Genomic DNA, 56,334 nt, shown 5'->3' with positions numbered 1-56,334 from the left:
CCCCGACCAGCTGCGGTATCTGCGGGAGAACCCCGACCAGGCGCCGGCCGCCACCGAGGAACTGCTCCGCTACGACTCGCCGGTGCAGTTCGTGTCCCGGTTCGCGCTGGCCGACACCGAGGTCGCCGGGCGGCCCGTCGTCGCCGGCGAGGTCGTGTCCATGGTGCTCGGCGCGGCCAATCGCGACCCCGACGCGTTCCCCGATCCCGACCGGCTGGACCTCACCCGGCAGGCCGGCCGGCTGGTGTCGTTCGGCCAGGGCATCCACTTCTGCCTCGGCGCACCCTTGGCCCGGTTGGAGGGCCAGCTCGCGCTGGCCGGAATCGCCACGGCGCTGCCGGATCTGGCGCTCTTGGAGGACAAGCCGGCCTACCGCGACCACTTCATCCTGCGCGGGGTGAGCGCCCTTCGGGTCCACGCCTGAGAGCGAGTTTTCGTCGCCAACGCACCGAGCGCGAGGCCCCGCCGGCGCTTCGCACGGTTGCTGGATTTCGATCGGCCACCACCCACCGCACCACCCACAAAGCCGACGTGGCCGATCGAAATCCGGCAAGGGCGAGGCGTCGGCTACCCGGGGGCCGAGCCGCGCGAGCGGAGCGAGCGCCAAAAGAGTGGTCTATACCTTGACAGGTTCCGCAGGCCCTGTATCCAATGGGCTTCCGCCGCCATGTCCCGGTCCCCGCTCGGGAGGACAACCCAGACATGTCTACGATCCCCCGGCGGCTGGTCGTCGCGGCCACCGCCCTCACGATGCTCGGGACGGCGGCAGCCGCGCAGGCGGCTCCCGCGAAGCCGAGGGCCGCCGTGCCGTACGCCAGCGTGGTGCCGGCGCCGGCGTCGGCGACGCAGGCCAACTCCACGTTCACGCTGGCCGGCGGCACCCGGATCGCGGCCAGCGGCCAGGCCACGCCGGTCGGCAACTACCTGGCCAGCGTGCTGCGCCCGGCCACAGGCTTCGCGCTGCCGGTGGACCAGTCGCGGGTGGCCCACGCCGTGGATCCGATCCAGCTGCTGATCGCGCCCAACTCGTCGCTCGGCGACGAGGGATACCAGCTGACGGTGAACAGCGGCTCGGTGGTGCTGACCGCGAACAAGCCGGCGGGCCTGTTCGAGGGCGTGCAGACGCTGCGGCAGCTGCTGCCGGCGAGCATCGACGCCGCCACCAAACAGGCCGGCCCGTGGACGATCCAGGGCGGCGCCATCAGCGACCACCCGCGCTTCGCCTACCGCGGCGCGATGCTGGACGTGGCGCGGCACTTCTTCGGCGTGGACACCGTCAAGGCCTACATCGACGAGATGGCCCGCTACAAGATCAACACGCTGCACCTGCACCTGACCGACGACCAGGGCTGGCGGCTGATGATCAACAGCTGGCCCAAGCTCGCCACCTACGGCGGCAGCACCGAGGTGGGCGGCGGCGCCGGCGGCTACTACACGCAGGCCCAGTACAAGGACATCGTGGCGTACGCGGCCAGCCGGTACATCACGATCATCCCCGAGGTCGACATGCCGGGGCACACCAACGCGGCGCTGGCCTCGTACGCGGAGCTCAACTGCAACGGCGTCGCGCCGCCGCTCTACACCGGCACCGACGTCGGCTTCAGCTCGCTGTGCGTGGCCAAGGACATCACGTACAAGTTCCTGGACGACGTGATCGGCGAGATCGCCGCCCTGACGCCCGGCCCGTACATCCACATCGGCGGCGACGAGTCGCAGTCCACCACCGACGCCGACTACAAGACGTTCGTCGGCAAGGTGCAGCAGATCGTCGCCAACCACGGCAAGACCGCCATCGGCTGGCACGACATCAGCAAGGCCGCGCTGCTGCCGTCGACCATCGGGCAGTACTGGGACACCACGCCCACCAACGCCAATGTGCAGGCGGCGGCGAAGAAGGGCACGCACTTCATCCTGTCCCCGGCCAACCTGGCCTACCTGGACATGAAGTACACCGAGCAGACGCCGCTCGGGCAGGACTGGGCCGGCCTGATCGAGGCCAAGACCGCCTACAGCTGGGACCCGGGCAAGTACCTGACCGGCGTGAACGCATCGCAGATCAACGGCGTCGAAGGTCCTCTGTGGACGGAGACCATAGTCACGCTGGCGAACATCCAGTACATGGCGTTCCCACGGCTGGCCGAGCTCGCCGAGCTCGGGTGGTCGCAGGCCGCCACGCACAACTGGAACACGTTCAAGACGCGCCTGGGCGCGCAGGGGCCGCGGTGGAAGGTGCAGGGCGTGGACTTCTACGCCTCGCCGCAGGTGCCGTGGGCTAAGTAGTCCGGGCGAACTCGTGGAAGCGGCCGACTGGGGTGAACCTCAGTCGGCCGTACCAGTTCCGCGGCCAGTCCGCGGCGTCCGCGAACAGGAACACCGTCTCGCAGCCTTTGGCCCGTCGTAGTGCCTCGCGCATGATCGCCGTCGAGTAGCCGTGGCCGCGGTGATCCGGCATCGTCTTCACGTACTCGATCTGCGCGATCCCCTTGTGACGGTAGAAATCCGCCCACGACACAGGCTCGCCGTCTTTGATGACGCCGAGGAAAAGCACCTCCTCCGCGCCCTTGCGTCGATCCCGGACGCGGGTGGCCAGCTGCTCCACCTCGTCCTCCGGCAGCCCCGGCTCGTCCCGCCGCCACTGCCTGCGCAGAGCCTCGGTCATCACCGGCAGGTCGAGGGATTCCACCGGGATCTCCGGCGCCGGCGGGGTTTCTCCCTCGAACCTCATCGCCACCAGCGGATGCGGCTCGTACCCGGCCTCCCGCGCCGCCGGCTCGAACGCCCGGCCGGCTTCGTCGTCCAGGAAAACGATCACCCGGTAGTTCAGGTCCCGCATGACGTCGTCGGCCGCCGCCAACACCGCCGCCGGGTCGGCCGCCTCCCGGATCAACAGGCGATTGTTGTTGTAGGAGTCAGGAAACTCCCGGTGGCGGACGGCCACCCCGCCGGGCACCTCCACCACGTCCGTCGCCTGCCGGCAGGCGAACCCGACCAGGAGGTCCACGATGTCGTCCGGAGTGCGCACCCGGTCACGGTAGCGGCTCTACGGTGGGCCAGGTGACTTCCATTAGGCACGACGGAGATTCCTGGGACCTGGCCTCCAGCGTCGGCACGACCGCCACCGCGGCCGCCGCGGCCCGGGCGATGGCGTCCCGCGCGGCGGATTCGCTCGTCGACGACCCGTTCGCCGAACCGCTCGTACGGGCCGTCGGCGTCCCCCTGCTCATCCGGCTGGCGACCGGCGAAGCCACCCCCGACGAGTCCGGCGGCCAGGCGTGGATAGACATCGCCAAGATACGGACCAAGTTCTACGACGAGTTCTTCCTCGATGCGACGAACGCGGGCATCAGGCAGGTCGTGATCCTCGCGTCGGGGCTGGATTCCCGCGCGTACCGGCTGCCCTGGCCGGCCGGAACCGTGGTGTACGAGGTCGACCAGCCGCAGGTCGTCGAGTTCAAGACCCGCGCGCTGGCCGAACTGGGCGCCGCCCCCACCGCCGACCGCCGAACCGCAGCCGTCGACCTCCGCGACGACTGGCCCGCCGCGCTGCGTGCCGTCGGCTTCGACCCGGCCCGGCCGACCGCGTGGAGTGCCGAGGGCCTGCTGGGCTACCTGCCGCCCGAGGCGCAGGACCGTCTGCTGGACACCATCACCGAGCTCAGCGCGCCCGGCAGTCGGGTGGCTACCGAGAGCCGGCCCAATCCGCGGCCCGGCGAGGACGAGAAGACGAAGGAACAGCTGGACCGCCTCTCCGAGAGCTGGCGTGCGCAGGGTTTCGATCCCGACATGGCCAAACTGCGCTACTTCGGCGCGCGCAACGAAGCCGCGCCGTACCTCACCGACTGCGGCTGGGCACTGACCGGCAGCACCATCCGGGACCTGCTCGCCGCCCACGAGCTGGCGCCCCTCACCGACAACGACGTGCGCATGGGCGACGTGCGCTACGTCAGCGGCATCCTCGCCTGACCCGTGCCCGACAGGGAGACCCAACTCACATTCCAAGCGGTATGTGATACATGCAGGCCGGATTGATTGTTACTTGGGGCGGCGCTACCTTCGTGGAGATGCCCGAGTCAGGAGGCGCCACAGCCATGAGCACCGAAGCTTTTGTGTTCGACGCGGTCCGGACCCCGCGGGGGAAGGGCAAGCAGACCGGGTCGCTGCACGAGGTCAAGCCCGTATCCCTGCTCGTCGGCCTGATCGACGAGCTGCGCACCCGCAATCCGAACCTCGACCCGGCCCGCATCGACGACGTGGTGCTGGGCTGCGTGACCCCGGTCGGCGACCAGGGCGCCGACATCGCCAAGACCGCGGCGCTGGCCGCTGGCCTGCCGAACACGGTGGCCGGCGTGCAGCTGAACCGGTTCTGCGCCTCCGGCCTGGAGGCGGTCAACATCGCCGCGCAGAAGGTCCGCTCCGGCTGGGACGACCTGATCCTCGCCGGCGGCGTGGAGTCCATGTCCCGGGTCCCGATGGGCTCGGACGGCGGCGCCTGGGCGATGGACCCGGAGACGGCCTACGACACCAGCTTCGTCCCGCAGGGCATCGGCGCGGACCTGATCGCCTCCATCGAGGGCTTCTCCCGCGAGGACGTCGACGCCTACGCCGTGGAGTCGCAGGCGCGGGCCGCGAAGGCGCAGAGCAACGGCTTCTTCGACCGCTCGGTGGTGCCGGTCCGCGACCGCAACGGCCTCGCCGTGCTGGAACGCGACGAGTTCATCCGCCCGCAGACCACGCTGGAGGGCCTCGGCGAACTCAAGCCGTCCTTCGCGATGATCGGCGAGATGGGCGGCTTCGACGCGGTGGCGCTGCAGAAGTACCACTGGGTCGAGCGCATCGACCACGTGCACACGGCCGGCAACTCCTCGGGCATCGTGGACGGCGCGGCCCTGGTGGCGATCGGCAGCGAGCAGATCGGCAAGGAGTTCGGCCTCACGCCGCGGGCCCGCATCGTGGCCACGGCGGTCAGCGGCGCGGACCCGACGATCATGCTGACCGGCCCGGCCCCGGCCTGCCGCAAGGCGCTGGCCAAGGCCGGCCTCACGGTGGACGACATCGACCTGGTCGAGATGAACGAGGCGTTCGCGGCGGTCGTGCTGCGCTTCATGCGCGACATGGACATCCCGTGGGACAAGGTGAACGTCAACGGCGGCGCGATCGCGCTGGGCCACCCGCTGGGCGCCACCGGCGCGATGATCCTCGGCACCATCGTGGACGAGCTGGAGCGCCGCGAGCTGCGGTACGGAATGGTCACCCTGTGCATCGGCGGCGGCATGGGCCTCGCCACCATCGTCGAGCGGGTCTGAGGGACGAGGTCATGAGCGAGTACTTCAAGTGGGACAAGGACTCCGACGGCATCGTCACGCTGACGATGGACGCGCCCGGCCAGTCGGCGAACACCATGAACCCGGAGTTCACCGACGCCGTCACGCAGGTCGTGGAGCGGCTGCGCCGCGAGCGTGACGACATCACCGGCGTGGTGGTGGCCTCGGCCAAGAAGACGTTCTTCGCCGGCGGCGACCTCAACGACCTGATCCGCGTGACGCCGGCCGACGGCGAGCGCTTCATGGCCACGCTGACCAGCACCAAGGCGGCGCTGCGCGGCCTGGAGACGCTGGGCCGGCCGGTCGTGGCGGCGCTGAACGGCTCGGCGCTGGGCGGCGGCCTGGAGATCGCGCTGTCCTGCCACCACCGGGTCGCGCTCGACAACCCCAAGTCCCGCTTCGGTTTCCCCGAGGTGACGCTGGGCCTGCTGCCCGGCGCGGGCGGCGTGGTGCGCACGGTCCGCATGCTCGGCATCGCCGACGCGCTGCTGAAGCTGCTGTTGCAGGGCCAGCAACTGGCCCCGGCGGCGGCCAAGGAGACCGGCATCGTGGACGAGATCGTCGCGACGCCGGAAGAGATGGTCTCCCGGGCCAAGCAGTGGATCAAGGACAACCCGGAGGCCGTGCAGCCCTGGGACGTCAAGGGGTACAAGATCCCCGGCGGCACGCCGTCGGTGCCGAAGTTCGCGGCCAACCTGCCCGCCTTCCCGGCCAACCTGCGCAAGCAGCTCAAGGGCGCGCCGATGCCGGCGCCGAAGGCGATCCTGTCGGCCGCGGTCGAGGGCAGCCAGGTCGACTTCGAGTCGGCGCTGCGCATCGAGTCCCGCTACATGCTCCAGCTGTCCGCCGGCCAGGTCTCGAAGAACATGATCAAGGCGTTCTTCTTCGACCTCCAGTCGATCAACAAGGGCGGCAGCCGGCCGCAGGGCGTGCCGCAGTACACCGCCAGGAAGGTCGCGGTGCTGGGCGCCGGCATGATGGGCGCGGGCATCGCGTACTCCTGCGCCCGCAGCGGCATGCAGGTGGTGCTCAAGGACGTCTCCGCCGAGGCCGCCGAGAAGGGCAGGAACTACTCGGTCGGCCTGCTGGACAAGGCCGTCAGCCGGGGCAAGATGACCGCCGAGAAGCGGGACGAGATCCTGGCCCGCATCACGCCCACCGCCGACGCCGCCGACCTGGCCGGCTGCGACCTGGTGATCGAGGCGGTGTTCGAGAACACCGAGCTCAAGCACCAGGTGTTCGCCGAGATCGAGAACGTGGTCGAGCCGGACGCGCTGCTGTGCTCCAACACCTCGACGCTGCCGATCACCGGTCTGGCCGAGGGCGTCAAGCGCCAGGCTGACTTCGTCGGCCTGCACTTCTTCTCGCCGGTGGACAAGATGCCGCTGGTGGAGATCATCCGCGGCGCCAACACCGGCGACGAGGCGCTGGCCAAGGCGTTCGACGTGGTGCTCCAGCTGAAGAAGACGCCGATCGTCGTCAACGACAGCCGCGGCTTCTTCACCAGCCGCGTGATCGGCACGTTCATCAACGAGGGCGTGGCCATGCTCGGCGAGGGCCTGCCGGCCCCGTCCATCGAGCAGGCCAGCATGCAGGCCGGCTACCCGGCCCCGGTGCTGTCCCTGATGGACGAGCTGACCCTGACGCTGCCGCGCAAGATCCGCGACGAGTCCCGCAAGGCGGTCGAGGCGGCCGGCGGCACCTGGGCGTCGCACCCGGCCGAGCAGGTCATCGACCGGATGGTGGTCGAGTTCGACCGCGGCGGCCGCGCATACGGCAAGGGCTTCTACGACTACGCCGACGGCAGGCGCGCCGGCCTGTGGCCGGGTCTGGCCGAGCACTTCGGCAAGCCCGGGATCATCCGCGACGGCGACGACATCCCGTTCGAGGACATGCGGGAGCGCATGCTGTTCGCCGAGGCCATCGAGACGGTGAAGTGCGTGGAGGAGGGCGTGATCACGTCCGTCGCCGACGCCAACATCGGCTCCATCTTCGGCATCGGCTTCCCGGCCTGGACCGGCGGCGTGCTCCAGTACATCAACGGCTACCAGGGCGGGCTGACCGGTTTCATCGCCCGCGCCGAGGAGCTGGCCCAGCGCTACGGCGACCGCTTCACGCCGCCGGAGCTGCTGCGCAAGAAGGCCGCCGCCGGCGAGACCTTCGAGTAGACCGTCCACGTTGCACACTTGTGCGGTTCAGACTTGGCCCCAGCGGCCAAGTCTGAACCGCAGATGAAGGATTGTCGACAAGCTCCCCCGGCGGTAGCCTCTGATTCGCCGGGGGTTCAACCGCGCTCCCGACACTGCACTGCACCACGACGAGGTGAAGGGCAGGACGGATGAGACGGCTGGGGATTCTCTTAGGCTGCACGGCATTGGCGCTGATGGGCGCGCCGGCCTTCGCGGCCGCCGGCAGCGGCAACCTGCTCGTCGGCGGCGACGCCGAGGCGGGCTACTGCACGAACGACTGGCACGCGGCGACGACCGTGCCCGGGTGGACGGTCACGAGCGGCAGCCCGGACGTGATCTGCTACACCGCCGGCTCGTTCGGACATCCCACGAATCCCGCGCCGGGCAAAGCTTTTCTCGCCCCCGGCGACCAGGGCGACGGCACGATCTCGCAGACCGTCGACGTTTCGTCGGCGGCACAGGCGATCGACGGCGGCGGCGTCACCTACGACCTGTCCGGCTGGCTCGGCGGCTGGACCACTTATGCCGGCTACGCCAGCGTTTCCGCGCAGTTCCTGGACGGCTCGGCGCACCAGCTCGGGACCGCCGCGCAGCTGCCGACCGTCAGCGAGTCCGATCGCGGCGGCAAGACGGAGTTCCTCGCCCGCGACACCACCGGCGCGGTGCCCGCCGGCACGCGTTCGGTGCTCGTGCAGGTCCGTTTCGTCAACAGCTCGGGGGAATCCGGCTACGCCGACAACCTGTCGCTGACGCTGTCCACACCGGTGCGCCAGCCCGTCCTGGCGCCGCCGCCGTCGCAGGTCCCCGGCTACGACCACGTCTTCACGGTCATGATGGAGAACACCAACTACTCAGCGGTCATGGGCGACCCCACGGACACGCCGTACCTGCACAGCCTGATGGCGCAGGGCACCCTGATGGCCAACTACCACGCCGTCTACCACCCCAGCGACGAGAACTACCTGGCGATCGCCGGCGGCGACACGTACGCGACCGGGGCCACGTACTTCCCGAACATCAACGACCCCAACGCGAATCTCGGCGACAAGCTCGAGGCCGCCGGCAAGTCGTGGAAGGCGTACGAGCAGGGCATGGGCACTGCCTGCAACACCACCACGCAGTACGACAAGTACTACGAGCCGGACGACGCGCCGTTCATCAACTACACCAACGTCAGCGGGAATTCCGCGCGGTGCCAGGCACATCTGTTCGACACCACCCAGCTCACCACCGACCTCGCCAGCGCGTCGACCACGCCCGCCTTCTCCTGGCTCGCCGCCGACGACTACTACGACGGCGAGGCCTCCGGCAACGGCAGTGCCACCAGCCTGAAGGTTCAGGACGGCTGGCTGAAGCAGACCCTCGACCCGATCCTGCACTCGCCGGCCTGGACGACGCAGCGCTCACTGCTGATCGTCACGTGGGACGAGGACACCACCGACGCCGACAACCAGGTGGCGACGATCGTCGTCGGTTCCCAGGGCACGGTCCCGGCCGGCCGGGTCAGCAACAGCCGCTACGACCACTACAGCACCGGCCGCACCATCGAGGCGGCGCTGGGGCTGCCTTCGATCACCGCCAACGACCGCTACGCCACGCCGCTCAACGACGCCTTCACGGCGACGACGGCCGGCAGCACGCTGACCGGCGGCCCCAGCACGTTCCAGTACTCGACGCCGGCAGCGACCGTCAGCGACAAGAACTGGATCGGCATCTACCCCGTCGGCGTCCAACCCGGCTCGCAGCCGTCCAAGACCTGGCAGTACGCCCCCGGCGGCAGCGGCAGTCTCACCTTCTCCCTGTCCGCAGGCACCTACGCCGCCTGGTATCTCTACAACGACGGCTACACCCCGCTGGCCGGTCCGCTCCAATTCACGGTGAGCTGACGCCCCGAATGCAGGGAAGGACGCCTTACCCGCTTTGAACGAGGGTAAGGCGTCCTTCCCTGCATAAAGGGGTCAGAGGTCGGCGAAGGTGGTGATCCGGCGGTGGGAGCCCACGTCCGGGGAGCCGTCGGAGGGGCGCGAGACGCCGATCGTGTCCCAGCCGGCCTCGGCGGCGGCGTCCAGCTCCGCCGCCACGTCCGAGAGGAACGTCAGCTCCCCCGGATCCACGCCGATGGACTTGGCGATCGCCTGGTACGAGGCGACTTCGCGCTTCGGCCCGGCGGACACGGTGTCGAAGTGCCCAGCGAAGTGGCCGAGCAGGTCGCCGTGCTGCGTGTGCCGGAACCACAACCGTTGCGCCAGCTCGGATCCGGACGAATAGACGTAGACGGGAACGCCCTCGGCGGACCACCGGCGGAGCACCGGCGGCACGTCGTCGTACACGTGCGCGGTGAGCTCCCCGGAGGCGTAGCCCTCGGCCCAGATCAAGCCCTGCAACGTCTTCAGCGGCGTCGCCTTCACGTCGGCGTCGATCCAGCCGACCAGCACCGCGGCCGCCTCGTCCGGGTCCGCGGCCACCTCCCGCACCACGTCCGCCGCCTCGGGGCGGCGCACCCACGAGGGGATGCGCGCCCGCGAGTACGGGAACAGCACGTCGTGCACGTGCGAGATGGCGCTGGTGGTGCCCTCGATGTCGGTGACGATCACACCAACTCGTCCAGCGTCGGCATCCGGGACGAGATGCCGTCCCCGGTGAACCCGGCCACCCAGCCGTCCTCCTCCTGGAAGAACCGGATGGCGCAGAACTCCGGCTGCGAGCCCATGTCGAACCAGTGCGTGGTGCCGGCCGGCACGGACATCAGGTCCCCGCGCTCGCACACCACGGCGTACACCTTGCCGGCCAGGTGCAGGTAGAAGCAGCCCTTGCCCTCGACGAAGAACCGGACCTCGTCCTCGTCGTGGGTGTGCTCGTTGAGGAACTTCTCCCGCGCGCCCTTGGCCTTCGCGGGCCACTCCGGGTCGTCCGACGGCTTCATCCGGACGACGTCCACCAGCCGGTAGTCGCCCTCCTTGGACACCTTCTCCACATCCGCCTTGTACGCCTCGAGCACCTCGTCCTGCCCGGCGTCGTCGGACAGCTCGACGGTGTCCCACTGCTCGAGGGTGATGTCGAACGGCGCGAGCTCGGCGGCGATGACCGCGAGGTCGGTGGTGCGCAGCAGCACGTCGTCGCGGTCGCCCTCGGCCATGACCTGCAACAGCGTCATCTGTCGTCTCCTAGTTCGTGAGCAGGTGCAGCCGGCAGAGGGCCTCGATGCACTCCACCCGGTTGCGGGCGATCTCCAGCGTAGGTCCCCAGGCGGTCACGCCGTGGTGGGCGATCAGCAGGACGGGTACGGACCCGTCCAACCGCTTGCCCACCTCGACGGCGATCCGCGGCACGTCCGACCAGTTGGTGAACACCGGGACGGCCAGCTCGCTCGGGTCGGCGACGCCGAACCCCTTGATGATCTCGAAATCGGTGAAGCGCACGGTGTCCTGGCCGGCGGCCATCGCCTTGGCCGCCACCGCCGTCGCGTACGGCGGATGGGCGTGCACCACCGCGCCGCAGTCGGGGAACGCCTTGTAGATGGCCGCGTGGATGGACGTCTCGGCCGACGGCTTGGGGCCGGAGATCCGCTCCCCGGTCTCGGCCTCCACCAGCACCACGTCGGCGGCGGTCAGCTCGCCCTTGCTGCGGCCGCTGGCGGTGATCAGCGCCTGCTCGCCCAGCCGCACGGACAGGTTGCCGGCGGTGCCGTCCAGCCAGCCGCGCTGGTACAGGCCGCGGGCGACCTCGGCGAGGTGCCCGGCCGGCCGCTGCGGCCACACCCGCTGCTCGGTGACGATCGCCGTCACCAGGTCGTTTGGCGTGACGTCGAAGGCGGGGTTGAACACCGGCGTGTCCGGCAGCGCCACCTGGTGCCCGCCGAACGCGGTGACCTCCTCGGCGTGCCGCTGCTCGATGACGATCTGCGAACCGTCCGAAATGGACTCGTCCACAGTGGACTCCGGCGCCACCACCACGAACGGGATGCCACTGCGGGCCGCCGCGACCGCCAGCGAATACGTGCCGACCTTGTTGGCCACGTCGCCGTTCGCGGTGATCCGGTCCGCGCCGACCATCACCACGTCGACCAGACCGGCGGCGATCGCGGCCGGGCCGGCGGAGTCGACGCACAGCCGGAACGGAATCCCCGCCTGGGTCAGTTCCCACGCCGTGAGCCGAGCGCCTTGCAGCAGCGGCCTCGTCTCGCCGGCGAGCACCTCCGCGACCAGGCCCCGCTCGGCCAACTCCTTGATACCGCCCAATGCCGTGCCGATGGCGACGGTGGCGAGCGAGCCGGTGTTGCAGTGGGTCATGATCCGCAGCGGCCGGCGGCCGGTCAGGCCGAGCACCGCGTCGGCGGCGCGGGCCGCCATGGCGCGATTGGTCTGCTCGTCCTCCTCCAGCATCGCCAGCGCCTCGTCCAGCACGGCCCGCGCGCCGCCGGGCAGTTTCGTCAGCACGCGGCGCACCGCCCAGCTCAGGTTGACCGCGGTCGGCCGGGCGTTGGCGATGCGGTCGGCGTCCTCCCGAACCGCCTGGTCGTCGCCGTCGCTGAGCTGCGCCGACAGCGCGACCGCCAGGGCCCCGGCCACGCCGATCGCGGGGGCGCCGCGAATGGCCAGCCGCTTGATGGCGTCGATGACCTCATCGGGTGTCGTCAGGCGAAGCACGGTCCGCTCGTGCGGCAGCGCGCACTGGTCGACGGCCACCACGGCGGCCCCGTCCCAGGCCAGTGTCCGCTCCAATGGTCCCTCCAGCCGACGGTGTGCACAAACGCCCCCAGTCTGCACGTTCGCCGGCCAAGGTGTTAGCCGTCTTCCAGTGGACGGGACGGCTTGACCGCCGTCACCAACCGTGTCGGATACCACGGGCCGCCCCACCACATCCGCCGGCCGAGGCCCCGGATCGCCACGTCGGACAGGCCCAGCTCGGTCAGCCGCCGGCCGTATTCCTGGGCCGCGCCGATGTCGGCGATGACCGGCCGGAGCACCCGCACCGCCTCGTCGATCGCCTTTCGCGCTGCGTCGGGGATTTGATGTTGTGGATGGCCAGGCTGGACACCACCAGGTCGAAGTCGTCGGCCTCGAACGGCAGCGCCCGCAGGTCGCCGGTGGTGAGCTCGATCCGGTCGGCGACGCCCTCCAGCTCGGCGTTGCGCACGGTGACCTCCGCCGCGTTGCCGAGCAGCACGGTCGGGATGAGCCATTCCCACTGGCCGGTGAAGATCGCCAGCAGCAGCGTGACCAGCGCGCCTGCGCGTCAGGAATGACCCTGAGTCAGCCCGGCGAGTGACCGCCACGCGGCCCGCGGCAGCGGATCGCCGACGACCTGGATGCACACGTGGTCGGCGCCGGCGTCGAGGTGCTGCCGGAGCCGGTCCGAGATGACGTTCTCGTCGCCGATGGCCACCGTGCCGTCCACGAACCGGTCGCTGCCGCCGTCCGCGAAGTCGGCGTCGTCGAAGCCGAGGGTGCGCAGGCTGCTGACGTAGTTCGGCAGCTTGAGGTAGAGCGCCAAGTGCTCACGGGCGAGCTCGCGCCCCTTGGCGATGTCGTTGGTCAGCACGGCCTTCAGCTCCGGCGCCAGCAGCGGCCCCGAGCCGAGGGTGCCTCGGGCACGGGCGGTGTGCTCCGGCGTCACGAGGTACGGGTGCGCGCCGGCCGACCGCTGCGCCGACAGCTCCAGCATCTTCGGCCCCAACGCCGCGAGGACCCGGTCCTGCGCGGTGTGACCGGCGGCGTCCAGGCCGTCCAGGAACTCGCGCATGGCCGTCAGCGGCTTGGCGTAGTTGGCGACCAGGGCGGCGTGGCTGGCGCCGAGGCCCAGCAGGAACCGCCCGTTGAACTTGTCGTTGGCCGCCTTGGCCTGCGCGGCGACGTCGGCGGGCCGGTGCTGCCAGATGTTGAGGATGCCGGTGGCCACGACCAGCCGCTCGGTCGCCGCCAGCACGTTCTCGGCGGCCGACACCGGCGGGCTGCCGCCGATCCACACCGCGCCGTAGCCGAGCGCGTCCAGCTCGGCGGCGGCCTCCCGGGACCTCGGGTCGTCCAGGCCGATGTCGTGGTTCCAGATGCCCACTCGTCCGAGTTCCACGCTGTCCTCCAGTCAGTTAGTACGACTGGAATCGTACAACCGACGGCCGGCATCCGCCACGAGCACGGCCAGGGCCAGCCAGACCAGGCCGAAACCGACCCAGCGGGTGGCGGTCATCTGCTCGTGGTCGATCAGGATGCCGACCAGGAACTGGAACACCGGGGCGAGGTACTGGATCAGGCCGACGGTGGACAGCGGCAGCCGGATCGCGGCCGCGCCGAAGCAGACCAGCGGCACCACCGTGACCAGGCCCGCGCCGATCAGCAGCACGGAGTGGCCGACGCCGTGACCGAGGAACGTGCCGACGCCGATCACCTGGAGCACCACCAGGTACACCGACGCCGGCACGAACAGGACGGCGGTCTCGGCCGCCAGCGCCTCGACGCCGGGGAGGTTGACCTGCTTCTTCAGGAAGCCGTAGGCGGCGAACGCGACCGCCAGGACGAGCGCGATCCAGGGTGGCCGGCCGTAACCGACAGTGAGCACCGCCACGGCGACCACGCCGATGCCGACCGCGATCCACTGCGCGACGCCGAGCCGCTCCCGCAGCACCACCACGCCCAACGCGATCGTCAGCAGCGGGTTGATGAAGTAGCCGAGCGAGGTCTCCACCACGTCGCCGGCGTTCACGCCGTAGATGTACGTGCCCCAGTTGATCGAGATCAGCACGGCGCCCAGCGTCAGCATGGCCAGCCGGCGGGGCTGGCGCACCAGCTCGCCGACCCAGGCCCAGCGGCGGCGGACCAGCAGCAGGACCGCCAGCAGCACCAGCGACCACACCATCCGGTGGGCCAGGATCTCGATCGCGCCCGCCGGCTCCAGGATCGGGAAGTACAGCGGGAACAGGCCCCACATGCCGTACGCGGCGACGCCCAGCCAGAGGCCCTCGCGGGTCCGGTCGGGGGCGGCGGGGTTGTCGACCTGGCTTGACGGGGTAGCGACCACGGTGTCAGCTTGCCCCGGGCAACACCGAACTTCTATTTAAATCTTCTGCAAGAGTCGTGAAGTTCTGCTACATCTTGTCACGGTCCGTGCTCACTCCAACAGGCTAATGACGGCCGGCGCCGGTCGCCAGGATCCTGGGCCGATGGCCGACACCATCGCGCTTTCCGCCGAGTTCACCGACCGGCTCGGTCCGACCGAGCAGGTGCGTGCCGTGCTGTCCGGCCCCGGCGTCACGCTGGTGGCCACCGACTTCCGGGTGCTGTCCGAGGGCACGCACATCCCGCTCGCCGAGGTGGTCTCCGTGGCCACCGCCGGCAACTCGATGGCTGGCGGCGCGTTGTCGATCCGTTCCGAGCACGGGGAGCTGCGGTGCACCGGCGTGCCCTTCGAGCAGGCGCAACGGTTCGCCGCCGCGGTACGCAGCGGGCTCGCCCGGGTGCAGGCCGCGGCGTGGATGCCGATTCAGCGCAGTAGCTGACGCCGGTAGCCGATCGGTGAAGTCCCATACGCGGCACGGAAAAGCCGGCTGACGTGGGTTGGATCCAGCACGCCCCACCGTGCCGCGATCACGGCAACCGGGACCGCCGCCTGACCCGGATCCGCCAGGTCGTCACGGATCCTTTGCAGGCGGCGGGTTCTGATCAGGGCGGCGATCGTCGTGCCGGTGCCCGCGAAGAGCTTGTGCAGGTAGCGCACGGAAATCCCGTGCGTCGCGGCGATCGAGTCCACCGAGAGGTCGGGATCGCCGAGGTTCGCCTCGCAGTAGGCCAACACCCGTTCCCGCATGCTCGTCCTGGGATCCGTCAGCTTCGTGTCGCCGGTGAAAACCTTTCCCAGCAACGCAAGCAGCGCGTCCGCCAACTGCGTGCCGCCCTCCGTGACGGACGCGTCCAGGTCCGCCGCCAGGCCGTTCAACACGCCCGCAACCACCCGCCGCAGGCCGCGGTCCGTCCGAGTAGGCCGGGCGACCGCGTCGCGCAGCGCCGTCGCCTGGCCGGCCAGGCGCTCCCTCGGCACCCCGACCACCACCGTGCGGTACGGCGTGCCGAACACCAGGCCGTAGGGGCGGGTCGTGTCGTACACCACGAGATCGCCCGGGTTCACCGCCGTGTGCCGGCCGTCCTGGCCCAGCATGCAGGATCCGCTCAGGTGCAGGGAGAACTTGTACAGCTCGCTGTCGGTGGACGTGATCAGCCGCTGCGGACGCCATACCCCACCGGGGTTTCCGGTGATGTCCGCCACCAGCAGGCCGCCGGCCGTCGCGTACCGGATGCCGCCGTCGAAGTCGAACTCGTCGGTGGTCATGCGGAGCGGCGCGAAGGCCGCCGACGCGGCCTCCTGCATGGATTCCAGGCGCTCGTTGCGCTGCACCGGTTCGACGCTAGTGATCCGTGCGTCCGATGGCGGTGTGACGTGCGCCCGATGGCGAATGCCCGCTGTGGTGTGTCCCTAGCTTCGACGGCATGACCGGCCCGTTCATCTGGTGGCACAGCCGCTACGACGACCAGGTGCACGCCTTTCCACTGGCGCAGATCACCGAGGTCGGACGGGGCATGCTCGCCGCCCGCTGCCATCACGCCACGCCCCGCGACCTGATCGTCGACACCGCCGACGGCATGCGCTGCTTCCGCTGCCTGCTGCTGGTCGACGCCGTCGAATCCCCCGCCAGGGTTACCCCCGCGTGGTGATTCCCCTCTTTTTTGCCACATGCGCTTCCTACTTGTCACCTGGCGCCAAATAGGAAGCGCATGTGGCGAATTAGGGATGGGCTTGAGCGCGGGTGGCGGTAGGTTCGGGCAGCGGATGCCCGGGGCAGGTAACATCGGCCGCCGGAACCGCTCCCGTGAGCAGGTACGACGTCGTGATCCCGTCGACGCAGCGGTTGTTGACCCAGGGCGAGTTGTAGATGCCGTGCGACCCGCCGCCGTCCTCGGTGATCAGCCGGGAGCTCGGCAGCAGCTGGTGCGTGTGGACAGCGCCGGCGTACGGCGTGGCCGGGTCGAGGGTGCCCTGGAGCATCAGGATCGGTGGCAGCCCGCGCCCGGTGATCGCCAGCGCCGACGGCTGCGGCAGCCGCCAGAACGCGCACGGCAGGTTCATCCACGCGTTGCCCCACGTCTCGAACGGCGCCCGCTCGGCCGAGGCGGTGTTGTCGTTGTTCCACACCGACCAGCTCCGCGGCCACCGCGCGTCGTTGCACTCGACGGCGGTGTAGGCGGCGTTGGCGTTCTCGCCGTCGACAGTGGCCGGATCGTTGTCCTTTGTGTACGAAACGAGCCCGGACGCGTCGCCCTTGACGGCGTACGCGGCGAACGCCCGGCCGTTGCTGACCCAGTTCAGGTCGTAGTAGCCGGAGTTGAGGATCATGGCGTCGAGCTCGGCGGGACCGACCGAACCGGCCGGCGTGGCGGCCAGCCGTGAACGGGCGGTGCGGTATTCGGCGTATACCGCGTCATGACCGACGCCGAGATGGAACACGCCGTCGTGGCGACCGAGCCAGTCGAACCAGATGTCGACGCGCCGCTGGAACGCCGCGTTCTGGTCGAGGTTGTTCCGGTACCACACGGCCTCCGGGCCGGCGTCGACGCTGCTGTCCAACACCATTCGCCGCACCCGGTCGGGGAACAGCTGTCCGTACACGGCCCCGAGATACGTCCCGTAGGACGTCCCGAAGTAGGTGATCCGGGACTCGCCGAGCGCCTGCCGGATCCGGTCGACGTCCCGCGCGGTGTTGACGGTGTTCACATACGGGAGTTCGTCACGGGACTTCGCCACGCAACCGTCCGCATAGGACTTGGCGCGCCGGATGAAGGCGACCTTGTCCGCCTCGGACGCGGGCACGGGATCGGCCGCCGGCGTGGCGAAGAACGACGGGTCGGCGCAGCTGATCGGGGCGCTCTTGCCGACGCCGCGCGGGTCGAAGCCGATGAAGTCGTACGCGGCCCGCACGCTCGCGGGCACGGCGCCGGCCGCGAACAGCCCGCTGGCGCCGGGGCCGCCGGGGTTGAACACGATCACGCCCTGCCGCGTGCCGGTGGCCTTGTACCGGGAGACGGCGATGGCCAGTTGAGGGCCGGACGGCCGCGAATAGTCCAGCGGCACGGTGACGGTGCCGCAGTCGTAGCCGGGACGGTCCGCGCAGGGGTGGGTGAACACCGCATCGCCCGGCCGTGGCACCGCCGCCGGCGTCCCGGCCAGCGCCGGGACGGGGCCCGCCAGCAGGGTCGCGACCAGCGCCGCGGCGACCGTCAGCGTCGATTTCACGGTGAGTTCCCCTCGCTTTCCTCGCACGAAGGGGCAGTCCATCGCGACGATCCGTCGCCGCCTACCCCCGCCGAGCCGCGTGTTACGAAAGCGTTATCCACGAACGGGTGGGATCATGCGGGCATGCCCGAGCCGCTGGTGATCCCCTGTTCGCCGACCAATCCGCGCGTGTTGTCCGTGATCGTCCTGATGGGACTGCTGTCCCTGGGCACACTGATCGCCGGATTCACCACCATCGGCACGTTCGGACCGGCACAGATCGCGGTGTGGCTGCTGATCGTCGTCGGCTTCGCCCTGCTGCCGCTGCTCTACCTGCGCCGCAACCGGCTGGTGCTGGACGACCGCGAGCTGCGGGTGCACGTCATGATCGGCCCGACCAGCAGGGTGGAGCGCGGCCGGATCAAGCTGATCACGATGCCCCGCCGCGGCACGCACTTCGTCGCCGACGCGGACGGCCGCAAGCTCACCGCGTTCCGCGATCTCTGGTCCTATCGGCAGCTCGAGGCCCTCGCGACCGAACTCGGCGCCGACCTCGTCGAGTGACGGGGATAATCGTCACCGTGACCGACGAGGGGCTCGGCTGGTACGGGGTGCGCTGCGTGTTCCGGTGGATCGGCTACGAGAACAAACCGTACGAAGAGCGCATCACCCTGTGGCGCGCCACCTCCCTGACCCACGCCATCGAGCTGGCCGGCCGCGAGGCCCGCGGGTACGCGCACGACCACGGCTTCGAGTATCTGGACTTCGCCCAGGCCTACGCCCTGGACGCGGGCGAGATCGGTAGCGGCACCGAGGTGTTCTCCCTGTTACGGGACAGCTACCTCAAGCCGGACTCGTACCTGGACAGCTACTTCGACACCGGCGGCGAACACCAGACCAGCTGATCATCGGCACCACGACGACCGCGAGGCCGCCGCCGATGCCCCGCGCGGAACGCGCGGCAAGAACTCAGTTCACGCAGGTGATGCCGTCGGCGGTGATCGTGTCGCTGGACGGCGCGGCGGGCGTCGTCGCGCCGCCGGTCGGCGCGAGGGCGTAGGCGGCGGGGCCGGTGAAGCCCTCGGAGCCGGGGCCGTCGTAGTTGGTGGACAGGAAGATCCGGACGTGGCCGGGCTGGATGCCGTCGGCGTTGTCCTCCTCCACGTCGTAGCCGCCGCCCAGCGCGTCGGACACCTTCTGCGCGTTGGCGGCGCCGCCGCTGGGGTAGCGGATCACCGACTTGGACCGCGGCGTGGCGGTGCCGGTGTCGCCCTGCACGAAACCCTTGGCGACCAGCGCCGACATCACGCTGGCGGCGAGGCCGGCCTTGCCGTTGGCGTTGCGGACCTCGACGGTGACGTTGCTGCCGGTGGACGCCGGGCCGCTCGCCGAGGTCGACGTGGCGGTGGGCGTGAGCCCGGTCAGCTGCTGCACGAACGCCTTGACCTGCGCCGGGTCCACCTCGACGGCCTGGCCGTCGTCGGGGGTGGGCAGGTCGGGACGGCCGGTGGGGATGGTCTGGAAGTGCAGCCCGCCGCCGGTCATGCCCTTGAGCTGGGTGGCGAAGCCCAGCAGGTCCCAGCCCTGGTCGAGCACGACGGCGTTCTTGATGGCGTTGATCAGGCTGGTCAGCTTGCCGGGGTTGGTCAGCGTGCCGCCGGACAGCACCGTGCTGGCCAGCCCGGCCATGAACACCTGCTGCCGCTTGATCCGGTCCAGGTCGCCGTTGGGCAGCCCGTGCCGCTGGCGCACGAACTTGAGCGCGTCCACGCCGGAGATGCTCTGCTCGCCGGCCGGGAAGTTGGCCCCGGAGAAGCTGTCCTTGGCCGGCGCCTTCAGGCACACCTTGACGCCGCCGATGGCCGTGGTGATCTCGCTGAACCCGTACAGGTTGATCTCGGCGTAGTGGTCGATGGTGGCGCCGGTGAGCTGCTCGATGGTGCTGATCAGCTCCTTGCGGCCGGCCGACTGGGACTGCTGGGCGATCGCCTTGGCGTCGGTCTGGCCCTGGTTGCGCAGGGTCGAGGCCTCGTCGTTCATCGCCCGCGCGTACGCCGAGTTGATCTTGTGCTGGCCGTAGCCGCCGGGGATGTCGACGTAGGAGTCGCGCGGGATGGACAGCAGCGCCGCCGGCTTGCTGGTGTCGTTGGGGATGTGCACCAGGATCAGCGTGTCGGTGTTCAGCTCGCCGTCGTCCTGGCCGGCGTTGAGCTGGGCCAGCAGCTGCGCCGGCAGCGGGTTGCCGTGCGCGTCCGTGCGGCTGTCCAGCCCGACCAGCAGCACGTCGGTGGCGCCGTCGGCCGGCTTGTCCGCCTTGATCACGTTGTCGGTGGCCAGGCCCGAGTTGAGGCTGTCCAGCGTGGCCCACGCGTAGCCGGTCACCACTAAGGCCATCGTTGACACCAACGCGAGCGCGGTCATGCCGGCGCGCTTGGCGGCGGTGTTGCGGCTGAAGCCGCCGGCGGGACGCCGCTCGGCCGGCTTCGCGGCGGCGGGCTTGGCGGCCGCCGGCTTCGACGGCGCGGGCCTCGCCGCGGCCTTCTGAGCCGGCGCCGGCTGACCCGATTTCTGCTGCTGGACTGGCTTCTGCTGCTGGGCCGGCTTCTGCTGCGGAGGCTTCGCCGGTTGCCGAGCGGGACTCGGCCCGTCCGACGGGGGCCGCTGCTGGCCCTGCGGCCGCGGTCCGGCCTGCGGCTTCGGCGGCACGGCGCGCGGCGGCTGCGGCCGCCCGGGGCCGGGCTGGCGCGGCGGCTGCGGCCCACCGCCCGAGCCCCCCGGAGGTCCGGGGCGTCGGGGCGGCCGGTTGCCGAAGTCGCTGTCCACGGGCGTCCACCTCCCGGCGATCGTCAGGGCTCACCCATCGCCGCTGTGCTCGCTGGTTTGTCGATGCCGGAGCTCCCCACCCAGCAATGTCCGGGCCGTACGGTAGCCCAGCTCACCGACGCGGCCGGACACCAGGGGGCACGCGGGCCGCGGAATCGTCCTTTCCGGACGCGAGACGGCGCCTCAGCCGCGCAGCAGCATCAGCTCGATCGGGTCGACCCGGTCGAAGTTGGCGCTGGCCGATCGGCCCAGCTCGTCGGCCAGCCCCTGCTCGCCGCGGCCGGCGGCGCGCAGCGCCTCGGCGGCCAGCGCCAGGCCGTTGAGCAGCTCGATCCGGCTCTCGGCGGTGCCCTCGTCCTCGGGGACGACCGCGTCGAGCAGCAGGTCGACCACGAGGTCGGCAGCGTCGGCAGCCTCGTGGAACGTGGTCGCCATCACAGGACTCCCTCAGAAATGACCGGAGCCCCGCACGGGGGTGAGCGGGGCTCCGGCACTGGGCCCGCCGCTCAGGGGGGAGGGAGCGGCGGGGGTCTCGGTGTGCTTCCACGATACGGCCGGATGGCGGTCGTACGCCAAAACCATGCAGTAAATCACTGTGACTGTCGACCGACACGCCGCCCACATTGAGAGATCGGCTGACGGGGTCCAAGGTTGCGTGATGGGGTTGTCACGCAGAGTGCGCCGATCGGAAGGGGTGGACGTGATGCGCGGGTACAGCCGGCGTGGATTTCTCGGGATGGCGGGCGGCGTGACAGCCGCCGGCCTGCTCGCGGCGTGTGGCACCAACACCGGCCGCAGTTCCGGCGGCGGCACCATCGAGCAGTGGTACCACGCCTACGGCGAGGCCGGCGTGCAGCAGGCGGTGGAGCGGTACGCGAAGGCCTACACCGACGCCACCGTGCAGGTGCAGTGGAATCCCGGCGACTACGACTCCAAGATCGCCAGCGCGCTGGCCGCCAGCAACGGCCCGGACGTGTTCGAGTCCACCCTGCGCGTGGACATGGTGCGCAGCAAGCAGATCGTGTCGCTGGACGACCTGCTCGGCGACGCGCGCAGCGACTTCACCGAGTCGGTGCTGGCCAGTCACACCGTGGACGGGCAGGTCTACGGCATCCCGCAGGCGGTGGACATGCAGATGCTGTTCTACCGCAAGAGCCTGCTGGCCAAGGCCGGCGTGCAGCCGCCGAGCAGCGTCGCCGAGCTGATCGACGCCGCGCGCAGACTCACCACCGACAAGGTGAAAGGCCTGTTCCTGGGCAACGACGGCGGCGTCGGCGTGCTGGCCGGTCCGCTGCTGTGGTCGGCCGGCCTGGACTACCTCACGCCGGATCACAAGGTCGGCTTCGACGACCCGCTGGCCGCCGAGTCCGTGGGCAAGCTGCGGCAGCTGTTCACCAGCAACAGCCTCCTGCTGGGCGCGCCGGCCGACTGGTCGGACCCGTCGGCGTTCACCCAGGGCCTGACCGCCATGCAGTGGACCGGGCTGTGGACGGTGCCGCAGGTGCAGAAGGCGCTGGGCGACGACTTCGGCGTGCTGCCGTGGCCGGCGCTGAACGGGGCCGGCAAGGCCTCGGTGCCGTTCGGCGCGTACGGGTCGATGGTCAACGCCAAGAGCACGAAGATCGACGCCGCCAAGAAGTACGTGCAGTGGCTGTGGGTGCAGCGCGGCGACTACCAGCAGGATTTCGACCTGAGCTACGGCTTCCACATCCCCGCCCGCAAGAGCCTGGCCGCCAAGGCGGACAAGCTGAAGTCCGGACCGGCGGCCGACGCGGTGCGCTTCGTCCAGGACCTCGGCCGGCCGCAGAACCCGCCGCCGTGGACGGCCAAGATGCAGCTGGCGCTGAGCGACTCGCTGAACAAGATCGTGCGCAGCGGGGCCGACGCCACAACCGAACTGAAGAACGCCGCCGGATCCGTGCAGACGGAACTCAAGAGGCTGTACGGATGAGGAAACAGCGTCCTCTCCGCGCGTTCCGCGCGGGTGCGGATCGCTCCAAGCCGATGTCTTCGCCTGGTCTGGAAAGATCGCTGAACAGACGCGATCTTTCCAGCCTGCGCCTCCAGACATCGGCGCGATCCGCGCCGTTCTGGCTGTTCGTGGGGCCGTTCCTGATCGGGCTGCTGATCTTCAGCTACGTCCCGATCGGCTGGAGCGCCTATCTCAGCTTCTTCGACGCGCAGGGCACGGTCACGCCGGACACCTTCGTCGGGCTCCAGAACTACGCGGACATGCTCACCGGGCCGTTCGCGCAGAGCCTGCTGACGTTCAGCGTGTTCGCGCTGTTCATCGTGCCGCTGACGTTCGCGCTGGCGCTGGGGCTGGCGGTCGCGGTGAACCGGATCCGGTTCGCCCGCGCCTTCTTCCGCTCGGTCTTCTTCCTGCCCACCGCCTGCTCGTACGTGGTGGCGGCGATGGTGTGGAAGCTGTCGCTGTTCAGCGGGGTGCGGTTCGGGCTGGCCAACACCGTGCTGGACTGGTTCGGGCACGACCCGGTGGCGTGGCTGTCCAACCCCGATCCGCCCTGGTACTGGCTGGTGCTGGTGACCGCGCGCCTGTGGCTTCAGGTCGGCTTCTACATGATCCTGTTCATCGCCGGCCTCCAGCGCATCCCCGACTCGCTGTACGAGGCGGCGTACGTGGACGGCGCGCGGCCCGGCTGGCAGGTGTTCCGGCACATCACCTTCCCGCAGCTGCGGCCGACCTCGATCGCGGTCCTGCTGCTCAGCCTGATCGCCGCGTACCAGGCGTTCGACGAGTTCTACAACCTGTTGGGCACCGCCCGCGGCTACCCCGACTTCGGCCGGCCGCCGCTGGTCTACCTGTACTACCTGGCGCTCGGGCAGACCCAGGACTACGGGCACGGCAGCGCCGGCGCGCTGATCCTGGCGCTGCTGATCGCGCTCGTGACGCTGCTTCAGGGCCGGCTGCTCGGCCTCGGACGACGGGACTGATCACCATGGACAACCAACCGGTCGGGCTGCGCCCCAGCGTCCTGGGCACCGTTCTCCGCTATCTGGCGCTGACCGTCGCGGCGCTCGTGTTCCTGCTGCCGTTCTATCTGATCGTCCGCAATGGACTGTCCACAGAGGCCGACATCACCTCGCCCGAGTGGACGCTGTTCCCCAGTTCCCTGCACTGGGAGAACATCACGGAGCTGTTCACCGACCCGAGCGTGCCGATGGCCCACGCGCTGTGGAACTCGCTGGTGATCGCCGTGCTCCAGACGGCCGGGCAGCTGGTGCTCGGGTCGCTGTGCGGCTACGGCCTGGCCCGCATCCCCTACCGGCACGCGAACAAGATCTTCTACCTGATCGTGGCCACCCTGATGGTGCCGGCGGCGGTGACCTTCGTGCCGAGCTTCGTGCTGGTGTCGTCGCTGGGCTGGGTGAGCTCGCTGCGCGGTCTGGTCATCCCAGGTCTGTTCGCGGGCTTCACCGCGTTCATGTTCCGGCAGTACTTCCTGTCGTTCCCGCGCGAGCTGGAGGAGGCGGCCCGCATCGACGGCCTCGGCTACTGGGGCGCGTACTGGCGGATCGTGGTGCCGAACTCGGGCGGCTTCTTCGCCGCGGTGGCGGTGATCCAGTTCATCGGCAGCTGGAACTCCTTCCTTTGGCCGCTGGTGATCGGCCAGGACGAGTCGTCCTGGACCGTCCAGGTGGCCATGTCCACGTTCCTCACGGCACAGAACGTGAACATTCACGAGCTTTTCGTGGCCGCCGCCGTGGGCATCGTGCCGTTGGTGCTGATTTTCGCGCTCCTGCAGCGATACCTGGTTCGTGGCGTGGCCGAGACCGGAATCAAGGGCTGACCATGGCAGAGTAGGGATCCAGCGGCGTCGCCACGAAAGCCGGTGGGCACGATGACGGTTCGGATCGACTCTCCCGAGACGGTGGCGGCTGCCCTGGACCGGATCCGGCGCGAGCATCCGGACCAGCCGATCGTCACCTACGTCAACGACGACGGCACCGACGGTCCCACCTTGACGGCGGGGCAGCTCGGCGACCAGGCCGACCGCGTGGTCGCCGAGCTGTACGCGCGGGGCCTGCAACCCGGCGACCGGGCGCTGCTGGTGCACATGCCGTCCCCCGACTTCGCGATCACGCTGCTCGGCTGCCTGGCCGCCGGCGTGGTGCCGGTGCCGGTGGCGCCGCCGAACCCGTTCACCATGCGTCACGACCTGGAGGTGTTCACCGCGATCGCCGGCAGCTCCGGCGCGCGGGCGGTGCTCACGCACGGTGCGTACGACCGGATCCGCACCACGGTCGGCGCCGGCCAGCTGTGGCCGTCCATCCCGTGGTACCGCACCGACCGGGACAGACCCGGGGCCGAGCGGGCGGCGACGTGGCACCAACCGTCCACTCTGGACGAACCGGCGCTGCTCACCTACACCTCCGGCTCCACCAGCTCGCCGCGCGGAGTCCTTGTCTCGCACCGGAACCTGCACTGCGAGCTGGCCCAGAACCTGATCGACACCGACCTGCGCGGCCCCGAGACCCCGGCGGTGTCGTGGCTGCCGCACTTCCACGACCAGGGCCTGATCTCCATGACGCTCGGCGCGCTGGCCGGCAGCGGGCACGTGTACCTGATGTCCCCCATGGCTTTCCTGCACCGGCCGACGGTGTGGATGGACGTGGTGTCGAGGGTCCGGGCGACCCACACCGCCGCGCCGAACTTCGCGTACGACCTGATCGTGCGCAAGACCACCGAACAGCAGCGGGCGTCCTGGGACCTCAGCCGGCTGCGGGTGGCGATGTGCGCCGCCGAGCCGATCCGAGCCTCCACTGTGGACTCCTTCGTCAAGGCGTTCGCGGTGTCCGGCCTTGCCCCGCACGCGTTCTACCCCGCGTACGGGCTGGCCGAGCACGCCGGCAGCGTCACCATGGGTGGCCGGCACGTGCTGCGGGTCGACCGGGACGCCCTGGACGGCAACTGGGTTGTGCCGGTCGCCGAGGGCTCGGTGGCCCGCAGCGCCCGCTACGTCGGCTGCGGCCCCGTCACCAAGCCCGACACCACACTGCTGATCGTCGACCCCGACAGGCGGCTGCCGTGCGCGCCGAACCGGGTCGGCGAGATCTGGGTGGACGGGCCGGGCAAGGCGCTCGGCTACTACGGGTTGCCGGACGAGACCCGCGACACCTTCCGGGCCACCCTGGCCGACGACTCGGACGGCGAGTTCCTGCGCACCGGCGACCTCGGCTTCGTGCACGACGGTGAGGTGTTCGTCACCGGGCGGCTCAAGGACCTGATCATCGTGCACGGCCTGAACCACTACCCGCAGGACATCGAGGACAGCGTGCGCGGCTGCCACGCCGCGGTGCGCGCCGGCGGCGTCGCCGCGTTCGCCGTGACCACCGGCGAGGACGAGCCGACCGGCGAGCGCCTGGTGCTGTTCGTCGAGCTGCGGCAACGCCGGCCCAACGAGGCCACGATCGACGAGGTGGTGCGGGCCGTGCGGCGGGCCGTCTACGGCGATCACCGGCTGGCCGTGCACACCGTCGTGCTGGGGTTGAACGGCCTGGTCAGGAAGACCACCAGCGGCAAGGTGCGGCGGCAGGCCTGCCGGGAGGCCTTCGAGTCCGGGCTGACCCACGGCGAGCCGACCACCGTGCACGTCTCCACCCTGCATTAATGTCACTCGGTCAGGTGACGTCTTGGAGGGGTGCGTGATGGAGCGGCCGACATGGGCCCCGGGCGAGGTCGACCTGGAGCGGCCGAGCGCGGCCCGGGTGTACGACTACTACCTCGGCGGGTACCACAACCTCGCCGTCGACCGGGAGTTCGCCGAGCAGGCCATGCTCGCGATGCCCGAGCTGCCGCTGATCATGCGCACCAACCGGGCGTTCCTGCGCCGGTCCGTGCGGTACCTGGTGTCCCAGGGCATCCGGCAGTTCCTGGACCTCGGCTCCGGGATCCCGACCGTGGGCAACGTGCACGAGATCGCCCAGGGCGCGGCCCCCGGGTCGCGGGTCGTGTACGTGGACAAGGACCCCGTCGCCGTCGCGCACAGCCAGGTCATGCTGGACGGCAACGACAACGCCGCCGTGCTGCTGGCCGACATGCGCGACCCCGAGTCCGTGCTGGCCGCCGAGCCGGTCAACGCCCTGCTCAACTGGTCCGAGCCGGTCGGCGTGCTGATGTTCGCCGTCCTGCACTTCGTCGACGATTACGAGGTGGCGCAGCAGACGGTGCGGGGCTACCTGGACGCGGTGCCGACCGGCAGCTACCTGGTCGTGTCGCACGGAACGCACGAGACCGTCGGCGAGCGCGGCAAGCAGGTGGAGCGGCTCTACACCAGGACCGACAACCCGTTCACGCCGCGCAACCAGGCGCAGGTCAGCCGGCTGGCGGACGGGTTGGAGCTGGTGGAGCCGGGGGTCGTGTACCTGCCGTCGTGGCGGCCGGACTCCCCCGAAGAGGTGGAGGACCACCCGGAGCGCTCCAGCACGTACGCGATGGTGGCGCGCAAGGTGTGAGACCCGGTTCGCGCCCGGATCGGCGTCGTTGCCGACCTGAGTAACCGGGCCTCTCACCGCAGTTGATCTACCCCAGATCTACATTCGTTCTGTCTGAGAGCGCGACTCGCGGGGGTTGGTCACGCCGTGTGGCGGAGGTGGACGGGGCGGTGCTCGGCCATCAGGCGTTCGAGCTTGTCGAGGGCGCGGCTGGCGGTCGACTTCACGGCGCCCTGGGAGATGCTGGTGGCACGGGCGATCTCGGCCTCGGTCATGCCGCCGTAGTAACGGAGCACCAGCACCTCACGCTGCCGCGGCGCGAGCTGCGCCAACGCGTCCATCACCGCCTGCTGGTCGGTGGTCAGCATCGCCAGCGACTCGGCGGAGCGGGCCGGCACCTCGTGCGGCGGCACGTAGTCACGGGCGCGCTTGCGGCGGCGGAGCATCGACCGGCTGCCGTTGACGACGGCGGCGGACAGGTAGGCGGCGGCCGCGGACTCGTCGCGCAGGCCACCCCAGTTGCGGTGCAGGGCGGCGAACGCGTCCTGGACCACGTCCTCGGCGCTGGCCATGTCGTCGACCAGCTTGCGTGCCAGCCCGAGCAGGCGGGTGCGGTGCTGCCGGTAGAGGTCTTCCAGCGTCAGCGGCTGTCGGATGTCGGGCACGGACCTGAGCTGCGTTTGCTGCATGGCCCAAACGATGTCCGACGGATTTCCGCATCCCGTGGTGGTCATGTCACAGGACTGTCACAGTGCTGATGCCGCGCGGAGCTCGGCCCATTCGGAGCCGATGCCTCGCCGTTGCTGGATTTCGAACGCCGCATCGGCTCCGTGGTGGGTGCGTCGGTGGCGGCGATCGAAATCCAGCAACCGTGCGAAGCATCGGCGGGACCTCGCGAAACCGCAGGTGAGGCCCGCTCAGCCGCCGGGGGTGGGCCGCATCGGCGGCTGCTTGCCGGTGCCGCGGTACTCGGGCCAGTACTCGAAGTGCCACCATTCGTTGGCATATGTCCGGTACAGGCCGAACCGGCCGCCGTGCCGCTCCAGCCACCGCGCACCCTCGGTCGGCCGGACGTCCAGCGCCCGCCCGCGCACATGTGAGGACTCCTCGGGAGGCAGCACCCACTGCCGGGCGGCTCGCTCCGAGCCGTAGCTCCGCACCGCTTCGAGGAACAGTTCGTGCTGTTCGGCGTACATTCGGTGGCCCGAGGTGAGGCCGATGAGCTCAGCGTCATGCCACAGCGCGGCGCATCGCGCCGCGATGAACGCCGCGCGGGTGCCGGGCGTAAGTCCGGACAGGTCCTCGAACGGATACCGCACCCGGAAGGCCCATTCACATGCCCGTTCGCGCACTCTGCCGCCGCCGGTGACCAGCGCCGCGAGCGGCAGCAGCAGCACCGCCACCACCACCGTCAGGTGGCGGTAGGCATGGTCACGTCGACGGACGGGCATCTGCCCGACCAGCTCGCCCCCGCGTCGGCGGCGCACGTACGTCACCCCCATGTCCTCGGCTCGTCATGGTTTCGCTACAAGAGCCCGTGGCTGGGGCTGTCGACCGGCGTCGCCGCGACGATAACCGAATAATCTTCCATCGTGTCCAGGGTTCTGTTGATAGAGGACGACCGTGCGGTACGCGAGGGCCTGCAGCTCGCCTTGCGCCGTCAGGGCCACACGATCCATGCCGCCGAATCCGGTGAGGAAGGTCTCACCCGGTTGCGGGCCGAGGCGCCCGACATCGTGGTGCTCGACCTGATGCTGCCCGGCATCGACGGCTTCGAGGTGTGCCGGCGGATCCGCGCGACCGGCGACGTCCCGATCATCATGCTCACGGCGCGCAGCGACGACTTCGACATCGTCGGCGGCCTGGAGGCCGGCGCGGACGACTACGTGGTCAAGCCGGTGCAGCCGCGGGTGCTGGACGCCCGCATCCGGGCGGTGCTGCGCCGCACCGGCGCGGAGCGCTCGGAGCAGGAGAAGCACGGGAAACTGGTCATCGACCGGGCCGCCCTGGTGATCAGCAAGGACGGCCTGCAGATCAGCCTGACGCCGACCGAGCTGCGGCTGCTGCTGGAGCTGTCCGGTACGCCCGGCCGGGTGCTCAGCCGCCAGCAGCTGCTGGAGGCGGTCTGGGAGCACGACTACCTGGGCGACTCGCGGCTTGTCGACGCGTGCGTGCAGCGGCTGCGGTCCAAGATCGAGGACAACCCGGCGGACCCGCTGTACGTGCAGACGGTGCGCGGGTTCGGCTACCGGTTCGGGCCGGTATGAGCCGACTCCGGCGGATCCTCGGGGTGGCGTGGGGCCTGCGGCCACGCCTGGTGGTCGCGTTCGTGCTGATCGCGGCGATCAGCTCGGCGGCCGCCTCCGGCGCCACCTACATCCAGGCCCGGCGGGTGGTCGAGAACGACGCGACCGACGCCATCGTGCAGCCGATGGTCAGCCGGGTGCACGACTACGCGACCTACGGCCAGCGGCTTCCTCCGACCCAGGACCAGCTGAACAGCATCGCGTCGGAAGTCGGCGGCAACGCCGTCGCCGTGTACCAGAACATGCGCTCCAAGGGCGGCATGGACCTCTCGGTCATCACGTCGGAGATGCGCGACGAGATGCGCACCCGCACCGACGTGATGTGGCAGCGCATCGACGACCACGGCACGCCCGCGATGATCATCGGCATTCCGGTGCTGGCGCTCCAGGCCACCGATGGCTGGAAGCCGTCCGGCCTGGAGGTCTACGCCAAGACGAGCATGTCCGACCAGCAGACCGCCGTGGAGAAGCTGGCCACCAGCGCCTGGCTGTACGGCTCGCTGGCGGCGCTGTTCGCGGTGATCGTCGCGCTGCTGGCGGCCCGCGGCGTGCTGCGTCCGGTGCGCCGGCTCGGCATCACCGCCCGCCAGCTCGGCGAGGGCGACCTGTCCGCGCGGCTGACCGTCCGAGGCAACGACGAGATGGCCGAGCTGGCCCGGACGTTCAACAACACCGCCGCCGCGCTGGAGCACCACGTCGGCCAGCTGCGCCGCATGGAGGCCGACGCGCGGCGCTTCGTCGCCGACGTGTCGCACGAGCTGCGCACGCCGCTGGCCGCGATGACCGCCGTCACCGACGTGCTCGACGAGGAGGCGCCGCAGCTCGGCGACGACGCCGGGCAGGCGGCGCGGCTGGTCAGCCAGGAGACGCGCAAGCTGACCCGGCTGGTCGAGGACCTGATGGAGGTCTCGCGCTTCGACGCCGGCGCGGCGCGGCTGGCGTTGGACGACATCGACGTGGCCAGCGCGATCGGCTCGACGCTGCGGGCCCGGGGCTGGCTCGGCCGGGTCGAGACCGACCTGCCGTCGGGCGTGGTCGCGCGGCTGGATCCGCGCCGGCTGGACGTGATCGTGGCCAATCTCGTCGGCAACGCGCTCAAGCACGGCGCGCCGCCGGTGCAGGTGCGGCTGTGGGCCGACCACAACTGGGTGGACGTGCGGGTCATGGACAGCGGCCCCGGTCTGGCCCCGGAGGTGCTGCCGCACGTGTTCGACCGGTTCTACAAGGCCGAGTTTGCCCGGACCCGGTCCGAGGGCAGCGGGCTGGGCCTGGCCATCGCCTGGGAGAACGCGCGCCTGCACACGAGCGGCGGGCTCCATGGCAGTCTGGAAGCGACCAATCGTCCGGAAGGAGGAGCGATGTTCATCCTCCGCCTGCCCCGCGTCGTGGGCGAGGAGCCCGCGTGATCCGCCGCAACGGCCTGCTCAGCGTGGTCGCATTGCTCCTGGCCGGGGCCGTGGTCGGCACCATGGTGGCGGCGTGCGGCATCCGCCCGAGCACGGTCATCACGGGCCGGGAGGCCCCGCGCGGCGCCGTCGTCAGCCTGACCGTGTACCTGCTCAAGAACGACGCCCTCCGGCCGACCAGCCGCGCGCTGCCGCCTCCGACGACGTACCCGTCGGACCTGACGGCCAAGCCCTTCTACGTCAACCCGCACGACGACGCCCTGCATGCGCTGGCGGACGGCCCGACCACCACCGACGCCGCCGGCGGCCTGACCAGCGACGTGCCGGTGGGCACGAGAATGAGCTCCACGTACGACGACGCCTACGGCAACGTCGTGTTCGCCGAACCGCCGGACAAACAGCCGCTCAGCCAGCACGCGCTCGACCAGATCGTGTGCACGCTCGCCACCAGCTATGCCGGCGACGGCAACACCAGCAGCACGACGATGAAGGTGACGGTGATCGTCTACGGCCGTCCCCAACCGAAGCAGAGTTGCCCGTTCGCCATCCCCTAATCTGGAGGGCGTGCCGAAGATCACCGGCGGGTCGTTGGGCGAGCACCGGGAGCGGACCCGGGAACGGATCTTCGCGGCGCTGTCGACCCTGATGTACCAGCGCGGCTTCGACGCGATCTCGCTCGCCGACATCGCCGCGGCCGCCGACGTGGGCCGCACCGCGATGTACAACTACTTCGCCGACAAGGAGTCGCTGCTGCTCGCGTACGCCGAGCACGTGACCGAGCAGTACATGGCCGAACTGGTGGCCGCGCTGGCCGAGGTGCGCGACCCGGTCGACGGGCTGGCCACCTACGTGCGCAGCCAGCTGCGGCACGTCGCCCGCAACCACCTGCCGCCCGGCACCGCGTTGCGGTCGCTGATGTCCGAGCAGAGCTATCGGCACATGGTCGAGCACGTCGGCGCGCTGGAGCTGATCCTGCGGGGCATCCTCGTCTCCGGCATGCGGCAGGGGCTGCTGCCCGCCGACGACGTGGACACGCTGGTCGGGTTGGTGACCGCGTGCATCAGCGGGCGGACCGTTGCCGAGCTGTCCGGCGCCGACCTGGACCACGCCGTGGAGTCGACCGTCCGCTTCGTGCTACGCGGAGTGGGCGCTTTTTATGACGACCTGTCGTCACAATCTTGACGACGACGCGTAGGTAACACCACACTCGGAGCGTGACCTTCGCCGCGACTCTCCGTGCCGGCACGCTGGCCGACCACCAGGTCGCCAACGACGCCGAATTCTTCCGCGTCCTGTTCGACCAGCGGCTCAGCCTCGCCGGCTTCGCCGCGCTGGTCGCCCAGCACTACTTCATCTACCGGGTCCTGGAGGAGGCGTCCGACGCCATGGCCGGCGACCCCGTCGCCGGGCCGTTCGCCAGCCCCGAGCTGCGCCGGCTGCCGGCGCTGGAGGAGGACCTGGCCCACCTCTACGGGCCGGAGTGGGCCTCGATCGTCGAGCCGACGCCGGCCACCGTCGCGTACACCGACCGGCTGCGCGAGGTCGCCTTCACCTGGGCGGGCGGCTTCGTCGCGCACCACTACACCCGCTACCTCGGCGACATCTCCGGCGGCCAGGCCGTCGGCGCGGTCACCGAGCGCCAGCACGGCATCACCGACCACGCCGGCACGCGGTTCTACGTGTTCGACCGCATCCCGGACCGCAAGGCGTTCAAGGCCCGCTACCACGAACTGCTCGACACCGCGCCGTGGGACGAGGCGGAGCGGGAGCGCATCGTCGAGGAGTCCCGGATCGCCTACCGGCACAACTCCGCGGTGTTCACCGACCTGGAGCGGCACCTGCCCCAGTACCTGGTGGCCTGAGCACCCCCTGATGCAGGGAAGGACGCCTTACCCTCGTTCATCGCGGGTAAGGCGTCCTTCCCTGCATCACTTCAGGCTGCTTTTGGGTGGGGGCGGTAGCTGTCCACGTACTCCTGGCCGGTCAGCTCCAGGATGGCGTACATGATCTCGTCGGTCACCGCGCGGTGGATCATGGTCGACTCGGCCATGCCCTCGTAGCGGGAGAAGTCCAGCGGCTTGCCGAAGCGCACGGTCATCGGCCGGATGCGCGGCATGCCCTTGCCGTTGCGCTGGACCTTGTCGGTGCCGATCAGCCCGACGGGCACCACCGGGGCGCCGGTGGCCAGGGCGATGCGGGCCACGCCGGCGTGGCCGCGGTACAGCCGGCCGTCCAGCGAGCGGGTGCCCTCGGGGTAGATGGCGAAGGCGCCGCCCTTGTTGAGCACCTCCTCGGCGGTGTCCAGGGCGGCCCGCGCGGCGCGGCCGCTGCCGCGCTGCACCGGGATGTGCCCGAGGCCGCCGAAGAAGCCGCGCATCAGCGCGCCCTTGATCCCCTTGCCCTCGAAGTACTCGGCCTTGGCCAGGAAGTTCACCCGACGGGGGACCACCATGGGGATGACGATGCTGTCCACGAAGGCCAGGTGGTTGCTCGCGAGCATCACCGGACCGGTCTCCGGGATGTTCTCCAGGCCCTCGACCTTGGGTCGGTACACGGCTCGCCCGAGCCGTCCCGCCACCCGCTTCATGAACCAGTACAGCAAATCCCGACCTCCGCGCCGCCCACGATGCCTCATGGATTTTGTCACGTACAACGCGTGTGAGGGCACGCCAGTGCCAGTGGAGTCCGTCACGGGGTACCCCAGTACCGAAATCCGAACCCACCCCTATGTGACCGGTGTGTCCGAACTGGCAACCGACCAGACCTCCCGCGCGTAACCTGCGGTTACAAGCCTCTGGCGAAGGGTGGTCGGCTGATGGGCCACTGGGATCCCGGGCACGAACGCCTGCTCTGGTTCTTTCTCGGCCTGGTCATCGCGTTCGTGCTGATCAGGATCAGCGTCCGGATGATCAGGGCCAAGGTCCGCTGGTGGCCGGGCAACGTCACACCCGGCGGCACACACATCCACCACGTGGTGTTCGGCGTGGTGGCGATGATGCTCGGCGGCGTGATCGGGCTGGCCGTGCCGGACGACTCCGGCGACTGGCGGCTGTGGTCGGCGGGGCTGTTCGGCGTCGGCACGGCGCTGGTGCTCGACGAGTTCGCGCTCATCCTGCACCTGCGCGACGTGTACTGGACGCAGGCGGGCCGGCTGTCGGTGGACGCGGTGTTCCTGGCCGTCGGCCTGACCGGGCTGCTGCTCCTCGGCGCGAAGCCGCTGGACTACGGCCTGCTGCCGGACCTCAACCTGCCGGCGCACGTGGCCGGCGCGCTGATCGCGCTGGTCGACCTGGCCTTCGCGGTGGTCGCCCTGCTCAAGGGCAAGATCTGGACGGGTCTGCTGGGCCTGCTGCTGCCGCCGCTGGCCGAGATCGGCGCGCTGCGGCTGGCCCGGCCCAACTCGCCGTGGGCGCGCTGGCGCTACCGGGCGGGCTCGCGCAAGCTCAGCGTCGCCATCCGCCGGGAGGCCCGCTACCGGCAGCCGCTGATCCTGCTCAAGATCCGCTGCCAGGAGTTCATCTCGGGCCGGCACGACCTGCCGGAGGCGCCGCAGGAGCGGCTCATCCAGGTCGTCGACCAGCCGGAACCCGTTCAAGAAAAGGCAGGAGCCCCCGCACGGGGGTGAGCGGGGGCTCCTGGGTAACCCGCCGCGTCGAGGGGGGAGGAACACGGCGGGAGCTGACGTCTCGCGTCACTGTAGTACCCATGTTCGGCGGGCCGAAACCCTCCGAGTGTTGCCAATTGTAGTCGATCGGTTACAGGCCCAGTTCGCGGGCGATCAGCATCCGCTGGACCTCGCTGGTGCCCTCGCCGACCTCGAGGATCTTGGCGTCCCGGTAGAACCGCCCGACCGGGTACTCGTTCATGAAGCCGTAGCCGCCGAAGATCTGGGTGGCGTCCCGTGAGTTGTCCATGGCCGCGTTGGACGAGACCAGCTTGGCGATCGAGGACTCCCGCTTGAACGGCTCGCCGCGCAGCATCTTGTCGGCCGCGTGGTAGTAGGCCAACCGGGCGGTGTGCACCCGGGCCTCCATGTCGGCGATCTTGAACTGGATCGCCTGGTACGTGCCGATCTTGTGGCCGAAGGCCTCGCGCTCCTTCACGTAGCGCAGGCACTCGTCCACGCAGCCCTGGGCCAGGCCCACGCCGAGGGCGGCGATGGCGATCCGGCCCTCGTCGAGGATGCGCAGGAACTGGGCGTAGCCGCGGCCGCGCTCGCCGACCAGGTTGGCCGCCGGCACCCGGCAGTCGGTGAACGACAGCTCGCGGGTGTCGGAGGCGTTCCAGCCGACCTTCGAGTACTTCTTGGACACGGTGAAACCGGGCGTTCCGGACGGCACGATGATCGCGGAGATCTCCTTGCCGCCGTCGGCCTTGCGCCCGGTCACGGCGGTGACCGTGACCGCGGTGGTGATGTCCGTGCCGGAGTTGGTGATGAAGCACTTGGACCCGTTGATCACCCAGCTGTCGCCGTCGAGGACGGCGGTGGTGCGGGTGGCGCCGGCGTCGGAGCCGCCGCCGGCCTCGGTCAGGCCGAAGCCGGCCAGCGCCTCGCCCGCGCACAGGCTCGGCAGCCACTGCCGCTTCTGCTCCTCGCTGCCGAACCGGTAGATCGGCATCGCGCCCAGCGAGACGCCGGCCTCCAGCGTGACCGCGACCGAGGAGTCGACCCGGGCCAGCTCCTCCAGGGCCAGGCAGAGGGCGAAGTAGTCGCCGCCCATGCCGCCGAACTCCTCGGGGAACGGCAGGCCGAACAGGCCCATGCGGCCCATCTTGGCCACGATCTCGTACGGGAACTCCTCGCGCTCGTAGAAGTCGCCGATGACCGGCGCGACCTCCTCGCGGGCGAACTCCTCGACCGTCTTGCGCAGCGCCTCGTGGTCGGGGCTGATTCTGGTGTCCATGCTCGTCACTCCTGTAGGGGTGCCACCACCGCGAGCTGCTGGCCCAGCTTGACCTGTTGGCCCGCGTGCACCGCCAGCTCCGCGACCGCGCCGTCGATGGGCGCGACGACTGTGTGTTCCATCTTCATGGCCTCGACGACCAGCAGCGGCTGGCCGGCGCTGACCCGCTCGCCCGCGGCCACCTTGAGCAGCAGCACGGTGCCGGGCATCGGGCTGGTGACCGCGCCGCCGGCCGCGCCGGTCCCGCCCCTGCGGGACAACTGGAGCGGCTCGGTCTCCAGCAGCGGCCAGTTGCCGATCCAGGTGATCTCGCCGTCCCGGGCGTGCCGGTACGACCGGGTGACCCCGTCGCTGCGGACGTGGATCCGGGTGCCGTCACGCCAGGCGCTCGCCTTGACCGGCGCGCCGTCGCCGACGACCACCTCGGCGTCGGCGGCCCGGCCCCGCAGGCGGACCTTGGTCGGCTCGTCGCCGGGCGCGCCGATCAGCCAGGACGCCCAGGCCGGCTGGCCGATCCGCCAGCCACCGGGAATATCCCACGGGTCAACGGTTTCGCCCTGCGGCTCCAGTTCGAGGGCCCGCTCCAGCGCCGCCGCCACGAGGACGTCCTCGGGCATCGGGTTCGCCACGAGGGCGTCGAGCTTGCGCTCCACCAGGCCGGTGTCGAGCCGGCCGGCGACGACGTCCTCGTCGGCCAGCAGCGCGCGCAGGAACGGGATGTTCGTGGTGACGCCCTGGATCGTGACGTCGCCGAGCGCCGACCGCAGCTTGCGCAGCGCCCCGTCCCTTGTGGACGCATACGCGATGTGCTTGGCCAGCATGGGGTCGTAGTCGCTGCCGACCACGGAGCCCTCGGAAACCCCGGAGTCGACCCGGATCCGGGCCGTGCCGATGCTCGCCCCTGCGAGCAGGTCGTCGGCGGGCTCATGCACCGTCAGCAGCGTGCCGCCGGTGGGCAGGAAGCCGTGCGCCGGGTCCTCCGCGTAGATGCGCGCCTCGACGGCGTGCCCGGTGAGCCGGATGTCCTGCTGCGTCAGGGAAAGCTTCTCCCCCGCGGCGACGCGCAGCTGCTGCTCGACGAGGTCGATGCCGGTGACCAGCTCGGTCACCGGGTGCTCGACCTGGAGCCGGGTGTTCATCTCCATGAAGAAGAACTCGTCCGGCCGGTCGGCGGAGACGATGAACTCGACCGTGCCGGCGCCGGTGTAGCCGACCGACGCGGCCGCGTCGGCGGCCGACTTCCCCATCCGCTGACGCGTTTCCTCGTCCAGCAGCGGAGACGGGGCCTCTTCGATGATCTTCTGGTGCCGGCGCTGGAGACTGCACTCCCGCTCGCCGAGGTGCAGCACCGTGCCGTGGGCGTCGGCGAGCACCTGGATCTCGATGTGCCGCGGGTTCAGCACGAAGCGTTCCGCCAGCAGTGTGTCGTCGCCGAAGGAGTTCAGCGCCTCCCGCTTGGCCGACTCGATCGCCGCCGGGAGCTCGTCGATGGAGTGCACCAGCCGCATGCCCTTGCCGCCGCCGCCGGCGGACGGCTTGAGCAGCACCGGAAAGCCGATCTCGGCGACGGCGTGCTCGATGTCCGCGCCGAACGCGCCCGGCACCACCGGCACGCCGGCGGCGGTCACCGTCTGCTTGGCCCGGATCTTGTCGCCCATCGCGTCGATCGCGGCCGGCGGCGGGCCGACGAACACCAGCCCCGCCTCGGCGCAGGCCCGCGCGAAGGCCGCGTTCTCGGCCAGGAAGCCGTATCCGGGGTGCACGGCCTGCGCGCCGGTCTTCCGCGCGGCGTCGATGATCCGCTCGATCGACAGGTAGCTCTCGCGCGCGGCCGCCGGCCCGATGCGCACGGCGACGTCGGCCTCGCGCACGTGCCGGGCGCCCGCGTCGGCGTCGCTGTGGACGGCGACGCTGCGGATCCCCATGCGCCGCAACGTGGTTGCCACACGGACGGCGATCTCGCCGCGGTTGGCGATCAGTACGGTGTCGAACATGCTCACATCCTGAAGACGCCGTAGCGGACGGGAGGCAGCGGCTCGTTGGCCGCGGCGGACAGCGCCAGGCCCAGCACGGTCCTGGTGTCCCTGGGGTCGATCACGCCGTCGTCCCACAGCCGGGCCGTCGAGTAGTACGGGTTGCCCTGGCTCTCGTACTGGTCCCGGATCGGCTGCTTGAACGCCTCTTCGTCCTCGACCGACCAGTCGTCGCCGAGCTGGTCGCGGCGGACCGTGGCCAGCACGGACGCGGCCTGCTCGCCACCCATCACCGAGATCCGGGCGTTCGGCCACATCCACAGGAACCGGGGCGAGTAGGCCCGGCCGCACATCGAGTAGTTGCCGGCGCCGAACGAGCCGCCGATGACCACGGTGAACTTCGGCACCCGGGCGCAGGCCACGGCGGTGACCATCTTCGCGCCGTGCTTGGCGATGCCGGCCGCCTCGTACTCGCGGCCGACCATGAAGCCGGAGATGTTCTGGAAGAACACCAGCGGGATGCCGCGCTGGTCGCACAGCTCGATGAAGTGCGCGCCCTTGACCGCGGACTCGCCGAACAGGATGCCGTTGTTGGCGACGACGCCGACCGGGTGGCCGTGGATCCGGGCGAAGCCGGTGACCAGGGTGGCGCCGTACTCGGCCTTGAACTCCGCGAACCGGCTGCCGTCCACCACGCGGGCGATGACCTCCCGCACGTCGTACGGGGTGCGGGTGTCGATCGGCACCACGCCGTAGAGCTGCTCGGGGTCGACGGCCGGCTCCTCGGTCGGCTCGACCTCCCACGGCCTCGGGACGCGCGGCCCGAAGGTGCCGACGATCTGGCGCATGATGCGCAGCGCGTGCGTGTCGTCCTCGGCGAGGTGGTCGGTGACGCCGGAGGTGCGGGAGTGCAGCTCGCCGCCGCCCAGCTCCTCGGCCGTGACGATCTCGCCGGTGGCCGCCTTCACCAGCGGCGGGCCGCCGAGGAAGATCGTGCCCTGGCCGCGCACGATGATCGCCTCGTCGCTCATCGCCGGCACGTACGCGCCGCCGGCGGTGCACGAACCCAGCACGGCGGCGATCTGCGGGATGCCGCGGGCCGACATCGTGGCCTGGTTGAAGAAGATCCGCCCGAAGTGCTCGCGGTCCGGGAACACCTCGTCCTGGCGGGGCAGGAACGCCCCACCGGAGTCGACCAGGTACAGACACGGAAGGTTGTTGTGCAGCGCCACTTCCTGGGCGCGCAGGTGCTTCTTGACGGTGATCGGGTAGTAGGTGCCGCCCTTGACCGTGGCGTCGTTGGCGACGATCACGCACTCGCGGCCCTCGACCCGGCCGACGCCGGTGATGATGCCGGCCGCCGGGGCCTGGTCGTCGTACATGCCGTCGGCGGCCAGCGGGGAGAGCTCCAGGAACGGCGAGCCGGGGTCGAGCAGGGTGTCCACCCGGTCGCGCGGCAGCAGCTTGCCGCGTTCCACATGCCGGATGCGCGCCTTCTCCGGGCCGCCCAGCGCCACGTCGGCCAGCCGGCCCCGCAGCTGGGCGACCAGCTCCGTGTGTTCCTTGGCGTTGCGCTGGTAGCCCGGATCCGTCGGATCCGCGGCGGTGCCCAGTGCCGGCGCGACCATGACGCTCCTCAGCTGTTAGCGACCGTTAACCCAGGACTCCAGGTTAACGGTCGCTAACAGCTTCGTCCAGTCAGCCGGTGACGGCGGTCAGCGCCGGCAGGTAGCCGCTGGCGTACCCACTGGCGTTCGGGTGGTAGGAGTTCACCACCGGCCAGGTCACGCTGTTCAACCACCAGTTCGAGGAACAGATGCCGTGGTTGGCGAACGCGTCGCGGACGTCGACGAACCGGAAGCCGTGCCGGCTCGCCGCCGCCGAGATGGCCGTGTCCAGCGTGTCCGCGCCGCTGTCGATGTAGCTGCGGGAGGTGTCGCTCAGGCCGACGCTGCACGAGCCGCCGAGCTGATAGAAGCGCGGGTAGCCGACCACATAGACCGTCGCGTTCGGAGCGTGGCCGCGGACCGCGTTGTACGTGTTGTCGAGCAGGCCGGGCAGGGTCGTGTTGACGTAGTTCTTGGCGTTGTTGACGGCGGTGTTGCAGCCGGAGTCGCCACCGATGATGCAGGACTCCATCACGCTGCTGAAGCCGGCGTCGTTGCCGCCGACCGTCACCGTGACGACCGTGTTTGCCGAGCTCAGCGAGCCGACCTGACTGTTGATCACGTCGCTGGTCTTCGCGCCGGAGCAGGCGACGTTGGTGAAGGCGGACACCGAGTGCGCGGCCGCCCACAGGCTCGGGTAGCCCTTGGCGCTGCGGTCGCAGCTGTTGTCGTAGGAGCTCTGAGTGCCGACGCCGGAGGCGTAGGAGTCGCCGACGGCGGCGTAGTTGACGGCGGCCGGCGCAGCGTGCGCGACGGCTGTTGTGGACAGCGCGGCCGCGACGGCGACCGCGAGGCAGGGGAGGGCACGAGACAGGCGCATGGCAGGGAGGCCTCTCCGTTGAGGTGTGCCGAGACCGGATAATCGTTGCAGTAACACGGTTTCCGCCGGAAGAGTTGCGTCAAGAGTTGATGTCATATTCGCCTGTTGGGTACGAAACACCCTCGGTCACTCCACCGTTCGATACCGCGGTTAGCGTTCGTTAACTTCCTCGACTACCATCGGTGTCGTGCCGTTCGCCGAGCAGACCGCGCCGCCGACCCGGCGGGAGCAGATCCTGGCCGCCGCCGCGGAGCTGTTCGCCCGGCACGGCTTCCACGGCGTCGGCATCAACGACATCGGCGCGGCCGTCGGCATCTCCGGGCCGGCGCTGTACCGACACTTCCGCAGCAAGGACGCAGTCCTCGGCGAGATGCTGACGTCCATCAGCGAGCTCCTGCTGGCCGGCGCGCAGAGCCGGGTGCGCGACGCCGTGGACCCGGAGGAATCGATTCGGGCGCTGATCGGCTGGCAGGTCGACTTCGCGCTGGCCAACCCCGCGCTGATCACCGTGCAGGAACGGGACCTCGGCAACCTCGCCGACGCCGACCGGCAGCGGGTGCGGGCGCTGCAACGCCGGTACGTCGAGGTGTGGGTCACCACGATCCGGCGCTCCCGGCCCGAGGTCGGCGAGCCGGCCGCCCGCGCCGCCGCGCACGCGCTGTTCGGGTTGATCAACTCCACGCCGCACTCGGCCCACCTGGATCGTGGGCAGATGACGGATCTGCTCGCCGCGATGGCTTACGCGGCAGTGCATTCCCTGACATGAGACTGTCTACTTAGGTCACTTCATCCGGGCGGCGGCGTAGGCGAGCATGGCGTCCCGCATGTACTCGGCCAGCCGTGGATGCCTCGCGTCGAGGTGCGCCCGCAGCTCCGGCATCGCCACGAAGGCCCGGGCGAGGTTGCAGTAGTCCTCCTTGCTCAGCACGAGCACCTCCCGCTCGGCCGCGTGCGCCTCGGCCATCAGGTCGAGCACCCGCGGATCGTCCGCCGGCGCCTCGGCCAGCATCAGCGCCAGCAGCCGGCGCTCGCTGTCGGCCGTCTGCTCGTTGGCCGCGGCGTAGTCCTGCTCGGTCCAGTTCGCGGTGCCGGCCCGCAGCTCGTCGAAGTACGGCTTCGACGACTCCGGCGACCGGGCCTCCAGCTCGTCCAGCACGGCCGGGCTCAGCTGGAAGCCGTCGAACAGCTCGTCATCGGGCATGGTGTCCGCCCCCTCAAGGTCGGCGATGGTTCTGGCAACGGTTCGCACGAGCCGGTCCAGCCGATCGCGCTGGGCCAGCAGCCGCTCGCGGTGGTCGCGCAGCGCGGCGAGCCGGTCGTGCTCGCCGTCCAGCACCCGGGCGATGGTCGGCAGGTCCAGGTCGACCTGGCGCATCAGCAGGATCTCCTGCAACCGCAGCAGCTGCTCCCGCTCGTACCAGCGGTAGCCGTTGTCGCCGACGCGCGCCGGCGTCAGCACGCCGATGTCGTCGTAGTGCCGAAGGGTCCGCGCGGTGACCCCGGACATCCGGGCCAGCTCGGTGATCGACCAGCTCATGCGGACCACGCTAGGAGTTCTCGCTACGAGAGGGGCAAGGCCCGCCTAGACTCGATTCCGTGGCGGATTTCGAGCAACACCGGCAGCGCCTGTTCGCGGTGGCGTATCGGCTGCTCGGCTCGGCCGCCGAGGCCGAGGACGCGGTGCAGGACACGTACCTGCGCTGGCACGCCGCCGACCAGGACGAGATCCGCGAGCCGGCGGCCTGGCTGACCAAGGTGCTGACCAATCTGTGCCTGACCCGCCTGACCTCGGCGCGGGCCCGCCGTGAGAGCTACGTCGGCCCGTGGCTGCCGGAGCCGCTGCTGACCGCGTACACCCCGCTGGACACCGCCGAGCTGCGCGAATCCGTCTCGATGGCGTTCCTGCTGCTCCTGGAACGGCTCACGCCGGCCGAGCGGGCGGTTTTCGTGCTGCGGGAGGCCTTCGAGTACAGCCACCGCGAGATCGCCGACGTGCTCGACCTGACGGAGGCGAACTGCCAGCAGCTCTACCACCGGGCCAAGCAGCGGGTGGCCCAGGACCGGCCGCGGTTCGACCCGGACGGCGAGGAGAAGCTGCGCATCACCAAGAACTTCCTGGTCGCCGCGCGCAGCGGCAACATGGCCGCGCTGGAGGGCATGCTGGCCGAGGACGTCGTCGCCTGGGCGGATGGCGGCGGCAAGACCCGCGCGGCGCGCAAGCCGATCCACGGCCGCGAGCGGGCCAAGGTGTACCTGGGCTGGCTGGCCACCGCCGTGGACGGCGTGGAGATCCGCTTCGACGAGCTCAACGGCGAGCCGGCCATCCTGATCTTCATCGACGGCGCGCTGACCACCGCCATCAGCCTCCAGATCGTGGACGGCCTGATCACCGCCTTCCGCGCGGTCGCCAACCCGGACAAGTTGACGTACCTGACGAAGCAGGTGACGCAGCACACATAGCCGCGCTGTCAGGAATCGCGCGGCTGCCCGGTTCAAGTCCCGTCACACCAAGTGGAGGGACTTGAGATGACCACCATCGTTGTCATCGGCGGCGGCTACGCGGGCCTGAACGCGGTCAAGAGCCTCGCCAAGCGGACCAGCGCGGACATCACGCTGGTCAACGCCCACCCGGACTTCGTCGAGCGGATCCGGCTGCACCAGTTCGCCGCCGGCCAGCAGCTGCGCCCGAGCCCGCTGGCGGAGTCGTTGCGGGGCACCGGAGTCGAGCTGGTCGTCGGCCGCGTGACGGCGATCGACCCGGCCCGCAAGGAGATCGACGTGGACGGCCGCGCGATCCCGTACGACACACTCGTCTACGCGCTCGGCAGCGTCGCCGACGACCACGGCGTGCCGGGCGTGGCGGAGAACGCCCTCACCGTCGCCGGCCTGGCCGACGCCGCGAGGGTGCGGGACCTGGTGCCGGCCAAGGGAACCGTCACGGTGGTCGGCGGCGGTCTGACCGCCATCGAGGCGGCGACCGAGCTGGCCGAGTCGCACCCGAACCTGCACGTGCGGATGGTCGCCGGCCACGCCCCGGGCTCGCGGCTGTCGGCAAACGCCCGCCAGCACCTGGACCGCGTGTTCCGCCGGCTGCGGATCGAGGTCCGTACGGGAGCGAGGGTGGCGAAGGTGTTGGCGGACAGCGTGGTGCTGACCGACGGCGACGAGCCGGCCACCGACCTCACCATCTGGGCAACGGGATTCCGCGTGCCGACGCTGGCCGCCGACAGCGGCATCGAGACCGACCACGGTGGACGGATCGTCGTGGACCGGACGCAGCGTTCGGTGTCGCACCCGGACATCTACGCCGTCGGCGACAGCGCGGTGGCCCGGATCGACGGCCAGGAGCTGCGGATGGCCTGCGCCACCGCCGGTCCGATGGCGCTCTACGCCGCCGGCGCGATCGCCACCCGGCTCAAGGGCGAGGAGCCGAAGCCGTTCGCGTACCGGTACTACCTCCAGTGCATCAGCCTCGGCCGCAAGGACGCGCTGGTGCAGCTGGTCGACGCCATGGACCGTCCGAAGCGGACGGTCTTCACCGGCCGGTTCGCCGTGGTGGTCAAGGAATCGATCGTCCGCGGCGCCCGCTGGTACGCCTACCGCTAGGACGTCTCGACCGACCAGCGCTCCTCGATGCGGCCGAACCGCCACACCGCGAGCGCCACCAGCCAGGTCACCACGAACAGGCCGACGATCACGTAGCCGACCACGTTCAGGTCGAGGCCGTCGATCCAGCCGAGCACACCGGTGGTCGCGTCCAGCTTCTCGGCCAGCAGCTGGAGCAGCTCGATCACGCCGATCCCCAGCGCGACCACCACCGACAGCCCGGTCACGGTGATGTTGTAGAAGACCTTGCGCACCGGCTTGGCGAACGCCCAGCCGTAGGCGAAGTTCATGAAGCAGCCGTCGATCGAGTCGAACAGGCTCATGCCGGCGGCGAACAGCACCGGCAGCGTCAGGATCGCGTACCACGGCAGGGAGAACGCCGCGGCGCCGCCGGCCAGCACGAGCAGCGACACCTCGGTGGCGGTGTCGAAACCGAGGCCGAACAGCAGGCCGGTCGGGTACATCTGCCACGGCCTGCTGATCGCCTTGGTCAGCCCGCGCAGGATCCGGTTCATGAAGCCGCGCTCGTCCAGCCGGCGCTCCAGCTCGGCCTCGTCGAACTCGCCGCCGCGCATCTTGCGGAACACCTTGACGATCTGCGCCATCACCACCAGGTTGAGCACGCCGATCAGCACCAGGAAGGTGCCCGACACCAGGGTGCCGACGATGCCGGTCCAGCTGTGCAGCGGGGAGTTGTCGTCGGTGACCTCGCCGGCCAGCGCCCGCACGCCGAACGCGAGCAGCACGCACAGCCCGAACACGACGGAGGAGTGGCCCAGCGAGAACCAGAAGCCGACCGACAGCGGGCGCTTGCCCTCGGACATCAGCTTCCGCGTGGTGTTGTCGATGGCGGCGATGTGGTCGGCGTCGAAGGCGTGCCGCAGCCCCAGGGTGTACGCGGTGAGCCCGAGGCCGACGCCGAAGACCTGGCCGTTGCCGATCTGGTAGTTGGCCGGCGAGATGAGGAGGAGCAGCGATCCCCAGCCGATCACGTGCAGGGCGAGCACGAAGGCGGCCATGCCGCCGATGCTGGCCCACTCCGACCGCGCCAGCGGCCGGGTCCGATCGAGGGTGTCCGCCATGTCGCCGCGCCTCTTTCGAGCTAGGGGATGCAACAGGGCGATTCTGGTACTTGCAACCCTTTGGCGACAGCGTTCAACGCCGGAGAAATTTCACATCGGGTGGCCCGGTGCGGCGTTACCGGACCACTGCGTCACCGCTTGATCACGGTGAGTAGCACTTGTGCGTGCTGGTGTTGAAGATCGGCGTCGTGTCCACGGTCAGATTGGACGCCGGGTTGACGATCACCGAGCCACTGCGGGTCAGCTTGTCCTCACAGGCGAGGATCCCCGAGTTGGTCGAGTTGCCGGCCCACAGGTCGATGTGGCGCTTCTTCCCGCTGTTCCAGTCGGAGTCGCACTGGGCGCAGTCGTCCTCCATGATGAAGTACTTCTTCAAGTAGGAGTAGTACACCCGGGTGCCGGGGGCCAGTTCCGACTTGTTGGTCGCGAACGTGACCGGGTTGCTGTACGTGCCGGTGCCGCCCGCCTGCGAGTGGATCTGCGGGTAGGCGATGGCGGCGCTGCCGGGCGGGTCGTTGTCCAGGGCCCCGTAGAGCGTCACGTACATCGTGTACGTGGTGCTGTGCGGCGACGCGGCGGCCTGGGCAGGGGCGGCTCCCGCGAACAGCAAGCCGATGCCGAGCAGGGCGACCAGCAGCTTGCTTTTCATGCACACCTCCTCGAACTTGGTGCCAGTTAGGGAAGTTCCCTAACAAAGCCGAGGGTAAGATCGCCGCCCGCCCGCGAGAAAGCCCGGATCGTTCACAGTTATCCGGGCGGTCACCGCCGCTTTCGTGAAAATTCTTCAGATTCTGCCCGTCGACTGGTACGCCTAGGCACGGCCGTCCACCGACGAAGGGTTGGGCACATGGGCAGGAAGGCGCTGGCCGCGGCGCTCGCGGTCGCCATCGCCGTGATCGTGCCGGGCATCGCGAACGCCGACACCGGGGCCTGGGTGATCCAGGGCTCCGACCACGCCAGGGCGCTGGACGAGAGTCAGGGCCTGGCCACGGTGATTCGCCCGAACGGCAGCTTCATCCAGTACACCGGGATCTCCACCATCCCGATCGCCGATTCCGCCAAGGGCTGGAACCACGTCGGCGACCCGGGTTCGCGGCTGGGCTACTACGTGGAGCCGTACCAGAGCGACAACAACGGCGCCAAGATGTTCCGGGTCCAGGCCCCCAACGGCGCCTGGTCGGAGTACACGCACAAGCTGGAGTCCTGGGAGGCGCTGAACAACTCGTTCGCCGCCGTCTCGCCGGACGGACAGTGGCTGGTGTCCGGCGAGTGGGGCACCATGGACCGTCTGCTGGTGTATCCGATGCCGGGTGTCCGGTTCACCACGCCGAACCAGAACCTGCCCTACGCCTTCGCCATCCGCCCCGACCACCCGATCAACGACATCCAGGGCTGCGACTTCACCTCCTCGACGCAGTTGCTGTGCTCTTCGGACGACTCGGACGGAACGCTCTACGGTGTGACGAAGCCGTTGCTGCAACTGGATCTGAGCGGTCCGCTGAACGGCGCCGACGTGACCGCCCATGTGAGCGCTCTCGGTCAGCTGCCGCTCCAGAGCTCGTGCACCGGCACGTTCGAGGTCGAGGGCATGGACTACGACATGCGCGACGGCACGCTGCGCGTGGTCGTGATGTCGCCGGGCTTCTGCGTGCTCACGGACTCGAAGACCTGGCGTTTCAAGCACTCCTGAACCCGGACGGCCGATTGGATCACCGCCGGTCCCCGTTGTGTTGCAAGATGGGCCGGTGGACCCACAGGATCCGGACCGACGACAGCGCATGGTCAGCACGGCTGGCGAGGCGCTCGCCGCCGCCCAGGCGGGCGACGACGGCGCCGCCATCAGCCTGCTGACCACCTTCGTCGACACCTCGCCGGCCGGCGACGTGGACGGCAAGGAGCTCGTGCTGATGCTGTTCCGCGAGTGCAGCGAGATGGTCGCCGCGCTCGGTTCCGGCGGGGCCACCCCGGTCAAGATGCAGGTCTACGACGCCGACGGCCAGGAAGTCTCCATCGACGACGCCGACCCGCCCGTGCGCACCGCGGTCCGCACCCTGCTCGCCGAGGTCCACGGCGACCAGGACGCGGCCCGCGAGCAGATCGACATCGCGCTGAGCACCGCCGCGCCGACCGAGGTCGCGGCGGTGGTCATGCAGGCGCTGCGCTGGACCATCCGGCTGGCCACGGAGTGCACCAACCGCGATCTCCCGGTCGCCGCCTGGATCGAAGAGGCGTTGGCCACGGACGAAGACTGAAACCCGTTACATGTCGCGTGTCATCGCGCCCTTCCTCCGGATTCGCGAGGCCGCGCCGGTGCCTGGAGCGGTTGCCGGATTTCGAGCGCCGCCACCCGACGCGCCCCACCACGGAGCCGACGCGGCGGTCGAAATCCGGCAAGCGAAGGCACCGGATCAGAGCGGCCGAGCCCCGCCCGGAACGGGCGGCGAAAGCACAGGCTCGATGTGCATGGCGTCGTGCAGTTCGGTGGCCAGGTCGAGCAGCACGTGCCGGGTCTCGGCGACCTCCGTGCGCAGCACGTCGATCTGCTCCCAGCCCCGCTCGTGCACGACGACACTGGTGCCGGGCAGCCGGGTCGCCTCCCACTCGGCCAGCGCGGGGTGCCACTTGGTGAGCAGCGGCCGCAGCACGGTGTTCACCATCTCCACCGCGATGCCGGCGAAGGTGACACCGCCGGCCCGGCCCCGCGGCGCGAGCTCGGGCCCGTACTTGCGCAGGATGTCCCGGGTGCACGCGAACAGCGAGTAAATGCTGTTCAGTTCCTCGCGAACGATTCCGGCGCCCGGTTTCTGTTCCACGGTCGTAATCCTCGTGGCGAGCTCGACATACAGCTCCCACGCGGCCTCGCGTTCTATCGGTGAGGGTGTCCACACACCGCTCACCCGGGTTCGGTGACTCACGGAGAAGCTCCTCCACGCAATGGCCCCGGCGCGGCCGATCGAAAACCGTCGGATTCCCGTTGCTCGGGAATGGGCGTGACCGGGCCGACCCGGGGCGGAGAGGATGGACTGGGCAGATTGTTGATCTCGTCGTTGCGGGCGCGCTCCCGGATCCGCTCGATCTCCGCGAGGTAGCGGCGACGGCGCTCGGCATCGGTGGCGCCGAGCTGGTCGGGGTCGTCGACGAGCTTGCGGACCAGGGAGTAGACGCTGGACTCGTGCAGCCGGTACTTGCCGTAGTTCTCCTCGGCCTTGAACGTCCTGTGCAGGCCGAACACCACCGCGCCGAACACCGACAGGGCCTGCACCATCAGGCGCGAGCCGTTGCCGTCGGTGACGTAGGGGATGAGGAACGGCAGCGACAGGGAGATCAGCACGGTCCAGCCGACGGCGTAGAAGTGGGCGGCCCCGTAGAGCCACGCGCGGCGCTGCCAGACCCGCAGCACCGGCACGGTCCGCCGATAGTGCGCCGCGGCCCAGTCGCGCAGTTCCGGGCCGATCAGATCGGCGTCGGCGAACGGCCCGTCGGCGCCGCCGCCGGCGGTCGCGACCGGAAATGTCGGTCGCATGTAGACCGCGATCGCGACCGCGCTGGATATCGCCAGAACGGTCACGACACAAAGCCCGACAAACCACGGGTCGACCACCACGCACCCATCCCTAACGGTGTCAAGTGCGGCAGCGTAGCCCCAGAGATACGTCACTGCCCACAGTCACGGAACGCGTCCATGTCCCGTTTTCGAGGGAAAGCAGACTCACCGTGATTCCGGCCCGGCGAACGGTGGAGGACTGCCGACACCAGGTCGACGACCGAACGTGACAAGGCTTCATGATCCGTGACGCCGAGTAGCGCCACGCCGTGAATTATGGCAAGCAGGTGGCTTGCGATTCACCCGTCCGTCAGGCTCGACACTGTCCCCCATCGGAGTTAACCGGAGGAGGCGGGGCGGGATGGCCTGGGATGTGTTCCTCAGCTACTGCCGGTCGGACACCACGCCGGCCGAGGCGCTGGCGGCGGAGCTGCGCGCCCGGGGGCTGCGGGTGTTCCAGGACGAGGTCGGCGTGCACCGGTTCGACTCGGTGTCCCGGACGATCATGGCCGAGCTCGGCCGGTCCCGGCTGCTGCTGGCCTACTACTCGCACGCCTACCCCACCCGCCGCGCCTGCCAGCAGGAGCTCGTCACCGCTTTCCTTGCCGGCCAACGGGAAGGCGACCCGCTGCGGCGGGTGCTGGTGGTCAACCCGGAGCGCGGCACCGGGCACATCGAGCCGATCGAGCTGCGGGACGCCCGGTTCTGGAGCCCGTCGGCGGAGCTGCGCCACCTCATCGAGGCCGTCACCCGCAAGGTCGACGAGCTGCCGACGCCGATCGGCGGCGTGGACCAGCGGCGGGCGCCGCTGTGGCTGCCGGCCCCGGCGCACCGGCCGCCGGCCCGGTTCGTCGGCCGCACCGCCGAGCTGTGGCGGCTGCACTCCGCCCTGCATCCCCAGTCGGCGACGCTGACGGAGGGCGGCGGCGAGCCGGTCGCCGTCGTGCACGGGGTCGGCGGCATCGGCGCCTCATCGCTGGTGTCCGAGTACGCCCGGCAGTTCGGCGCCACCTTCCCCGGCGGCGTTTTCTGGCTCTCCGCCGCCGATCCGTGGCCGGAGCAGTTGACGGCCATCGCGTCTGCTTTAGGGGCCGATGGCGATGGTCACGCCGCCGATCGGGTGGCGGTGGCGTTGGAGGCCCGGCGCGAACCGTGCCTGTGGGTCGTCGACGGCGTGCCGGCCGGCCTGCCGCTGGATCGAGTCCGCCGGCTGCTGTCACCCCATCCGCTGGCCGCCAGCGTCATCACGACCACGGACGGCTCGTACGCCGAACTCGGCGCCGGCGTGGCCCTGACGGAACTGCCTGCGGCGCAAGCGATACGGCTCGTGCTGAACCAGGTCGACGAGCTGGCGCCCGGCGACCGCGAGTCCGCGCACAAGCTGGTGGACGCCGTCGGCGGGCATCCCGGCGCGCTGCTGGACCTCGCCGCCTCGGCCCGGTCGGCGGGCCTGGACTCGGTGCGGCGGCGGCTGTTCTCCCGGGACTGGCCGGTGCTGGAGACCACCGCGAAGCGGCTGCTGGCCGAGGTGGACGGGGCCGGCGAGGCCGGCCTGGACGTGCTGCGCGCCGTGACGGCGTTCGCGCCTGATCCGCTGCCGTTACCCGTTCTGGATGGTCTTGGCCCGGTCGGACTGGCGGTGGACCGGCTGTCCCGGCAGTCTGTGGTGCGGCTGGTCGGCGGAGGCGCGTTGGAGGTGCCCGCGGTGGTCGCACACGTGATCCGGCACAGCGATCCCGATCCCGCGCGGCACGAGCGGATCAGCGCCGCCGCGCTGGCGGCCCGCCGCGAGCGGGACGACTTCGCGGTGGACGACCGGGAGCGGGCGGCGGCGTTCCGGGTTCAGGTCGAGCTGGCGCACCGGGTTCCGGTGCGGCCGTTGGGCGGCGGCGGCCTGCGCGAGGCGATTTCCTCCCTGCACAGCATCTTCTCGTTCACCCGCGAGCAACTCCGTGAGTGCGGGCCGGATTCCTCGCAGCGGTTCGGCGAGGTCGCGGAGCGGCTGATGGAGGAGGTGCTGCGGCCGTTCCTGTCCGAGTGGCACCCGGCGCTGCGCCGGTTCGAGGACCGCACGCAGTTCGACGACTCGGCGTGGGACCCGACCGCCGAACTGCGCAACGCCCTCGACGCCCTGCGGGAGCCACTGCTGGCCGTGATCGGCGACCTCGCGCGGATCAGCGGCAACCCGCACGGCACGCGGTACCTGTGAGCAGTTCCTTGACCATGAGGGCGATCTGTTCGGTCTCGATGAGGAACGCGTCGTGCCCGTACGGTGAGTCGATCACCCGCAGGCCGTCGGCGCCGGGGATGCCGGCGGCGAGCTCCTCCTGCCGTGCCAACGGATAGAGCCGGTCCGTGGTGACGCCGCCGACCACCGTCCGGGCCGTGATGCGACGCAGTGCGGCCGCCACCCCGCCCCGGCCGCGGCCGACGTCGTGCGAGTTCATCGCCTCGGCCAGCACCACATAGCTGCCGGCGTCGAACCTCCGCACCAGCTTGTCGGCATGATGGTCCAAATAGGACTCGACGGCGTACCGGCCGTCGCCCTGCGGGTCGCGGCCGAACCGCGCCGACAGCTCGGCCTCGCTCCGGTACGTGACGTGGGCGATCCGCCGCGCGACGCCGAGCCCGCGGTGCGGCCCCTCGGCCGAGTCGTAGTAGTCGCCGCCGCGCCAGCCGGGATCGGATCGAATTGCCAGGAGTTGCGGGTACGTCCAGGCGATCTGGTCGGCGGACGACTGCGCCGGGGAAGCCAGCAGCAGCAGCGACTCCACCCGCTCCGGCGCCGTGACGGCCCACTCCAGCGCCCGCATCCCGCCCATCGAGCCGCCCACCACGGCGGCCCACCGGTCGATGCCCAGCGCGTCGGCCAGCGCCACCTCGGCGGCGACCTGATCCCGTACGGTCAACGCCGGAAACCGGCTCCCCCAAGGCTTTCCGTCGGGGGCGACCGACGACGGCCCGGTGCTCCCCTGGCAGCCGCCCAACACGTTGGGGGCGACCACGAAGTACCGCGCCGGGTCGATGACTCCGGGCTGCACCAGGGGATCCCACCAGCCTGCGGTGGGATGCCCCGGCCCGGCGGGACCGGCGACATGGCTGTCGCCGGTCAGCGCGTGCAGCACGAGAACCGCGTTGGAACGCCGCGAGTTCAGCGTTCCCCACGTCTCGTAGGCGAGTTGGACGGCGGGCAGCTCGCCCTCGCGCTCCAGCGGCAGCGGGCGGTTCAGCCGCACCCACTGCCGCCGGCCGACCGGATCGGCCTCCCGCCACGCACCCGTGGCGGGAGGCGGGGCAACCATCAGAGGGCGGCCTTCGCGGCCCGGAACCCGGCGTCGAGGTCCGCCTTCAGGTCCTCGACGCCTTCCAGGCCGACCGACAGCCGCACCAGGCCCGGCGTCACACCGGTGACGGCCTGCTCCTCTGGGGTCAGTTGCGAGTGGGTGGTGCTCGCCGGGTGCACGATCAGGCTGCGCACGTCGCCGATGTTGGCCAGGTTGCTGAACAGCTCCGTGCCGTCCACGAAGGCCCGGCCGGCCTCCGCGCCGCCGCGCAGCTCCAGCGACACGATCGCCCCTGCGCCGCCGGGCAGGTACTTCTGACCCGCCTGGTACCACGGGCTCGACGGCAGGCCGGCGTAGTGCACGGTCTCCACCTCGTCGCGCTGCTCCAGCCACTCGGCGATCGCCTGGGCGTTGGCCACGTGCCGCTCGATCCGCAGCGACAACGTCTCGATGCCCTGGAGGATCAGGAAGCTGTTCTGCGGGGCGATCGCGGCGCCGGTGTCGCGCAGCAGCTGCACCCGCAGCTTCGCCGCGTACGCCCCGTGCCCGAGCGCCGGCCAGTACTGAAGGCCGTGATAACTCGGGTCCGGCTCGTTGTAATCCGGGAAACGGTCCGCGTGCGTCCCGAAGTCGAACGTGCCGCCGTCCACGACGACACCGGCGATGGCCGTGCCGTGGCCGCCGAGGAACTTCGTCGCCGAGTGCACGACGATGTCGGCTCCGTGCTCGATCGGCCGGACCAGGTACGGCGTCGGCACCGTGTTGTCGACGACCAGCGGCACGCCGACCTCGTGCGCGACCCCGGCCACCGCCGCGATGTCCAGCACGTTGCTGCGCGGGTTGCCCAGCGTCTCGGCGAAGAACAGCTTGGTGTCGGGCCGGACCGCGGCCCGCCACTCGTCCAGGTTGTCCGGGTCGTCGACGAAGCTGACCTCGATGCCCAGCTTCGGCAGCGTGTAGTGGAACAGGTTGTACGTGCCGCCGTAGAGCGAGGCGCTGGACACGAAGTGGTCGCCGGCGCCGGCCAGGTTCAGGATCGCGGCCGTCTCGGCGGCCTGGCCGGAGGCGAACGCCACCGCCGCGACGCCGCCCTCCAGCGCGGCGATCCGCTGCTCCAGCACGTCCTGGGTGGGGTTGTTGATCCGGGTGTAGATGTGGCCGGCCTCGGCCAGGCTGAACAGGGCGGCGGCGTGCGCCGTATCCCTGAAGACGAAGGACGTGGTCTGGTAGATCGGCGTGGCGCGGGCGCCCGTCGCCGGGTCGGGCGTCGCGCCGGAATGGATCTGACGGGTCTCGAAGGACCACGCGGAGGCGTCGGCGGGCATGGCTGTGCTCCAGAGGTGAAGGGAGAGGTGGGCGTGCGGATCGGACGATCAGCGACACGCCGAGCTGGTGACGCGCACGTAGTCCACGTGCCGGCGGGTCACCAGGAGGGCCATGCGCTCGACCGTAAACCGGACATGTTCACCCGAGAAGGCCCGTTCACTCCGTGGGACGAGAAGGAGTAGGTTTGCGTCATGGCGCCGGCCGAGAACCGAGACATCACCCAGTCGATTCCCAGCTTCACGGTCGCCATGCGTGGCTATGACCGCATGGAAGTGGAGTCGCACCTCAAGCGCATCACGTCCGAGGTGCGGCTGTTCGCCGCCGACCGGGACGCCGCGCTCCGCCAGGCCGACGAGCTGGCCAAGCAGCTCGACCAGGCCCGGGCCCGGATCGAGGAGCTCAAGGGCCAGGTCGAGCAGGCCCGGCAGGCCCCGCCGCCGCAGGCCCCCGCGCCCGAGCCGGTCGTGCAGGAGACACCCAACCAGGCCAAGCGCGCGCTCCAGATCGCCGAGGCGACCGCCGCCGAGACGCACGCGCGGGCCGAGGCCGCCGCCGAGACCACGTGGTCGCACGCCGAGTCGGCCGCCACCAAGCTGCGCGAGCGGTACCAGACGCTGCTGTCCGATCTCGACAAGCAGCAGGCGGAGATCATCGCCGAGCACCAGAGCCTGATGGACAAGGCCCGCGCCGAGGCGGCCGAGCTGACCACCAAGGCCGGGCAGCGGCGCAAGGAGCTCGACGAGCAGGCCGAGCAGCGACGCCGGCAGATCGAGGCCGAGTTCGAGCAGGAGATCGCCGACAAGCGGGCCGCCGCGCTGGCCGCCATCGCCGACCTCGAGGCGTCCCAGATGGCCGAGCTGGACCAGCGGGTCACCGCGGCCACCGCCGACGCCGACGCGCGCATCAACCGCAGCAACCAGGAGGCGGCGCGGCTGCGCGACTACCGCGAGCGCATCGCCGACCAGCTCCGCTCGGCCACCGGCCTGCTCAACGACGCCGGCTCGCTGCTGGACCCCCTCCCCGAGGAGTTCCCCCAAGCCTGAATCATTTTCATGTCAGGAAGGGCTCCTCACTGACGTTCAACGTCGGCAAGGGGCCCTTCCTCTCGTTGAACGAGAGGATTGTTCCCACGACCTCGAGGGTCAGGCGCGCTCGAGGCGCAGCGGCGAGGACCCTTCGTCCAGGATCAGAAGGAAGTCGTCGAGGTCCTCGTGAGCACCCGCCGGCACGCCGTTCTGGGCCAGCGCGAGCAGCTGCACGGCCAACCCGGTCAGGCCGGCCGAATCGCCCACGACGCGCACTTTTCCGGCCTCGTCGACGGAAACCATCAGCCGATAGTCGTCCGGCCAGGATGTGACCAGGCCGATGCCACGGTCATAAGAAGGGATTTCGAGCTGCACTCTAGCCACATCGACCTCCGAGCGGTGAACTTCGCACACCCCCCGCCCGGTGTCCAGGTGGAACGCTGGGCCTAGATCGTCTCGTGACCCCCTTGTCACACAAATCTCTCGCAATCTAAGATACTCTGGTTTTGAGAATCAAGGGGGACAAATGGATACGACACGCGTGCGGGTGCTCGTGGTTGGGGCCGGCCTTGCCGGCGCGGCAACATCGATGTTCCTGACGGATCGGGGGATCGACACGCTCGTGGTCGAGCGGCACCCGGGAACCTCGTTGCACCCCAAGGCCGCCGGCCAACACCCGCGAACGATGGAGCTGCTGCGCACCGCCGGCGTCGCCGACCGGGTGAACACTGCCGCCAGCGCCGACTTCGAGATCAAAATTGTCACGAGCGCGCGGGGCGCCGTGCTCAAGACGATCACCACCGCCGACGATCCGCAGCCGTGGAACGCGCTCTCACCGCTGACGATGGGCATGGCGACGCAGGTCCAACTGGAGCCGATCATGCTGGATCGGGCCCGGGAGAACGGCGCGCGGGTCCGCTTCGACACCGAACTCGTCTCGTTCGACCAGGACACGCTCGGCGTCACCGCGCGGCTGGTGCACCGGCCGACCGGCACGATCAGCCAGGTCCGCGCCGACTACCTGGTCGCGGCGGACGGCCACCGCAGCCCGATCCGCGAGCAACTCGGCATCGGCCGGCACGGCTGGGGCAGCCTCAGCAGCCACGCCGGCATCCTGTTCGACGCCGACCCGGAGCGGCTCGCGGACGTCACCGGCTCGCTCTACTACCTCCGGAATCCGGAGTTCACCGGGGTCTTCACCTCGACGCACATCCCCGGCCGGTTCATCTTCACCGTCGAGTACGACCCGGCGCGCGGCCAGTCGATCGACGACTTCACGCCGGAGCGCTGCGCCGAGCTGATCCGGCTCGGCCTGGACGACCCGGGCCTGCCGCTGCGGCTGCAAACCGTGCAGGCGTGGGAGATGGCGGCTCGGGTGGCCGACACCTTCCGCAGCGGCCGGGTCTTCCTCGCCGGCGACGCGGCCAAGGTGACGCCGCCGACCGGCGGCCTCGGCGGCAACACCGCCGTCGCCGACGGTTTCGACATCGCCTGGAAACTGGCCGCCGTGCTGGGCGGCCAGGCCGGACCGGGCCTGCTGGACAGCTACGACCCCGAGCGGCGCGCCTTCGCCGAGGCGGTGGTGGCCGAGTCGCTGGCCAACTACGTCGACCGGATGGCCCCGCACCTGCGCAGCGACGCGGTGCCGAAGCCGGTGGGCTACCTCGATCTGGTCTTCGGCTTCCGGCAGCGGTCCGAGGCCGTGGTGATCGACGACGAGGACCCGGCGCCGACCGAGAACCCACTCGAGCCGACCGGCCGCCCCGGCTTCCGGGCTCCGCACGTGCCGCTGCTGCGCGACGGCGCCGAAGTGTCCACTGTGGACTTCTTCGGCCGCGACTGGGTGCTGCTGACCGGCACGGAGGGCGGCGTCTGGCACGAGGCGGCCAAGCACGTCGCCGACCGGCTGGGCATCGCGGTGCGCACGGTCGGCCTCGGCCCGGACCTGACCGACCCGGCGGATCGGCTGGTCCGCGCGTACGGCATCGGCCACGGCGGCGCGAGCCTGGTGCGGCCGGACGGCGTCGTCGCCTGGCGTACGGACTTCGACGTCGCCGACGCCGCCGGCACGCTCCAGAACGTGCTCAGCCGGCTGCTGGACCGGGCGCCAGTCGCCGCAGTCCCAGCAGGCACAGCGCACTGATCAGCCCGCCCAGCACCAGGTACAGCGAGACCGGCCACGGGCGGGCGTGATCGACGCCGAGCAGGGCGGTGGCCACCAGCGGGGACAGGCCACCGCCCAGCGTCGCGCCCAGCTGGTAGCTGAACGCCGCGCCGGAGTAGCGCAGCCGCGGCTCGAACAGCGTCGCGTAGTACGCCGCCATCGGGCCGAACAGGATGCCGGA

At 70.3% G+C, this 56,334-nt stretch carries 56 protein-coding genes and 1 pseudogene (2 of these 57 cut by a window edge); 29 read left to right on the top strand and 28 right to left on the bottom strand.

What is annotated here, in order from left to right:
• Both BCF44_RS04870 and BCF44_RS04865 read left to right on the top strand, forming a co-directional pair.
• Window positions 1-424 carry the 3' end of a cytochrome P450 gene (locus tag BCF44_RS04870; protein ID WP_116172780.1) on the top strand. It extends 755 nt beyond the left edge of the window, so only the last 424 of its 1,179 coding nucleotides appear in the window; the start codon falls outside the window, past its left edge; the stop codon is at window positions 422-424.
• Between the two features lie 278 nt (window positions 425-702).
• Window positions 703-2,280, top strand: a complete 1,578-nt coding sequence (locus tag BCF44_RS04865; RefSeq protein WP_116172779.1) for a beta-N-acetylhexosaminidase — start codon at window positions 703-705, stop codon at window positions 2,278-2,280.
• Here BCF44_RS04865 and BCF44_RS04860 read toward each other — a convergent pair.
• Window positions 2,273-3,022: a GNAT family N-acetyltransferase gene (locus tag BCF44_RS04860; RefSeq protein WP_116172778.1), complete on the bottom strand. Its 750-nt coding sequence runs from the start codon at window positions 3,020-3,022 to the stop codon at window positions 2,273-2,275. The two genes, BCF44_RS04865 and BCF44_RS04860, sit on opposite strands and share 8 nt — an antisense overlap.
• A gap of 32 nt (window positions 3,023-3,054) precedes the next feature.
• Between BCF44_RS04860 and BCF44_RS04855 the strand changes: the two genes are divergently transcribed.
• From BCF44_RS04855 to BCF44_RS04840, 4 genes are all read left to right on the top strand, one after another.
• Complete coding sequence (locus BCF44_RS04855; protein ID WP_116172919.1) at window positions 3,055-3,963, top strand: SAM-dependent methyltransferase; 909 nt, start codon at window positions 3,055-3,057, stop codon at window positions 3,961-3,963.
• 125 nt (window positions 3,964-4,088) lie between these two features.
• On the top strand, window positions 4,089-5,303 hold the full coding sequence (locus BCF44_RS04850) for an acetyl-CoA C-acetyltransferase (RefSeq protein ID WP_116172777.1): 1,215 nt from the start codon (window positions 4,089-4,091) through the stop codon (window positions 5,301-5,303).
• An 11-nt stretch (window positions 5,304-5,314) separates the two neighbouring features.
• The gene (locus BCF44_RS04845; protein WP_116172776.1) at window positions 5,315-7,489 is read left to right on the top strand and encodes a 3-hydroxyacyl-CoA dehydrogenase NAD-binding domain-containing protein; all 2,175 of its coding nucleotides are present in this window, start codon (window positions 5,315-5,317) and stop codon (window positions 7,487-7,489) included.
• A 170-nt stretch (window positions 7,490-7,659) separates the two neighbouring features.
• Entirely contained in the window at window positions 7,660-9,396 is a 1,737-nt protein-coding gene (locus tag BCF44_RS04840; RefSeq protein WP_116172775.1) for an alkaline phosphatase family protein, read from the top strand.
• 72 nt (window positions 9,397-9,468) lie between these two features.
• On the opposite strand, the gene mtnC is transcribed toward BCF44_RS04840, so the two are convergent.
• The 7 genes and pseudogenes from mtnC to rarD form a co-directional block, all read right to left on the bottom strand.
• Complete coding sequence (gene mtnC, locus BCF44_RS04835; RefSeq protein WP_116172774.1) at window positions 9,469-10,104, bottom strand: acireductone synthase; 636 nt, start codon at window positions 10,102-10,104, stop codon at window positions 9,469-9,471.
• The gene (locus BCF44_RS04830; protein ID WP_116172773.1) at window positions 10,101-10,664 is read right to left on the bottom strand and encodes a 1,2-dihydroxy-3-keto-5-methylthiopentene dioxygenase; all 564 of its coding nucleotides are present in this window, start codon (window positions 10,662-10,664) and stop codon (window positions 10,101-10,103) included. Before BCF44_RS04830 ends, mtnC begins: the two co-directional genes overlap by 4 nt.
• A gap of 10 nt (window positions 10,665-10,674) precedes the next feature.
• Window positions 10,675-11,268, bottom strand: coding sequence for a methylthioribulose 1-phosphate dehydratase (mtnB, locus tag BCF44_RS57355; RefSeq protein ID WP_246014840.1), 594 nt, complete (start codon window positions 11,266-11,268; stop codon window positions 10,675-10,677).
• Window positions 11,245-12,231 (bottom strand): annotated as a pseudogene (mtnA, locus tag BCF44_RS57350) (S-methyl-5-thioribose-1-phosphate isomerase); the annotation flags it as partial. The gene mtnB and the pseudogene mtnA, both read right to left, overlap by 24 nt.
• A 187-nt stretch (window positions 12,232-12,418) precedes the next feature.
• Window positions 12,419-12,676: a class I SAM-dependent methyltransferase gene (locus BCF44_RS56500; protein WP_211352877.1), complete on the bottom strand. Its 258-nt coding sequence runs from the start codon at window positions 12,674-12,676 to the stop codon at window positions 12,419-12,421.
• A 69-nt stretch (window positions 12,677-12,745) separates the two neighbouring features.
• Complete coding sequence (locus BCF44_RS04815) at window positions 12,746-13,579, bottom strand: LLM class F420-dependent oxidoreductase (protein WP_116172771.1); 834 nt, start codon at window positions 13,577-13,579, stop codon at window positions 12,746-12,748.
• A 12-nt stretch (window positions 13,580-13,591) separates the two neighbouring features.
• Window positions 13,592-14,524: an EamA family transporter RarD gene (rarD, locus tag BCF44_RS04810; RefSeq protein ID WP_246014825.1), complete on the bottom strand. Its 933-nt coding sequence runs from the start codon at window positions 14,522-14,524 to the stop codon at window positions 13,592-13,594.
• Window positions 14,525-14,666: 142 nt separating this feature from the next.
• Between rarD and BCF44_RS04805 the strand changes: the two genes are divergently transcribed.
• A complete protein-coding gene (locus BCF44_RS04805) occupies window positions 14,667-15,002 on the top strand; it encodes a hypothetical protein (RefSeq protein ID WP_116172770.1) in 336 nt (111 codons plus the stop codon).
• On the opposite strand, the gene BCF44_RS04800 is transcribed toward BCF44_RS04805, so the two are convergent.
• On the bottom strand, window positions 14,987-15,895 hold the full coding sequence (locus BCF44_RS04800; RefSeq protein ID WP_116172769.1) for an AraC-like ligand-binding domain-containing protein: 909 nt from the start codon (window positions 15,893-15,895) through the stop codon (window positions 14,987-14,989). The genes BCF44_RS04805 and BCF44_RS04800 overlap by 16 nt on opposite strands.
• A 92-nt stretch (window positions 15,896-15,987) precedes the next feature.
• On the opposite strand from BCF44_RS04800, the gene BCF44_RS04795 reads away from it, so the two are divergent.
• Window positions 15,988-16,212, top strand: coding sequence for a hypothetical protein (locus BCF44_RS04795; RefSeq protein WP_116172768.1), 225 nt, complete (start codon window positions 15,988-15,990; stop codon window positions 16,210-16,212).
• A gap of 70 nt (window positions 16,213-16,282) precedes the next feature.
• Here BCF44_RS04795 and BCF44_RS04790 read toward each other — a convergent pair whose 3' ends face one another.
• Window positions 16,283-17,788: an alpha/beta hydrolase gene (locus tag BCF44_RS04790; protein ID WP_170217324.1), complete on the bottom strand. Its 1,506-nt coding sequence runs from the start codon at window positions 17,786-17,788 to the stop codon at window positions 16,283-16,285.
• 123 nt (window positions 17,789-17,911) lie between these two features.
• Here BCF44_RS04790 and BCF44_RS04785 point away from each other — a divergent pair, with 123 nt between their 5' ends.
• Both BCF44_RS04785 and BCF44_RS04780 read left to right on the top strand, forming a co-directional pair.
• Complete coding sequence (locus BCF44_RS04785; RefSeq protein WP_116172766.1) at window positions 17,912-18,331, top strand: hypothetical protein; 420 nt, start codon at window positions 17,912-17,914, stop codon at window positions 18,329-18,331.
• Between the two features lie 17 nt (window positions 18,332-18,348).
• Window positions 18,349-18,672, top strand: coding sequence for a hypothetical protein (locus tag BCF44_RS04780; protein WP_116172765.1), 324 nt, complete (start codon window positions 18,349-18,351; stop codon window positions 18,670-18,672).
• 64 nt (window positions 18,673-18,736) lie between these two features.
• On the opposite strand, the gene BCF44_RS04775 is transcribed toward BCF44_RS04780, so the two are convergent.
• Together BCF44_RS04775 and BCF44_RS04770 are read right to left on the bottom strand one after the other, a co-directional pair.
• Window positions 18,737-20,590, bottom strand: coding sequence for an LCP family protein (locus BCF44_RS04775; RefSeq protein ID WP_246014824.1), 1,854 nt, complete (start codon window positions 20,588-20,590; stop codon window positions 18,737-18,739).
• Between the two features lie 183 nt (window positions 20,591-20,773).
• Window positions 20,774-21,025: a hypothetical protein gene (locus BCF44_RS04770; RefSeq protein ID WP_116172764.1), complete on the bottom strand. Its 252-nt coding sequence runs from the start codon at window positions 21,023-21,025 to the stop codon at window positions 20,774-20,776.
• A 268-nt stretch (window positions 21,026-21,293) separates the two neighbouring features.
• Here BCF44_RS04770 and BCF44_RS04765 point away from each other — a divergent pair, with 268 nt between their 5' ends.
• Genes BCF44_RS04765 through BCF44_RS04745 form a run of 5 tightly spaced genes read left to right on the top strand, consistent with a single transcriptional unit; the run spans window position 21,294 to window position 27,067 of the window.
• Complete coding sequence (locus BCF44_RS04765; RefSeq protein ID WP_116172916.1) at window positions 21,294-22,541, top strand: ABC transporter substrate-binding protein; 1,248 nt, start codon at window positions 21,294-21,296, stop codon at window positions 22,539-22,541.
• Between the two features lie 53 nt (window positions 22,542-22,594).
• A complete protein-coding gene (locus BCF44_RS04760; protein WP_116172763.1) occupies window positions 22,595-23,545 on the top strand; it encodes a carbohydrate ABC transporter permease in 951 nt (316 codons plus the stop codon).
• A 5-nt stretch (window positions 23,546-23,550) separates the two neighbouring features.
• Window positions 23,551-24,402 (top strand): carbohydrate ABC transporter permease, encoded by an 852-nt coding sequence (locus BCF44_RS04755; RefSeq protein ID WP_116172762.1) that lies wholly within the window; start codon window positions 23,551-23,553, stop codon window positions 24,400-24,402.
• Between the two features lie 51 nt (window positions 24,403-24,453).
• Window positions 24,454-26,223, top strand: a complete 1,770-nt coding sequence (locus BCF44_RS04750; protein WP_147328389.1) for a fatty acyl-AMP ligase — start codon at window positions 24,454-24,456, stop codon at window positions 26,221-26,223.
• A 37-nt stretch (window positions 26,224-26,260) separates the two neighbouring features.
• Window positions 26,261-27,067 (top strand): SAM-dependent methyltransferase, encoded by an 807-nt coding sequence (locus BCF44_RS04745; RefSeq protein WP_116172760.1) that lies wholly within the window; start codon window positions 26,261-26,263, stop codon window positions 27,065-27,067.
• A gap of 119 nt (window positions 27,068-27,186) precedes the next feature.
• Here the strand turns inward: BCF44_RS04745 and BCF44_RS04740 are convergent, their stop codons facing one another.
• Both BCF44_RS04740 and BCF44_RS04735 read right to left on the bottom strand, forming a co-directional pair.
• Window positions 27,187-27,735, bottom strand: a complete 549-nt coding sequence (locus tag BCF44_RS04740; RefSeq protein ID WP_246014823.1) for a SigE family RNA polymerase sigma factor — start codon at window positions 27,733-27,735, stop codon at window positions 27,187-27,189.
• A 228-nt stretch (window positions 27,736-27,963) separates the two neighbouring features.
• Window positions 27,964-28,542: a D-alanyl-D-alanine carboxypeptidase family protein gene (locus tag BCF44_RS04735; protein WP_342775559.1), complete on the bottom strand. Its 579-nt coding sequence runs from the start codon at window positions 28,540-28,542 to the stop codon at window positions 27,964-27,966.
• Window positions 28,543-28,638: 96 nt separating this feature from the next.
• Here BCF44_RS04735 and BCF44_RS04730 point away from each other — a divergent pair, with 96 nt between their 5' ends.
• The 5 genes from BCF44_RS04730 to BCF44_RS04710 are packed head-to-tail and all read left to right on the top strand — an operon-like array spanning window position 28,639 to window position 32,620.
• Complete coding sequence (locus BCF44_RS04730) at window positions 28,639-29,313, top strand: response regulator transcription factor (RefSeq protein WP_170217323.1); 675 nt, start codon at window positions 28,639-28,641, stop codon at window positions 29,311-29,313.
• Window positions 29,310-30,758: a sensor histidine kinase gene (locus tag BCF44_RS04725; RefSeq protein ID WP_116172758.1), complete on the top strand. Its 1,449-nt coding sequence runs from the start codon at window positions 29,310-29,312 to the stop codon at window positions 30,756-30,758. The genes BCF44_RS04730 and BCF44_RS04725 overlap by 4 nt, the downstream gene beginning before the upstream one ends.
• Entirely contained in the window at window positions 30,755-31,312 is a 558-nt protein-coding gene (locus BCF44_RS04720) for a GerMN domain-containing protein (RefSeq protein ID WP_116172757.1), read from the top strand. The genes BCF44_RS04725 and BCF44_RS04720 overlap by 4 nt, the downstream gene beginning before the upstream one ends.
• A gap of 10 nt (window positions 31,313-31,322) precedes the next feature.
• Entirely contained in the window at window positions 31,323-31,940 is a 618-nt protein-coding gene (locus BCF44_RS04715; RefSeq protein ID WP_116172756.1) for a TetR/AcrR family transcriptional regulator, read from the top strand.
• A 32-nt stretch (window positions 31,941-31,972) separates the two neighbouring features.
• Window positions 31,973-32,620, top strand: a complete 648-nt coding sequence (locus tag BCF44_RS04710; protein ID WP_116172755.1) for a biliverdin-producing heme oxygenase — start codon at window positions 31,973-31,975, stop codon at window positions 32,618-32,620.
• Window positions 32,621-32,691: 71 nt separating this feature from the next.
• Here the strand turns inward: BCF44_RS04710 and BCF44_RS04705 are convergent, their stop codons facing one another.
• A complete protein-coding gene (locus tag BCF44_RS04705) occupies window positions 32,692-33,360 on the bottom strand; it encodes a lysophospholipid acyltransferase family protein (RefSeq protein WP_116172754.1) in 669 nt (222 codons plus the stop codon).
• A gap of 213 nt (window positions 33,361-33,573) precedes the next feature.
• Between BCF44_RS04705 and BCF44_RS04700 the strand changes: the two genes are divergently transcribed.
• Window positions 33,574-34,383, top strand: a complete 810-nt coding sequence (locus BCF44_RS04700) for a hypothetical protein (protein WP_116172753.1) — start codon at window positions 33,574-33,576, stop codon at window positions 34,381-34,383.
• A gap of 130 nt (window positions 34,384-34,513) precedes the next feature.
• Here the strand turns inward: BCF44_RS04700 and BCF44_RS04695 are convergent, their stop codons facing one another.
• The 4 genes from BCF44_RS04695 to BCF44_RS04680 form a co-directional block, all read right to left on the bottom strand.
• Window positions 34,514-35,662, bottom strand: coding sequence for an acyl-CoA dehydrogenase family protein (locus tag BCF44_RS04695; RefSeq protein ID WP_116172752.1), 1,149 nt, complete (start codon window positions 35,660-35,662; stop codon window positions 34,514-34,516).
• Between the two features lie 5 nt (window positions 35,663-35,667).
• Window positions 35,668-37,656, bottom strand: a complete 1,989-nt coding sequence (locus BCF44_RS04690; protein ID WP_116172751.1) for an acetyl-CoA carboxylase biotin carboxylase subunit — start codon at window positions 37,654-37,656, stop codon at window positions 35,668-35,670.
• A gap of 2 nt (window positions 37,657-37,658) precedes the next feature.
• Window positions 37,659-39,263, bottom strand: coding sequence for a carboxyl transferase domain-containing protein (locus tag BCF44_RS04685; RefSeq protein WP_116172750.1), 1,605 nt, complete (start codon window positions 39,261-39,263; stop codon window positions 37,659-37,661).
• A gap of 70 nt (window positions 39,264-39,333) precedes the next feature.
• Entirely contained in the window at window positions 39,334-40,122 is a 789-nt protein-coding gene (locus BCF44_RS04680; RefSeq protein WP_116172749.1) for an SGNH/GDSL hydrolase family protein, read from the bottom strand.
• 187 nt (window positions 40,123-40,309) lie between these two features.
• Here BCF44_RS04680 and BCF44_RS04675 point away from each other — a divergent pair, with 187 nt between their 5' ends.
• Window positions 40,310-40,888, top strand: a complete 579-nt coding sequence (locus BCF44_RS04675; RefSeq protein ID WP_116172748.1) for an SACE_7040 family transcriptional regulator — start codon at window positions 40,310-40,312, stop codon at window positions 40,886-40,888.
• Window positions 40,889-40,903: 15 nt separating this feature from the next.
• Here the strand turns inward: BCF44_RS04675 and BCF44_RS04670 are convergent, their stop codons facing one another.
• Window positions 40,904-41,659 (bottom strand): MerR family transcriptional regulator, encoded by a 756-nt coding sequence (locus tag BCF44_RS04670; RefSeq protein WP_116172747.1) that lies wholly within the window; start codon window positions 41,657-41,659, stop codon window positions 40,904-40,906.
• A 59-nt stretch (window positions 41,660-41,718) separates the two neighbouring features.
• Between BCF44_RS04670 and BCF44_RS04665 the strand changes: the two genes are divergently transcribed.
• Window positions 41,719-42,582, top strand: coding sequence for an RNA polymerase sigma-70 factor (locus tag BCF44_RS04665; RefSeq protein ID WP_116172746.1), 864 nt, complete (start codon window positions 41,719-41,721; stop codon window positions 42,580-42,582).
• A gap of 66 nt (window positions 42,583-42,648) precedes the next feature.
• A complete protein-coding gene (locus BCF44_RS04660) occupies window positions 42,649-43,728 on the top strand; it encodes an NAD(P)/FAD-dependent oxidoreductase (RefSeq protein WP_116172745.1) in 1,080 nt (359 codons plus the stop codon).
• Here BCF44_RS04660 and nicT read toward each other — a convergent pair.
• Entirely contained in the window at window positions 43,725-44,810 is a 1,086-nt protein-coding gene (nicT, locus tag BCF44_RS04655; protein WP_116172744.1) for a Nickel transporter NicT, read from the bottom strand. The two genes, BCF44_RS04660 and nicT, sit on opposite strands and share 4 nt — an antisense overlap.
• 142 nt (window positions 44,811-44,952) lie before the next feature.
• Window positions 44,953-45,459, bottom strand: a complete 507-nt coding sequence (locus BCF44_RS04650; protein ID WP_116172743.1) for a hypothetical protein — start codon at window positions 45,457-45,459, stop codon at window positions 44,953-44,955.
• A 198-nt stretch (window positions 45,460-45,657) separates the two neighbouring features.
• Between BCF44_RS04650 and BCF44_RS04645 the strand changes: the two genes are divergently transcribed.
• Window positions 45,658-46,500: a hypothetical protein gene (locus BCF44_RS04645; protein WP_116172742.1), complete on the top strand. Its 843-nt coding sequence runs from the start codon at window positions 45,658-45,660 to the stop codon at window positions 46,498-46,500.
• Between the two features lie 88 nt (window positions 46,501-46,588).
• The gene (locus BCF44_RS04640) at window positions 46,589-47,062 is read left to right on the top strand and encodes a hypothetical protein (protein WP_116172741.1); all 474 of its coding nucleotides are present in this window, start codon (window positions 46,589-46,591) and stop codon (window positions 47,060-47,062) included.
• Window positions 47,063-47,218: 156 nt separating this feature from the next.
• On the opposite strand, the gene BCF44_RS04635 is transcribed toward BCF44_RS04640, so the two are convergent.
• Together BCF44_RS04635 and BCF44_RS04630 are read right to left on the bottom strand one after the other, a co-directional pair.
• The gene (locus BCF44_RS04635; protein WP_116172740.1) at window positions 47,219-47,623 is read right to left on the bottom strand and encodes a hypothetical protein; all 405 of its coding nucleotides are present in this window, start codon (window positions 47,621-47,623) and stop codon (window positions 47,219-47,221) included.
• Window positions 47,624-47,721: 98 nt separating this feature from the next.
• On the bottom strand, window positions 47,722-48,378 hold the full coding sequence (locus BCF44_RS04630; protein WP_116172739.1) for a hypothetical protein: 657 nt from the start codon (window positions 48,376-48,378) through the stop codon (window positions 47,722-47,724).
• 337 nt (window positions 48,379-48,715) lie between these two features.
• Between BCF44_RS04630 and BCF44_RS04625 the strand changes: the two genes are divergently transcribed.
• Window positions 48,716-50,563, top strand: a complete 1,848-nt coding sequence (locus BCF44_RS04625; protein ID WP_116172738.1) for a TIR domain-containing protein — start codon at window positions 48,716-48,718, stop codon at window positions 50,561-50,563.
• Here the strand turns inward: BCF44_RS04625 and metX are convergent.
• On the bottom strand, window positions 50,529-51,656 hold the full coding sequence (metX, locus tag BCF44_RS04620; RefSeq protein ID WP_116172737.1) for a homoserine O-acetyltransferase MetX: 1,128 nt from the start codon (window positions 51,654-51,656) through the stop codon (window positions 50,529-50,531). The genes BCF44_RS04625 and metX overlap by 35 nt on opposite strands.
• Window positions 51,656-52,963, bottom strand: coding sequence for a bifunctional o-acetylhomoserine/o-acetylserine sulfhydrylase (locus tag BCF44_RS04615; RefSeq protein WP_116172736.1), 1,308 nt, complete (start codon window positions 52,961-52,963; stop codon window positions 51,656-51,658). Before BCF44_RS04615 ends, metX begins: the two co-directional genes overlap by 1 nt.
• Before the next feature lie 192 nt (window positions 52,964-53,155).
• Between BCF44_RS04615 and BCF44_RS04610 the strand changes: the two genes are divergently transcribed.
• Window positions 53,156-54,007, top strand: coding sequence for a coiled-coil domain-containing protein (locus tag BCF44_RS04610; protein ID WP_116172735.1), 852 nt, complete (start codon window positions 53,156-53,158; stop codon window positions 54,005-54,007).
• Window positions 54,008-54,106: 99 nt separating this feature from the next.
• Here BCF44_RS04610 and BCF44_RS04605 read toward each other — a convergent pair whose 3' ends face one another.
• Window positions 54,107-54,364, bottom strand: a complete 258-nt coding sequence (locus BCF44_RS04605) for an Imm32 family immunity protein (protein WP_116172734.1) — start codon at window positions 54,362-54,364, stop codon at window positions 54,107-54,109.
• A gap of 151 nt (window positions 54,365-54,515) precedes the next feature.
• Between BCF44_RS04605 and rdmE the strand changes: the two genes are divergently transcribed.
• On the top strand, window positions 54,516-56,132 hold the full coding sequence (rdmE, locus tag BCF44_RS04600) for an aklavinone 12-hydroxylase RdmE (RefSeq protein WP_116172733.1): 1,617 nt from the start codon (window positions 54,516-54,518) through the stop codon (window positions 56,130-56,132).
• Here rdmE and BCF44_RS04595 read toward each other — a convergent pair.
• Window positions 56,074-56,334: the 3' end of an MFS transporter gene (locus BCF44_RS04595; protein WP_246014822.1), read on the bottom strand. It continues 1,035 nt past the right edge of the window; only the last 261 of its 1,296 coding nucleotides appear in the window; its start codon lies beyond the right edge, outside the window; it ends in the stop codon at window positions 56,074-56,076. The genes rdmE and BCF44_RS04595 overlap by 59 nt on opposite strands.

This window comes from Kutzneria buriramensis (assembly GCF_003387475.1).
In the GTDB taxonomy this organism is placed as follows: domain Bacteria; phylum Actinomycetota; class Actinomycetes; order Mycobacteriales; family Pseudonocardiaceae; genus Kutzneria; species Kutzneria buriramensis.
Note: the sequence above shows the minus strand (reverse complement) of the source record. Positions and strands in the feature narration are given on the sequence as shown.

Coding starts and splice junctions, on each gene's coding strand:
- BCF44_RS04865 (WP_116172779.1), top strand. CDS start 703: ATGTCTACGATCCCCCGGCGGCTGGTCGTCGCGGCCACCGCCCTCACG.
- BCF44_RS04770 (WP_116172764.1), bottom strand. CDS start 21,025: ATGGCGACCACGTTCCACGAGGCTGCCGACGCTGCCGACCTCGTGGTC.
- nicT (WP_116172744.1), bottom strand. CDS start 44,810: ATGGCGGACACCCTCGATCGGACCCGGCCGCTGGCGCGGTCGGAGTGG.
- BCF44_RS04795 (WP_116172768.1), top strand. CDS start 15,988: ATGACCGGCCCGTTCATCTGGTGGCACAGCCGCTACGACGACCAGGTG.
- BCF44_RS04840 (WP_116172775.1), top strand. CDS start 7,660: ATGAGACGGCTGGGGATTCTCTTAGGCTGCACGGCATTGGCGCTGATG.
- BCF44_RS04615 (WP_116172736.1), bottom strand. CDS start 52,963: ATGCCCGCCGACGCCTCCGCGTGGTCCTTCGAGACCCGTCAGATCCAT.
- BCF44_RS04660 (WP_116172745.1), top strand. CDS start 42,649: ATGACCACCATCGTTGTCATCGGCGGCGGCTACGCGGGCCTGAACGCG.
- BCF44_RS04850 (WP_116172777.1), top strand. CDS start 4,089: ATGAGCACCGAAGCTTTTGTGTTCGACGCGGTCCGGACCCCGCGGGGG.
- BCF44_RS04765 (WP_116172916.1), top strand. CDS start 21,294: ATGCGCGGGTACAGCCGGCGTGGATTTCTCGGGATGGCGGGCGGCGTG.
- BCF44_RS04625 (WP_116172738.1), top strand. CDS start 48,716: ATGGCCTGGGATGTGTTCCTCAGCTACTGCCGGTCGGACACCACGCCG.
- BCF44_RS04740 (WP_246014823.1), bottom strand. CDS start 27,735: ATGCAGCAAACGCAGCTCAGGTCCGTGCCCGACATCCGACAGCCGCTG.
- BCF44_RS04680 (WP_116172749.1), bottom strand. CDS start 40,122: ATGCGCCTGTCTCGTGCCCTCCCCTGCCTCGCGGTCGCCGTCGCGGCC.
- BCF44_RS04760 (WP_116172763.1), top strand. CDS start 22,595: ATGTCTTCGCCTGGTCTGGAAAGATCGCTGAACAGACGCGATCTTTCC.
- BCF44_RS04750 (WP_147328389.1), top strand. CDS start 24,454: ATGACGGTTCGGATCGACTCTCCCGAGACGGTGGCGGCTGCCCTGGAC.
- BCF44_RS04610 (WP_116172735.1), top strand. CDS start 53,156: ATGGCGCCGGCCGAGAACCGAGACATCACCCAGTCGATTCCCAGCTTC.
- BCF44_RS04830 (WP_116172773.1), bottom strand. CDS start 10,664: ATGACGCTGTTGCAGGTCATGGCCGAGGGCGACCGCGACGACGTGCTG.
- BCF44_RS04755 (WP_116172762.1), top strand. CDS start 23,551: ATGGACAACCAACCGGTCGGGCTGCGCCCCAGCGTCCTGGGCACCGTT.
- rdmE (WP_116172733.1), top strand. CDS start 54,516: ATGGATACGACACGCGTGCGGGTGCTCGTGGTTGGGGCCGGCCTTGCC.
- BCF44_RS04805 (WP_116172770.1), top strand. CDS start 14,667: ATGGCCGACACCATCGCGCTTTCCGCCGAGTTCACCGACCGGCTCGGT.
- BCF44_RS04695 (WP_116172752.1), bottom strand. CDS start 35,662: ATGGACACCAGAATCAGCCCCGACCACGAGGCGCTGCGCAAGACGGTC.
- BCF44_RS04690 (WP_116172751.1), bottom strand. CDS start 37,656: ATGTTCGACACCGTACTGATCGCCAACCGCGGCGAGATCGCCGTCCGT.
- BCF44_RS04700 (WP_116172753.1), top strand. CDS start 33,574: ATGGGCCACTGGGATCCCGGGCACGAACGCCTGCTCTGGTTCTTTCTC.
- BCF44_RS04725 (WP_116172758.1), top strand. CDS start 29,310: ATGAGCCGACTCCGGCGGATCCTCGGGGTGGCGTGGGGCCTGCGGCCA.
- BCF44_RS04785 (WP_116172766.1), top strand. CDS start 17,912: ATGCCCGAGCCGCTGGTGATCCCCTGTTCGCCGACCAATCCGCGCGTG.
- BCF44_RS04670 (WP_116172747.1), bottom strand. CDS start 41,659: ATGAGCTGGTCGATCACCGAGCTGGCCCGGATGTCCGGGGTCACCGCG.
- BCF44_RS04640 (WP_116172741.1), top strand. CDS start 46,589: ATGGTCAGCACGGCTGGCGAGGCGCTCGCCGCCGCCCAGGCGGGCGAC.
- BCF44_RS04645 (WP_116172742.1), top strand. CDS start 45,658: ATGGGCAGGAAGGCGCTGGCCGCGGCGCTCGCGGTCGCCATCGCCGTG.
- BCF44_RS04845 (WP_116172776.1), top strand. CDS start 5,315: ATGAGCGAGTACTTCAAGTGGGACAAGGACTCCGACGGCATCGTCACG.
- BCF44_RS04745 (WP_116172760.1), top strand. CDS start 26,261: ATGGAGCGGCCGACATGGGCCCCGGGCGAGGTCGACCTGGAGCGGCCG.
- BCF44_RS04685 (WP_116172750.1), bottom strand. CDS start 39,263: ATGGTCGCGCCGGCACTGGGCACCGCCGCGGATCCGACGGATCCGGGC.
- metX (WP_116172737.1), bottom strand. CDS start 51,656: ATGGTTGCCCCGCCTCCCGCCACGGGTGCGTGGCGGGAGGCCGATCCG.
- BCF44_RS04650 (WP_116172743.1), bottom strand. CDS start 45,459: ATGAAAAGCAAGCTGCTGGTCGCCCTGCTCGGCATCGGCTTGCTGTTC.